A 54,800-nucleotide genomic window follows, 5' to 3' on the forward strand; every position below is an offset into this window, starting at 1 on the left:
CGAACACCTTCATGCGCTGTACGACATTACTAACCTTTTGACCGTCCAGCGTCGGCACAACTTCTGAACCATCGCGAAGGAGGCGAAGTCTCTTGCCCGCATGGGGTAGCAGGCTCGCCATGCCCACGGGTGTAACCGTAGGCATCTGCGCGTAAGCGGCCTCTAAGTCGGCCGCGCCGGCATCGGAGAGCTGGCGATGGAGTTCGGCGCCAAGTTCATAGCGGAGCGCGTCAATAAGGAAATAGGCAACTCGGCGACCACGTTCTTGGAGGAGCGGTGCAATCTTCGTGTCGAAGACATCGGAATTTGCCAGGCGCCCTTGGAGCGGCCAGCCTTCCGCCTCAAAATGCTTAGTGAATAGCGTTTGGACCTTTTCGACCAAGCGGCTGTAGCGCTTTCGGGCCTGCTCAGCCACGGCATCAACGATCCCTTCCTCAGAAATATACTCGCCGATTGACTGTTCGAACTCCCTCTGCAGGCGATCGATGTCACGCAAACGGCTCACATAGTGATCCACGAGAGAGGTGAGGTTGCGCGTGTGGCCTGCAAGATCACGCTCCCCGTCTTCGCAAGCTTCGACGAGGTGAAGGGCGGCGGCGACGAGGGACCACTGCGCTTGGTTTTCGCCTTTACCCAGCCACACCGAATTCTGATGACGCTCCACGAGCACTCTGACCTCATCAAGATGGTCGCTTTGAAGCGCCGATATCGCTTGATGGAGGAAGGTGCGCTCTTCGAACGGGAAGGTGTCGAGCTCGCCTAGATCGACTATGCCGGCGCACTCAGATGGCAGATTGAGGTCTCGCTCTATCTGCTCTGCACGCTCGATATAGGTTGAGCGAGTTCGATTATCGTTTCGTAGCGTCTCACACAAATCACCGACCAGGACATGCGCTTCTTTTGCAGCATGCGGGACCGTGCCAAGAGACGCCGGCAGCTCTTCGGGAAGGTCGAGGACGAACTCACTGAACAGGACATAGCGCCAAAGCTCATCGGCTATGGCGGACCAGCTCTTGCCTTTTGTCACGAGCTTGAGCCCGAGAGCGGACATAAGAAGCGCTTTCGCTTCAGTCGGCCAGCCTTCATTCGCCTTGAGGTGTTCCCTCTGCTTCTCTGATGGAGCCAACAAAGCCAGCAGTATATTCCGGGCGGAGTCTACGCCCAGCACAGTGCGCAGCGTAGGATAGCCGACGCCGCCGCCGATATTGTCGACCAGTTCAAACGACGGCCGCGGGTCTTCGTCAAAGAGCCGCCGGATCTCTGTCGCCTGGTCGGGTTTCGCGCGAAGGCAAATGTTCAAGTAGTCATCGCCATCGCCGTCAGGAAACATGGCGCCGGTCACGGAATAGATCGAATAGGGGTCCCGGACCCGCTCGTGGTCGTTTTGAGGCTGCGCTTTGGGCACGTAGACGATCAGCGACTTCGCGCCAGCTTCAGTCGGCTTCGCGAGGTCGCCGAAAGCCTCGGCGGCTTCCTCACGGCCCTCGATGCCTTTCTCGCCAGCGTCGACCACAACGGTCTGCTCGCATGCGAGGGAATGCACGACGTCCCGGTAGATCCTCTCGGGGTCGTAGACGACCATGCAACTCGCGCGCTGCAAACGCGGTCGCAGGATCGACTCGCGTATGAAATTGGCCAGTCTCATGCGCTGCTCCGTCCGCCGCGGCGCTTGCGCGCGCCACCGGCGGGCTCTTCGGGCTCTTCGTACAGGTGCTCAAGGTCGTGCGCGATCGCAAGCGACTTGTCGGTCTTGCACTTCTCGCGCACGCGCTCTGGCCAATAGGTCATGGCAAGATGCGCCCAGTCGTAGTCGCCGGCCTCAAGCTTCTCCCAGGTATCTTTCAGAACCTTCTGCCAGGGCGTGTGCCGGAACAGCCGCCAGAGGGGGGCCGCGGTGATCTGCACACCGTCGTCGTGGTTCGGCTTATAGGTCGGTGCCAGCTGCAGCAGGGTATCGCGAAGATCGGTAAGCTCTTCCTGAAGCGTCTGCAGCTTCTCGAATTCCCTTTCTTCGGCGCTCGTGCGCCCTTGTCCTTTTCGGCGGAGCGCGCTGAGTTCGCTCTCCAGGTGTTGAAGCTTCGGCTCCAAAAAGTCGTTCACTGCGGTAAAGAGGGTCTGGTCGGTCAGATCGGGGTAGTAGAGCCAGAGCGTGTAGTCGCCCGATGCGGTCGAGAGGGGCCAGTAGATCGGAGCCTTGCGGCGGCTCTTGCTGTATTGCTTCAGGTGGAGCTTGAAGAAATCGCGCTGAAGCCATCGACGCACATCGCCCGGAATCTCTGCATCGACCCGGCTCAGGACTTCTTCGATCAGCCGAGGCAGATCATGCGGGTGGCCTTGGTCATCCACCAGGATCCCGGCGTGGGCATGGAGTGGCGCGTCGCCGTCGGGCAGCATTCCGGGGCTCTTGGCTGGGAGGGGATCAAAAGGATCAGGTTCGGGGGGCGCTTCGCGTTCGCCAGTCGCCAAGCGCCAGTCAAAACGGCCGAATGCGACGCCTGACGACCAAGCGAGCAAGTCACCAGTATGGTCTATGCTCTTTTGGCCGCTTTCGCTATCTTCATCATCTTCCCCAGTGTCCCCGCCGACCTCAAAATGATCAATACAATCTTGATTAGTGAAGCCATAAAGATCAATTGCGAGCGCATCTACATCTGGTTGGATGCGCGACAACTCGACTTCATATAGAGCCTGGTCATAGCCCCCAACGCGCTCGCGTAATGCTGATGGCAAAATGAAAGCGTGAGACGTCTCATCAATCGAGTCTAGCGCATACATTAGACTCCAGGCTTTCCTGGCCAATAAAGCCAGTTTCCTGCGTAGTTCATCGTTGATCTTGGGGGCTGGAGTTTTCTGGATAATACCGACCTCAAAGGACCGTGCAGTGCTATCGGCTGCATTTAGCCTTGTTCCGACCAGCACTTTGAAAGGCTCGGAGTTCATTAGTGCTACTGCAGCGAGAAGATGCTCAGGACTGTCATCAGCGTCAAATGCGGCAGGACCCTTGCCAGTAAACACACAGCCCGCAGGCATAATTCTTGGCGCAAAAACTTGAGTTCGACTCGGCCAAGTGATTCCGGGTCGAAAGAAGTAGTCAACGGACGCAGGCTTTGCGAGAGGCCTATGCTTTGTTCCAAAGAATCCGAAATAGCTACCGTTATTATCGTCCCATGAGACGACTAAGTGCACATCAAAGTAGTAAGGACTGAAACGGCCGCCCTTGGCGATCGGCTTCCAAGAAAATCGCCGTGAGCCATCACTTCGAACTTCCCACCAAGCACGCATATATCGGGTGTCATTGCCAGCGGGATTTGTAATGCAGGCATATGTGCGACCAGAGCTGAAGTGTGGAAAATTCACAAAAGACTTTCTCACGTTCTCACTTACCCAGTACGCGAACGACGATCCTGGAATATCCTTAAACGAGACAGGGTCGACGTCGAAACAACCTTCGACATCAGCCCCTGATTTGAGCTTAGAAATTCTACTTTGTAGTTGTTCCTGCTTATCCTCTGCGGACAGGAGTCTTAGAAAAAGCGTCATGCTACCTTCTCCAAAACGTACGCGGCGGCTTCGACCATGGCGTCATCCATTACACCGTGCCCGAGGTCACACATGACGTTGGGGCGAGCGATCCCAAGAACAATTTCTTCCCTCCATCTTTGATAGCTTGAAAGGAAGAAACACGTTCGCGAGGTAATTGCGCCCAATTCGCCACCATTTCTAAGAATCCCTAGGCCGCGCTCGACAAAAATTGTTAGAAGGTCGTTCTTCGAGCGAGGATACTGAGACCCAAGGTAGTCCTTGACCGATGTGCTCAATTCACCAAATGGAGGGTTCATCACCACCACGTCGAAGGTCTCCCGACAGTGGTCGATCATTCGCAGTCCCTGCAACGCGTCCTCGGCAAACAGCCGCCCCTGATAAGTGGACTGCGCCGCGCCGGCATAGTCGGTCAGCGCATCCCGCAGCCGTGTCTCCGCCTTTTGCCATTGTGCTGAATCTTCCTTCGCAAACATTTCGCCATGTTCGCCAAAGACCTTGCGGATCAGGGCAGGCAGCTCCTTTTCCACCTGCAGCAGGACACCAAGCTCTGGCAGGCCTTTGAGCATGAACAGCGTCTGCTCGAACAGCTCGGCATCCCGAGGATCGAGACCCTCCATGAACTGCTTCCGCAACTCTAGTTCTGCCGGGGGCGCAACCGCCGCCACCACATGACCTTGGCCGACCTGCGGCCGATCCTTGGCCTTCACCTCAGCTTCGTGCCAGGCCCGCTGCGCCCGCAGCCAAAGCGCCAGTGACGCGATCTGCGCGGCCCGCGGATCGATATCGACGCCATAGATGTTGCGCTCGATGATTAGGCGCGGCACTTCACGCAGAAAGGCATCCCGGTCGGGGTAGGTTTCGGCGAGCGGTTTCAGATCGGGACTGCCGCCGGTTTCCCGGTCCAGCGCGTCTGGGCCATTGGTCTGCTCCCACTCCCAAGCCTCGCGATAAACCTCCTGAAACAGGTCGAAGGCGTAGAGCCCGAAATGCATCGAACCGCAGGCGGGATCGAGCAGCTTGATGGTACGGGGATCGCGCAGGCGCGCAGCCGGTTCCGGCTGCTCATCCGGCTTCACCAGAAGGTACTGGCAGCGATCACGCAGCGCGGTCTGGCCCCCAGTCCAGTTAAACCAGAGCCGCCCAAGGGTGTTGTCGACTAGGAACTCCACGACATAGCGCGGGGTGAAGAACTGGTTGCGGACCGCAAGCTCCCGGCTGTTTCGCGGGGCCTGAGAGGCCTGCCGCATGGCTCGCCGCTCTTCCAGCGAGTTGAAATACTGGTAGATCCAGCCAATGGTCTCATCTTCCGGCCAAAGTCGCGCAATCTCATAGTCGTTGATAAGTTCAAGAACCCGCGTCAGTGTCGCCTCGCGCGGGAACAACCGGCTTTCCGGAGCAAATCGATCGAAGAGAGCAGGCAGGTCTGCAGAATAGAGATCGAACAGTGAATTCAGGAAGTGCTTGTAGGCTTCGCCCGTTTCGCCCAGGGCCCCATTGGCGACACGCTGGTAGAGCTGGAAGGCTTGAGACTGCGTGCCTTTGCCGATGGCCTCGATCAGAATGCCACGGGCTTCCATCATGCGTAGGGCGGCCAGGCGGTTAAGGATGGTGAAAGCTTGCTCCCGAAGCATCCGATCCAGCACAGCCTTGGCGGCCGTTTTACCCTTGGCTGTTTCGGTGGCGAGATAGTGCTCGAAAATCTCGCGCAGCAGTTGCGCCGTTTCCAAGCGCTGATCATCAAGGTGCCTTAGGCTCTCAAGCTCTGAGACCTCACCGCTTACCGGGTCCATGCCGTAGGTCTGCTGAAGCTGGCGCGAAAAGTCCTCAGTAAGGAGCGTCCTCGCCTCAGCAACAAACCTCTGGAGACGCGCGCGCGTCGCGTTGTCAAACGCCATCCCTCACGCCTCCCCAATTTCGATTTCGATCTCACTGTTAGTAGCGTCGCCACGCAGAGCCTGTAAGCGGCTGATGAGGTCATCGAGCTCCTCGAGGCTGGTGATCTTTCGCGGGACTTTCAGCTCGTACCGCTGCTGGCGACCTCGGCCATCACCGGTGTCTTGCGGGGTAGGCTTGAGCCGTTCTCGCCCTTCCTCAGTGATGCGCCGCTTCAAGTCTTCGATCGTGCTACTGATCTCAAACGCAGAAGATATCAGTCGTTTGAGCCCGCCGATGGTCTTTTCGACCGTAATCGCACGGCTTTGAAGCTCAGCTAGAACATTGTTTTGCTCTTCGGTGGTGAAGGCGTTCCATTCGGGCAGCCGGCACAGGTCTTCTTCCGCGCTCCTGATCCGTCCGGCCTGAGCATCCGTCATGGTCGTCACGGCCTCGGCAACCTTGCGCTCAATGGCGGCGAGGGCGGTACTGAGATCAGCCGCATGCTCAAAGAAGTTTCGTTTCCCGAGGCTATCAGCGACCGCTGCGAGGTCGTCGGCTACATCGTGCTTGAGAGAGCCAGGGGCTCCGGTCGTCGGAAGGTCGCGGATGTCGCGCTGAAGGTCGCGAAGATCACGGATTGTGCGGTCGAGCCTATTGTCGAAGGCGCGTTTGACGTCGCGGGCCCAAAGTAGATCCTCGTAGAGGGAAGATTCCTCTGCGCCGAAGACTTGCGGTGCGTCGGACGCATCTGCGAGGAGCAGATCCTTGATCTGCCTGTTTACGCCTTCCATGATGTCCGTGCCCTTGAGTTCAAGGCCAAGCAGCTTCTCGCTCAACGCGGAGTAACGGTGCTGAAGATCAGGCAGTAGCTTCAGAGCGGCTTTACTGATGTTCTCTTCTAGCGGAACGACTTGATCGCCCGAGAGGTCTGTGAGCCGCTCAGCCGCCTTGGCAAGCACGTCCATGGACGGGCGATCCTGCCTGAGCGATACGCCAACTGTCTTAAACGTGACGTTGGACTTTAGGGCTTCAAACGCTTGCTGGCCGTTCACCGTGACTTCACGACCACCGACCTTGAGTTTGATCTCTCCACCGACGAGCAGGGCCGCCACAAGGTAGCGAACGGTATCCTGGGACCAGCCGAAGGGCGCATCGGAAAACACGTCGAGAAGACGCTTGCCCTCAACGATGCCATTCCGATCGATATAGTCTTTGACGCTGACTAGAGCCTTGTGGTCAGTGTCAATAGACGGCGTTCCGCCCTGGACTTTGACAAGTGCCATCGGGTCAAGCTGCGTGGTCACCGAGCGAAGATTGCTGTCGGCCGCGCGCAGAAACTTTTCCGGCAGGGCCGTCTCGACACGTTCGGGCGCTTCCGTGTAGCGGTCATAGACCTGTGCCGCAACGTCCGACAGGAAGTCCTTGCAGGCGGAAGAGAGATTTTGGTCTACGGTTTCGACGGCTGTGATGGCGCCGCGAAAAATGAAAGACCCGCGCACAAGTTCCCTGGTAATGGCGTGTGTAAGCTCGGTCATCAAGCGTGCTGCTTGATCGGTCTGGCTAGCGCAGTACTCCTTAACTTCTTGGTCAGGATCGGTCCGATATTTCTCGACGATCCTGTTGCAGCGATAGATTTCGCCAGCGGTTTCAAGTGCGCCTTCAGGCATGCGGCCGAGCAAGAAGATTGTCGCTTCGGCACTACGCTGCCGTGACTCATCGAGCAGTTTGGCGCGCTCATTGTCGTATTCGCTATGATCAATGAATGCGACGGCTGTTTGGATCGTCTCTCGTTCACCGGCGAGCCCTATACTTCTGCCAGCGCCATAGCTTTTCAGGCCTGAGGTGATCGAGCGTTTTCCATGCAAGCTCGCAGATGGCAGTGGCGTGAAGGCATCCTTTAGGGCGCCGCTAAAGAGGCGCTGGACTTCGCTGGTACGCAGTGCAATCTGAGCTCTCTCTTGCTCAACGTCATTGAGCTTTTCACTAAAGAAGCGCAGACTGCCTTCCTTCTCGCCAAGCGGCACAAACTGGTTCTTGCGCATTTTATTGACGGCATCCGCGACCTCATCCTTGAGAGATGGGGACGACACGGATGGGTGCATCAGCGCAGCGATATTCTCGGTCGTTACAGGCAGGTTGGCCAGGATTTGAAGCACAGCAATCGTCTTGGCGACGCTTTGCACCATGTCGTCTTCTGGGAATTGGACGAGGACTTTATCGACTGCACCAAAAACAGCGGGAAAGGCGCGCTTGATATCCTTGCTGAGAGAGTCGTACAGAGTGACGGTGGTCGCCAGCCAGCCCACCTGTTGGTTTGCGACGGGCGGTTGTTCCCCCGTACCTTCAACCAGGATATCCTGAAGTACTTTGATTGCAGACCGCAGTCCTATGCCCCCGGTCGACTTGGCGAGTGCGCCAAGCAGTCTGAGCAGGATCTCGAAGTGAGCGGGAAGGAACGGGTAGAGGTTAACAAAGCTCGTGCGATCAAAGCCTTCATCGTAATAGCGAGCATTCGTAAGCTTGGTATGGGAGCGCAGAGCTTGGCCATGCTTTTCAAACAACCCAGCAAGAGTTCTTTCACCGTCTGATGACTTCCCAAGCAGACGTCGGAAGCAAATTTCTTTGATGTCGCTAGACTCGAGTTCAACAGATATCGGAAACCTGTCCTTAAGTTTAAAGAGCTGCGGTGAATTCATCGCCGCGACCGGGTCATCTTCCGTTAGGGTCTGCTGAGCGGTGGCAAGAAGCCAGACCTTGCCACCACCAATATTCTTGATGTTCTCGGCAAGTCCCTGCAGATCGAGGATCTTCGATTGCTGACTTCCGACATACTGACCGACTTCGTCGATCACGAAGATCACATTCTCCTTACCGGTCTCTTCGCGAACAACATCAATCATCTCCTGAACGCGGTCATGCATCAGGTAAATTGTTTCACTGCTTGATGTCGTGAACGAGTGTTCGCTCTTGAAGAGATTGGGGTATATCTTGTGGGCGAGGCTGGGAAGAAGATGATCGACAACAAGTTCGTCGTTCTGAAGGTCTTCCCACTTTTCTCCGGTCTCGCCTTCAAAGAGGCTGCAGAACTCATCATAGCGGCCGTCCTTCTTGAGCTTGCGCTCCAAGGCCGCGACCTTCATGTTCCGAGAATACCCTAGCTGCTGCAATACGCGATAGAACAGGACTTCGGACACTTCAGCCAGGGTGGCACCCGCGATCTGCTGACTTGCCAGGTCGAGCATGACGACCGCGGCAGAAAGCCGTGATGCAACAGTATTGAGTAGCGCCTTTGTCTGGGCGCGGCGTAGACGGTCGTGTAAATGGCGAAGGAAGGGCTGTCCGTCGACAATAACCGAGTTGTCTAGAGCGAGACCTAGATACTTGGTGAAAGAACTCTTACCCGAGCCATAGAACCCCGACACCCAAACTCCCACCTCGTGACCGCCGCCGCTCTCGAGCGCGGCCTGGATGTTTTCAAGCAGCTTTTCTAATTGCTCGTCGATACTATCCGTAACGATATACTCGGAGATTTCGGCGCGCAGGCGATCCTCTTGCGCAGCCTGATAGGAGATCACCTTCTCAATAGAGCGTTGAAGCCCCTTCGATGGATCAAATAGCGTGCGAATTTCAGTCATGCTCTTCTGCTCTTTCTCGCATTCTTAGCCGCCTACGTGCACCGACCGATAGTTCCCATCTTCCGGGTAGAAACCAAGAAACTTTAGGCGAGTTTTGCCTGTTCGTACTCCCGGATAGAAGAATACGGTCGGCACATGAAACTTGCCCTGAAGTTGCGCTTCAATTGCGCCAATCCGCAGATACGGATGCAGCGACTCAAGGTCGGTGACCAGTAGGATGGCATCTTTGCGACCGTCCAACTCGCTCAGTTTCCCTTCGAGTCGTTCTTGAAGCTGATTCCGTCCGGTGAGTGCGTTTGCTAAACTCTTGTTTGCCTTCTCCCAATCCAGGGGTGCTTTAGAGTCCGCAGCTAGCCAAACCTTGCGCATGGGTGCGTTCTTGAGAATGGCGGCGATTTCGTCCGCTATAGAGAATTTCTCCACGTGCCACCCTTTGTTCTTGAGGCGAGCGCACCACGCGGGCATTTGCCGCTTAACTTCAAGTATCTCACGAGGATTGAATACGAGGTAATAGATAGGCTCGAAGCTTGCGTGCGAGAACTCTCGTCCCGCTCCGATCCGCCGAATGAGTTCATCAAAATCAGCAGTCAGCGATGGCATCTGCAAGTTCCTGCATATTTTTGAGTTTCCACGAAATCTGGACGACTCCGGCGGCAGATTGCATGATTAGTTCTCCGCGCAGCGCGATCTCCTTAAGTGTTTCAAGAACGTCCTGGGGCTCCAAGCCGAAGAGCATCCAGTCTTGATTGTTGACAACTGCCATATCGCTAAGACCTCGAAAGTGGAGATCATGAGCAAGGAAGGTCGCTGCGAAGCGCGTTTGTCGGAAAGGCTCGATGCATCGTGCGCCTGAGCGCATGTCGCCAAGTAGACCAAAGTCTGCACAAGCTCCAAGCAGGTAGCTTGCGATGCGAGACTTTGTGGAGTCAGACCATGGTACTGAAGTCTTACCCTCTGATACCGACGTCTGAACAAATGACAAAGCGTCCTGCTTTGACAGAGCAGGACTTCCAGCCTGATAGTGGGGCCAGTATATTTCGCGAACGAAGTCCGCGAGTATCGCGTTCGCACGGCATGTGAAAAGAAAGAAGAGCTGCTTTCGATCTTGAGCTGAAATTCTTTCTTCGAATGCCCGTATTAATGTCGCGGGATAGCCATCTTCGGAAAGGTAGCGCGGCGCAAAGCCTTCGGTGACAATGTTCCGCAGGCGACGGGCGGTGATATCCGCGAATTCACCAGAGGATAGCGCGCGATCAAGGAGGGTGGGTGGCTCCATCCCAGGCTCCCAGAGCGAAAGTAGTTTCTCAGTCTCTGGTATGAGGCCGAGACCAGCCTGGAGCCGCGTTGTGTGAGGCGCTGCTGTCATCAAGCCTCCGCGAAGTAGGGAAAAGTCATCGTTCCGGCCTGGAACGCGGCGTGATAGCGCCCAGCTACAACTGCGGTCCATTCACTTTTGAGCAAGTCCGCCGGAGTGCCAATCCGAATGGGACCTTCTGCGAGCTTATCGGTGTTCCGCGCGATCGAGGCGAGCCTATTGCGCGCGTCTTCCACTGAGTTTGGCGGTCCCAGCGATATAGTTCGACTGGAAGCATCATGCAGCCGACTCTCAAGCGCTTCCGGCAACCTAAAGAGGTGGAACACTCTGCCGATACCGATACGGTTGTCGTGAACCCGCCGTGCCGCTTCGGTCACACCATTGAGGCGGGCGGCATCGGCGCGACTGCCATAAATGGGCGACAGAAATGCCGAGGCATGAGGAGAGAGCCAGAGCGAAGTCCACCAACTGCTTTGCTCTTTCTCGCCCAAATACCCGACACAGAGCCTAAGCCCCATAATTTCCGAAACAATCACATCAGAGTCGACGCGCTTCCGTTGGTCGTCGGTCAAGCTCAGCCCCCTTCAGCTCTGTCCTGGCTGCTTCTCGCCAGTTTGCTCATTTATCCATTGCTCGATCTCGGCACGCCGGAAGCGCCACGAGCCGCCAACTTTGAAGGCGGGGAGCTTACCCTCGCTGGCGAGGCGGTATGCCGTCTTCTCCTTTATTCTCAGGTAGGCCGCGACCTCGCTGACGGTAAGGATGTCGTGCTCCATCGCAGGCTCCGAATTTTCGGCCTGTTTGGGAAAATATGAGAAAATTGGTCTCCTCACAACCCTTCGTGGTTCGCCTTCAACTCGCGTTGTGCGACAGCGTATCCATTAGCTCATTGGCCGACTGCTATTGCAGGCACTGCTGCAAGTTCTCCGCCACCGCGTCCGCCGCCATCCGCACCGGCTCGGCTGCGAGATGGGCGTAACGCGCCGTGGTCTGGACCTGCGTGTGCCCGAGCAGCTTGCCGATCATCGGCAGGCCGTGACCCGATGCGACGGCCGTGGACGCGAAGGTGTGGCGCAGATCGTGGATGCGGACGTCTTTGACGCCGGCGCGGGCGCGGACGCGCTGCCAAAAGGGCTGCAAATCGCTCAGGCGCTTCCCCGGCAGGGTGCCCGCGATGACCCAAGGGTTGCCGTCGATGCGCTGGGCGTCGCGAAGCAGTTCGACGGCGGGTAGTCCAAGATGGACGACCTTGGCGCCGGACTTGGAATCCGGCAGGCGCAGGACGCGCTCGGCCAGATCGACGTATGCCCACTTCAACGTCATGATCTCGTTCAGCCGACAGCCGGTCAGGATCAGCAGGCGGGCGGCGAGGATGGCCGATGGCAGTTCGATCCCCTCCGCCTCCATCTCGCGCAGAACCTCGCCGATCCGACGAAGTTCCGCCGCGCTGAGGAAGCGCTCGCGCTTCTCCTCCGGGTACTTCCGGATGTGCTTTCGCGGGTTGGTGCCATCCGGACGCAGCCCCCACATCTCGGCGAGGCTGAACATCTTCGAAACCACTTCGAGGCAGCGGTTCGCCTGATAGGGGATGTGGCGGAGGTCGTGATGGAACTTCGCCACGTCCGCCCGGGTGATGCCCGTGACCGTCAGCTGGCCGAGCGCGGGCAGGATGAAGCGTTCGAGGTTGCGGCGATACTCCTTGGCCGTGCTCGCCTTCACGCGGATCGCGATGTGCTCGTTGTCGAACCGCTCAGCCAGCTCCTTCACCGTGATCGCCTTGCGCCCCGCGTCCCGCTCGGCGGCGGGATCTTCGCCATTGCGCGCGGCGGCGACAATGGAGATGGCGCGATTGCGGGCCTGCTCGCAGGTCAGGACCGTGCTGGGCCCGAGGCTGATCCGCCGGGACCGGCGTCCGGCGCGATACTGGACCACGTAGCCCTTGCGTCCGCTCGGCAGCACGCGCAGCCCGAAGCCGGGGATCTCGCTGTCCCAGACGAAGTATTCGGCGGAGCGGGCTTCTGCGGCGTCGGCGAGGCGTTTGGTGATCTTGGGCATGGCGGTCTTCAGTGGCTCCTTCTCCATCCCACAGTGCTGAAGCGCGGGCGGCAGTCAACGAACACATTGAAATAGCGAAGAAAAGGGAAATGGCGCGCAGTCCTTCGAACGGGGCAGGATCGCAAACTCGACGACTTGCGACGGCCGCTTCGAATCGCATCGCAAGTCTTCCGCTTAATATGACATATTGACATGTCGCATTAAGCAACCTACATCGCCGCTATGTCTGATGATGAACTCACACTCGAAGAACTGAGCGGACGTACCGGGGTTGAGGCACGCACCTTGCGGTCCTGGGTCAGCGAAGGACTGCTGGCTCCACCTTTCAAGCCTGGTCGAGGCGCTCGATACCCCGCCAGCAATGCGGATCGTGCGCTGGCCGTTCGGGCGCTCAAAGATCTGCACGGGCTGTCTCTCGCAGAGATCGGGCGTCGCTTCATGATGGCGACGGAGGACCAGATCCGGGAGTGGGCCCTCGAGGCAGGTCCCACAACGGCTTCCACTGGGTCGGCGCGCGATTACCTCAGGCGGATCCAGACACGAAGCGCCACCGAGGAACCGCCACAGCGATCGATGGACTTTTTCGCGAAGAAGACCCCTTCGAGCAAGTCAGAACGGTCGTCTTTCGAACCTCGCTTCAGCAAGCCGTCTACGGAGTCCTATCCAAGAGCTCGCTCCGACGAACGCCAGGCGGAACTGGCGAGCATCGAGCGGCTGATCCTTCAGTTGGAGAAGGTACTCGAAGCGCCGGCGCCGAGGCGCTCGCGAGGGACGGTCTGGACGCGGATCTCCGTCACGCCGGATCTCGAACTTTCCGTGCGCGGCGATCTCGAACCTCGCGAACGGGTCCTTTTTGAACAGCTCGCGGACCAGTTCCGCGCCATTCTTACCGGGAGAGCAAAAAATGACTGATGTGAATTTCACCGCCGCTGCCGCCTTTGACCGCAAGCTCTTCTGGGAGGGCGGAGACTCGGTGCGCTATCTCGTCGCCCGTCTGAAGGCCAACCGAAAGGATGACCGTCGCCCGGCAGAACGCGCGCCCCTCAATATCGCCCTCGTGATTGATGCTAGCGGTTCGATGGGAGGTGGAAAGCTGGAGGCGGCCAAGGAAGCGGCCCTCGGCCTGGCAGAGCGCCTCACTGAGCGGGATCGCCTTACCGTGGTGTCCTTTGCTTCAGATGTCCTCGTTCATCTCGATGGTGTGGCGGTGACGACCGACAACGCGGCCCGCATTCGCTCAGAGATTTCGCGTCTCCAGACCCGTGGCATGACCCTTCTTTCGGGAGGATGGTTCGCCGGTGTCGAGTGTGCCGCCAGGATCGCCGAGGAAGACTCGCGGATGACTCCACGCGTGATCCTCCTGAGTGACGGTCATGCCAACGAGGGCATCGTCGACCCTGAAGAGCTTCGCGAGCACGCAGGCGAACTCCGGATGCGCGGCGTTCTGACCTCATGCCTCGGTATCGGCGATGGTTACGACGAGCAGCTGCTAAGGGGCATTGCCGAGAGCGGTGGTGGACGCCTTCACGATGCCGAACTGACGAGCGAGATCTCCTCGGTGCTTCTGGGCGAACTGGACGACATCTTCGGGACCATCGTGGAGGATGCACAGATCGAGCTCACTGTACCGACAGGCGTGCGGGTCGAGGTGCTGGGGAGAACAGGATCGGAGAGCCGCGACGGTCGCTTCCTCGTTCCTCTCGGGCCGGTTCAAAACGACATCGAGCGTGTTGCCGTTCTCAAAGTCACCTGTCCCAAGGCACGGCAGAACGACGAGCTTGCGTTCGAGCTGACCGCCAGTGGACGCGCTGTCGACGATCGCGCCAGGCTCGAAACGGACGCTGTACGCCTCAGGCTCACTGCTGCAGACGGGGCCGTCAACAAGGCCCAGTCCCGCGACATCGAGATCGCGGCGATCGTTGCTCGGACGTGGAGCGCTCATGTTGTGACCACTGCGGCCCGGATGAACCGGGACGGGGCCTATGAGGAGGCCGAAAGATACATCGAACGCGAACTGCGCCACTTCTGCCGCTACGTCGAGGGCCTGGATCAAGGGCGCGAAATGATCCGGGAACTCGAGCTGCTGGCACGGCGCGTTGGCAGACAGTTCTCGTCCCGGATGCGCAAGGAGATGGTGGTCCAGTCGTCCCTGGCGATGGAGAGCCGGGTCGATCGCAGGGGCATGGGCAAGGCCGCTTGGAGTGCGCGTATGGAGCGCGGCGATTGATGACCATCAAGTGAGGGCAGGATAGGCTTCTGAAGATGGCAACCTGCGACACCTGTGGAGAACCGATTGTATTCAGGTACATGGATGGGCGCCCGACGCCCATCCATATCCATGGCGGCTGGTGTCGAGGCTACCGGGAAAAGGGTCGAGCTTCGGACAGCTCGCCGTTTCGGTCCGTTCGGTCCTACATCGTTCCAAACGCAACTTGCCCGGTCTGCGGCGAGACCGTCTTCTTCTATCAATCTCCCAACGGCGGGCGCGTCTTCTTTGATGACCTTGGCTGGCCTTGGCCGAAACACCCGTGCACGGACAATCAACGTCCGGCCGGAAAGCCGGCGCATCCAAAGCGCACTGGCAACATCTTGGCATTTCGCGCGAGGGATGGTTCGCAGCTTGCGCTCTACGACCTAGATGACTTTGAGGATCTGGAAGGCCACTATAAGTTCGTCTTTCGCCGGCAGGACACGAACAAGCGTCGGACTGGTATTCTCAAGAAGTCCACGATGAAGAAAGGCGGGCTGAAGCTCGATGACTTTTTCGACGCGCCGTCTTTTGTCGTCGATCTCGACAAGAGCTCCGGCGCAGGACTGCGCGTTGACTTCATCTGTGCCAGACTTGGCAAAATCGTGAGGATCAAGATGTCCAAGGATACCGGCGAACGCTAGCGCCTCGGGCAGGCCATATTTGAACTCCCGTCCCTTTGCCCGATTGTCAGATCATCGGCTTCGTCTAAGAATGCGCATCCCGTCATGCGATACTGCAATGGCTACAAAAGTCATTGTCCAGGCGAGTGGAATGTAAAAATATTCATCTAAATATCGGTCATCCAAAAAGAGAAAGATCAAGCCAATGCCGCAAAGCGCGACCAGAGCCACAAACGCCCTTGGGTAAGCCTGATTATTCGTCAGCCATCTCCAGCCAAATGGCAACCAAGAGGCAGAGCCGACGATAAGCCAAGAGAAAACCCGGCTCAAAATATCGTCACCTCGAAAGAACTCCTCATAAATTGGAATGGACAGAGGTATCGACAGAAGTAGCCAGATGGCTGCGATCGCTTTTGGCAGTTTTTCCTTGTCGACCTTCATACCTTTCAGCCCGCCATTGTGCGATGCAGAGCTATCGCGGGTTCCTCGTTCCAGGTCAAAATCATGAAGAAGGCTCGAGTATTTGCGGGCCTCTTCCTTGATTGTGCGCTTTTGCTTGGCGGCGATCTCGCCATCAGTAGCCAGCAAGCGGTCAAAGACGTCCATGACCGCCGCCGGCGCCTTATCTTTTTCGGGGGAGTAGCCCTCCATCTTGTAAACGCGAGACTGATGATCGAACGAGGCTTGGAGTTTTTCGGATGGCGCCAGGCCAATGGCAAGATAAGCCTTCCACGCTCTCGCTATCCTATCCATATCACCATGGTTCAGCTCTCGATCACGACAACCCAACCATTCTTCGATCACGCGCCAGTCATTCTTCAGGCGGTGACCAGCCTCAAGGCTTGGGTCTTCAGAGAGCTTTTTAAGCGTCAGAATGAAGAACTGGCCGCTGTCAGCGAAGAAGTCCTCGCCTTCTCCTACTGAGATGGTGTTACTCTTTGGATCAAATGCCATATTGAGTTCCCATTTAGAAGAGCGCACGGCGCAGCGTATTCGTCGTCAGGAGTCAAGGTTTCCTTTGGGCGTTCGCTAGTTGCATGGTCTGAAGCATCGCGTCAGCCACCTGAGCACGGTTCATTGCCCAGATCGACATGTTGAGCGCGATTCCCCGTGTGGCATGCAGAGCATTGGGCAAGAAAGACACGTACGCTGGGTTGTTCTGCCGGCCGCCGGGGCACCAGGCCCCAAAGTGTGGTGGGAGATCATTGCCCTGCATTTCCATGCGGTTGAGTTCGGCGAGCACTGAAGAGAGGCCGCGCTCGTCCCTAAAGGTCTGCGGCATGTTCAGAAGGCAAAAGAGTCCGCCTCCCATCTCGGGGTGCGGCTGGTCCGCCATCATCTGCCAGAGCGCGGTATGGCTGTGCCCAGCGGCAGCGCTAACCTCACCCGAGCGAAGACCAAACTCAGCAGTCAGACCGAGGCCCCCGCGAGTACAGACACACAGTCTTGAGAGCTGTGAGTGTGCGAAGTCCAAGTCTTGCTCGGTCCAGGAGGAGGGTTCGGATTTGCGGGGCGGTTCATTGGAAAATGTGCGTCGCATCGCGCCCAGCATCGTGTCCGCAGCCGCAATGATCGTAAACAGAATGAGACCGAACTGAACGTTCCACGCGTTCTCGCCCTCATAGACAGTGAGCCTGGACCCAATATAGAGCTGCCCGTTCTCTTCGGTGACGGCGCCTAGAGTCGCCATTCGATTGATCATGTCCACGAAGCCCGGCTTGCCGGAAAGAGCAGCTAGCTGGGAGGGCAGCTGCGTCTTGATCGTAACGATCGCAGATATGACTGCATCGCCGGCATCGGGGTTTGCCGGCGCCTCCACGTCAACGCGCGTCGTTAGATTGTCGTTCACAACGATGAGGGAGTCCCCCTTCCTCGTCGCCTTCAATGTCGTCGGCGCCAGCGCAGCTTCCAAATCGTCGAGCGGAACGCCGCGAGGTCTAGGTTGTGGTTTCTGAAAGAACATGGGGCCTCAAGGATTATTACGTAATTTCATGGGCATATGCTCTGCCATTATTCACTGAGGTCTCTTGCGTTCTGGGCAAAGTGACGGGAATGTCTTCTCGCCAGCTATTTGAAGAATTCGCCATAGTTTGCCTCGGCAGCTCCAATTGCCTCGTCGAGAGTCGAATAGACACCATCATCATCGTACTCCATTGCTTGAACAAAGTAGGCGCCAGGAATGCCTCTAACAACGACCGAGTAGACGCCCTTATCTTGCTCCGCGTCCCACGCTCTCACCTCCGGCGCTTCGGTCACGAGCGCATCATATGCTGCGTCGTGAACCTCATCAGGATCGGCCATGCCAGACGCATCGAAAAGCCCGGCCTTGATTATCGCCTCGATTTGAGCCTCCGTTAGCGTCATCGATCCGCGTCCTTCTTCGCCACCAACCGTTCCACCTCAGCGATATCGCTCTCGCTGTGCAGACACTTCTTCCAACCCTCGGGGTCCTTCGTGTCGTAGAACCAGCCGGGGTTCATGCTGAAAGTGATTTCCGTAATCTCCGTTTGCCACCATCCGTTCTGTCCATCGATGAACCACCGTCCGTCGCTTGTCCTGACAACAGGGTCACGGTCCCAGAGCAGGATGTGGTCAACATAGGGGGGAGCGTCCTGCAACTCATTCTTGAGCGCGACAGAAATACGGTCAAGAGCCCGAGCAACCACCTCGGATGGACATTCTGCAAACAGAAGTGACATCGAGGAAGTCATTCCTGGACCACCAGGATCTATCAGTGACCCTGGCCCTTCATGCGCGCCTGCATTCTCCAGGACCTCAATCAGGAATCTCTGGAGGATATCTCCATCGAGGTCCACGTAGTCGTCATCGGGCGCATAGTTGCATTTTGCTGACTCCCAGAGCTCTGGAAAGGCATCGTACTTCAAGCCTGGCTCTGAACCATTCTGCAGATGCGACAGAAAAATGTCTTCGATTATGGAGGAAAACTCTCCCTGACGGTCATAGATCGCGCCACCCTGGCATTCACAGAAACTTCGATCAAAGCTCCCAACCAGGTGACCGCAATCCCAGTACTCCGCCGCACCACAAATCGGGCAGACGACGTCTTCTCCGGTATCTTCATCGATGGTCATGAAATGATCCTCCATCCAGTTCCGTCTCTACTGGCCCCGCTCGTGACCTCTCAGGCTCTGTAGCGAGAGGCTCTGCTGACCGGGCTCCATCAGATAGGAGACAAGCGGACCGTCCTTCCCGGCCGAGTAGTCGAGACAGAGCGCGTTCGGGGCTTGAAGAACCGGTTCACCGGTCAGCCAGTAGTGACCAAAGAATACGGGCTTGGCAGCAACCGGATAGGTTCGACCAAGGATATCCTCGGGCGGGACTTCGTCCGGAAGCTCCGAGGGGTCGGGAATCGAGGCCGATATCTCGGCCCAGCTCTGAGAGTTCTGCGCCCACCAACGAACGCGGATGTAATCACGCCAGACCCCGTCCTTGTCATGAAAGCCGTAGCCAACTGGCAGCGGATGCTCGGGACCCTTAGTCGTCGTCTCTACGAGGTCGAACATGCTGCTCGTCCGATCCGCCGCCTCAACAAACTGGTCTTCGCTGAGAACCCCGTCTCTTGTGACGGCCTTGAGTTCTGCAATCCGCGCCTCGTCCCAGCAGGCGTGAACAGCTCTGAAATGCTCAAGCTCCAGAAAGAGCGGTAGCGTGCGCATCCACGCGATGAGTTCGTCAGCCTTCGGGCTCCCCAAGGGAAACTCATCCAGAAACGTCTGATGCTGGCGCGTGTTCTTCTGTGATCTCGCCCGCAGTCCGTCGACCGCTTCACCAGTGCGCTCGAGTGATCTCGGGTCAGTCGTATGGTAAAGAATGGCGTTCAGTTCATGATTGCCCATCACGGCATATGCCGTACCGGCATCGAGCATCCTGCGAACGGTATCGATCACCTGCCCATTGTTTGGCCCCCTATCAATGAAATCACCGAGGAACACACAAACGCGCTCAGGATCAGGATGCCTCCAGGCCCCCTTCTTCTGTGAATAGCCGAGGGCGGTGAGGCGCTCCAAGAGCTTGTCTGCCTGGCCATGGATGTCGGGGATGATGTCAAACACTTCTCAAAGTCTCTTCTCGCTGGGCACTTCTACCCTGCCTGCATCTGGAGGCTTCCGAGCAAACCTTCGAATTGGGCAGAAGTGCGGTTGAACTCATGTGGGGAGAGGCAGTCCGGCAAGAGCTCGAACTACCCGGCTCCACCTGGCGTGATCTGACGGATCACCCAGAACGTCCCGGCGGATCTCGATCATAACGGCCGCGCGGGCACCCGCATCAATGACGCCGGCATAGGGCGTGTTGATCGCTGTCTCGAACCCGAGTTTCTCAAAGTGCCGAACCAGCGCGTCGCGCCACGAAGCAGGTGTCAGCTCCGGATCGGTGCCAAGGTCGATTTCCGGACGAACTGCCTCGGAGGAGACGGTTTCGATCGGCCAACGGGCGGCGGGATAGGAGTGAAGGTCGACAAGCACGCCCCCCGCTGCCGCAGCGCGGAGTTTCTCCCAATGCGGATCGTAGACTTCGCGCTGGATGGCGATACGCTCAACAGCGCTCAGTTGGCGGCGAAGGGGCTTTCCGTCATGTGTCGCGATGTAGATCATTCCGCGGCCTCGCGCCGCCATCGGCTCTTTCGCATCGTCGGAATAGCGCTCCACATCGCAGACGATCCGCGAGACTGAAGCGGGGACAATGGAGGCCTCAGGCCAGGCCTCATGTGCCAGCGCGTCGGTATGAAGGTCAGCCGACGGCGTAGCTTCCACGAGGAGTTCCTCTCCGGAAAGCAGGAACGGCTCGCGGTATGCTTCCGGGATTTCGATGGAAGCATGTGGAACGTGGACAACCATATTCATCATCAAGCGCCCCGAAAGTAGAACAGGCCCAGAGCGGCAAGAACTGCCACCCCCGCGACCGCGCCGGCAACCACGCTTTCCCTGAATAGAAGTCCGATGCCGACGACGGCCGCTACCTTCACCCCATGAAACAAGACGAAAGCAGCAAGATACTTGAGGATCGGCATGATGCCTTCGGTCAACGCAACGCAGATCAGAACGAAGCCAAAGACAGTGGAAATGTACCACAGGAACAAGAACTGACCGAAGCTCTCCGTGGGAGGCGAGACGAACCAGGCAAAGCCGGCACACCCGCCGACGAACGCGATCGGCTTCAGCAGATTCCCTGCTCCTTCCCTGCTCTTGGCGGCTCCGGCGCTCCTGGCGTTGTGGTCCATATTTTCGGTCATTCTCAAAATGCGGCTCCATCACGGAAGTAATCGTGTCACGTAACACAATTTAGCATCTAGAATACGTATTACAAGATGTGTAATACATGTTTCTGAGCAATAGCCTCGGGAGAAGGCCGACATGGAAGACAAACCGATCTCGGTGCGGCTGGGTTCACGTCGCATGGACGCTCTGGAGCGCTATCTTGCCGCAAACCCCGACGAAACGCGAAACGGCGTAATTGCTGGCGCTGTCGAGCAGTATCTCAGGGAGACGGGTTTCTGGGATGAAACGCTCCCGGAAGATAGCCGGCTGGATCATCCCGATGACCGCCATCGCCCGACGTTGTCGGAGCGGGTGAAGCGGCTTGAAGCTCTCGTAGAAGATCTCGTCAAGTCCGGAAGCTGATCATCTTGCCCTTGCGTCGCACCGAGTTTCCCCACTCCCGAAAACCCCTGATGAGGACCTTTCGATGAAATCCCTGGTCGCCTCCCTCCTGTCTGAGCTCGAGGAACGCGTATCAATGGCACTCTCCCTGAGCGCAGACCAATTCCCAGAGGACACGCTCCTTGAAGGCGACGAAGAAGTATCATGGGTCTCCAGCACCTTCGACGGGCTGAACATGATCAACATCTACGAGATCGGCGAACCTGGCGCATCACCGCGCTACATTGCATCAGGCCATTCTGATGGTGGCGTCGTGGTCTTTGCTGCCGGCCCCTGGGATAGCCTTGATGCTGCTGAAGCAAGCTTCGGAGATATCGAAGAAGAGTGGAAACGGCTTTGAGAGGACGGACGATCAGCCGTTTTGATTACGTGCTACCGTGGTAATCGTTGTCCGGAGATCTGGAAGCATTGTGGAAGCACGGGGGCACAAGATGTTGCGGTCTTCCGAGAGTTTCCGCGAAAACGCCCATCAACGAGTGTCACCGCAACACTTTGATATAGCGCAATAACTCGAAGATCTGCGTGATTGTTCATGGTTCGCTCCACACAACTCATAACCTGAAGGTCGTAGGTTCAAATCCTACCCCCGCAACCAAAATTCCAAAACAATATCAAAGCCTTGCGCCCCGCATCACGCGGGGCTTTTTGCGTATGCGCAATTCTTGTCAACGCCGAGTCAACGTTTGACGAGCCCTCCTGAAAGGCGGGGGCGTTCTGCGTCTGGCGTCGACAAAAGCCTCGTGGCAGCATTCCGCCATGATCGAATTCCGCAGCCTTACCGATGACCATCCCGACCTCGCGCATTCGCCGTTGTTGCGCGCGGCGTTGTTGACCTTGCGGTACGCGCAGGCACACGGGTCCATCGGTCTGACGAAAACAAAGACATTCAAGCGTGTCTTCGTTCATTGGGCGGTCGAGCACTTTGACTGGCCCGGAAAAAGCGCCGCAGAAATGTTCCGCTACAGCAAGGTCATCAATGAATACGACTTCCCGCCGCTCGAGGTGCTGCACTACCTGTTGATCACCCTGCGCCTGGGGCGGCACTTCAAGGGCGAATTCAGGCTGACCAGGCGTGGCTCGGACTTGGCGCAAGCGCCCGCACAACTCTTTGCCGAACTGATCCCCTTCTTCGTTCTCAAGATCGATCACGCCTCCTATGCCCGCTTTCAAGAGCGCCCCTTCGGCAAATGGGATGTCTGGATGAATGTCATCAACGTCGAAGCCGACCACGGCACAACCGAGCGGGCATTGTTCGCCGCGTTCTATGGCGAGGAGCATGACTGGGACAATGCCGGGTGGCGCGAAATGGCCGCGTTCTCCTCGTGCGTCTTGCGCCCGCTTGAATGGACCGGGTTGCTTGTCCAGACCCGTGAAGAGCGCTCGGGCAAGCATGTGCACCACGTCTTCAAGACGCCGCTCTGGCGGAGCGCCCTGAAGTTGGACACCGACGGCATGCTGCAGCCAGTTTCCGTTCAGTAAGGAATCTGGCGATCCGCCAAGAGCCGACCTTCGAGGTCGCTGCAGCGAAGGTTTTCCTAGAGCCCAAACCACATGATATTGCACCGCGTTTGAATGGCAGCTTTCGGATGGCCTCACGCTGCATCGGGTGACCGGTTCCACCCCAGCCAAAAGCGCATCTTCGGCCTCTCAATGAGCGATCATATGGCGCGGTTCAGAGGACATCGTCTACGATGCGGTGCACCTGTTCGATGCCAGAAGCCGTGCGGCGGTAGAACGTCCACTGCTTGATGCGCTTGCTCTCGATTAGACCCGCATCGACGAGTTGTTTCATGTGCCGGGAAACGGTTGGCAGTCGGAATCCCAGCTTTTCGGCGATACGTGAGCCGCATACACCGTCGGCTCTCAGGTCGCCATGCTTCTGGGCGGCAAAATGCGCCTCCGGCTCCTCTAGCCATTTTAGGATTCGCAGCCGAGGCTCACTCGCCAGCGCGCTGAACATTTCTTTTGCTTCCACCATGCGGTCTCTTGTCGTGCGCTTTTTCATCGTGTTAGCTTATTAGCTAAATTCATTCCATTGAGCAAACGAACCATGACGACCAGTGTGTTTGCGATGGTGCTCGGAGCGGCCTTCCTGCACGCCGCGTGGAATGCTCTGGTCAAGGTGAATGTCGACCGGCTTGTCCTGATCGCAATAATGGTCGTCAGTCAAATCGGGGCAGTATTGCTGTTTCTTCCCTTTGTGGCGTTTCCCCCGGCGGCCGCGTGGCCGCACATTTGGGCTTCGACCGCGATCCACACGGGCTATTTCATGTTTCTGGCCCTTTCCTATCGTTTTGGCGATCTGAGCCATGTCTATCCAATTGCGCGCGGCTCGGCGCCGCTTATCGTCGCGGCGGTATCCGTTGCCATCATCGGCGAGACCCTGAGCCGCGAGGCCATGCTGTCTGTCTTGGTGATCGCGCTTGGAATCATGAGCCTCACCCTGACGCGAGGCGCGAGCGGGTTCAGGGAACCGAAAGCCATTCTGTTCGCGCTGGGGACGGGTGTGTTCATCGCCGGCTATACCGTCGTTGACGGGCTTGGTGCGCGCGTTGCGGGCAGTGCACACAGCTATATCGTCTGGCTTAACCTCTTCAACGGGCTCCCGACGCTGATTCTGGCGCTTCTGCTGAGAAGGGGCCGGTTCCTTGCTCAGGCTCGGAAATCGTGGAAGCCGGGCGTGGTCGCGGGCATCGTGTCGCTCCTCGCCTACTGGATCGTAATCTGGGCCGCGATGCTGGCACCGCTGGCAATGGTCTCGGCAGTGCGCGAGACGGGCATGGTCTTCGCCGTGCTCTTCGGCGTCTTCTTCCTGAACGAGCGCCTAAACCTTGCGCGACTGGTTTCGATCATCACTACTCTTTTTGGCGTCATGTTTCTCAAGATCAGCAGGTAATAGAGGCAAACGCTGCTACGCTCATCCGCGAGAAGATCGGAACGAAAACAAGCTGAAGACGTGGTGGGCTCGAACGCCGATCGGTGGGTTATCTGTGGAAGCAGCCGTTCTTGGTGGCGGAATGAACGTCGGCTCCGTCCGCATCTTGGGCACCCGTGCCTTTCGCAGCGAATTTCCGCTTCCCCGGTGTCGCTTGCCCGACCCGCTGTTTACCTGCAGGCCCGCGCCTGATCGCGCAGGACGGCGTAGTCGCTAAGCATCCGGACGACCGTCGCCCCTCCCGGCAATGCCTCAACCTCGTCCGCCGCGCGTACCTGATCGGCGCTGCTGTAGTCCACGACGGGCGGGCAGGACGGCCGGGTGTCAGAACCGGCCATCGCGCAGCCGCTCAGCGAGAGCATTGCGATCATGAGGGCGGCGGGCGGCGGCATTGAGCATCTGGCGGTGGATGGCATCGTTTTTCTCTCGGGCATCAAGCCGTTCGGCGGCGCGCCCGGCACGTTCCCCGGCGCGGCGCAGGTTCATGAGAAACAGCAGAATCGTCGCGGTGGCGAGGATCATGCCCAGCGCCTTGCGCGCCGGGCCGTTGGTCCGGGGCCAGCCGATCACCGCTGGCCCCGCTTCCAGTCGTCGAGCCTCGCGTAGATGGTGAGCGCGATGCCGATCAGGGCGATGGCGATCAGCGCCCAGCGCAGCGTGTCGAGATAAGGCACGAGCGGCTGGATGGTCGACTGCGTTTCGGTCAGCACGGCCTGAAGCGCCTCGACCCCGGCCGCACCAACCGTCGCGGCCCCCGCGACTCCACCCCCGCGCAGGGTGCGGCTTTCAGCCAGGACTTCCCGCGCGGGCGGCAGTTCCACGGCGAAGGGGATAGGGGGGGTCGGGAAGGGCTCGCCCCAGGACCGCGCGGGGCCGAGGTCGATGTGCATGAAGCCCGACCGCGGGTAATAGCCGAAGCCGAGGAAGCCGGCGGCCCGGGCGGCGGCCTCGAAGGCTGCTGGATCGTGGTTGGCCATCGAGATGTCGAAGGCGGTGCCGGCCATGTGCTTCGAGGCCGGCGCTCCGCCGACGGCGCGGTTGTGCTCGGGGCTGCGATAGGCGGAACGGACGATCAGCGGCTTGCCAAGCCGGTTGCGCAGGGACTGCAGCCTGTCCAGCGCTTCGGTGTTGATCCTGATGGCGCCGGTGCCACGGCAGGCGATCTCGGCGGGCGAAAAGCTGGGCCAGCGCCAGGTGGCCTCCGGCACATCGCGGTAGTGGGCGTAGGTCAGCGTCGGCATGGGGGTCCTCCAAATGAAGAACCCGCCTTTGAGGCGGGTCGGGTGGTGGCTTCAATGTCAGGGTGATGGTCGTCGTTCAGTCGGCGCGGCTGCGCTGGAACGCCTCGAACATCAGATCGCGCATGGCGCGGATATCGGTTTCGATGCGTTGCAGCCGGTCGGCGTCGGTCTTGCGATCCTCGGCGCGCTGTCGATCGACGCGCTCACGTTCGGCGGCCAGTTCCCGGTCAAGGCGTTCGAGCATGGCCTCGTTCGTGAAGGCCTTGCGGGTCACGGTGGCGGCGATGGCGAGGCTGCCGCCCATCAGGGCGGTGATGGCCGCGGTCAGTCCGTGATCGCGAAACGATTGCGCCACACTGTCGAGTAGCGTCGGCTTGTCGGTCATGCTGGGATTTCCGTCATCGGTCGGGGTGAAGGGCTGCTGCCGGGAGGCGATCATTGAGCCGATCGCGCCCCGTCTTCGGCTTCCGGCTGGCCGAGTGCCGCTGCGGCGCGATGATCTCGGCAAAAAGAATGAGCGCCCTGACAAGCGTCTCATGGCTGCGGGCTTTCTCGGCCAGACACTCCAGGCGCGGCCCGCGGACGGGGTCATCGGTCAGATCCTCGCACCAGCGTATGCGGCGCATGACCGTGGAGGGCGCCACCGCCTGCAATCGGGCGATCTGGCGCATCGAGAAGCCGGCGCTGACATGCAAGAGCCATGTGTTGACCACGACGGACATCCTCTGGGGACTGCGCATTATCATGTCACCACAGCCCGAGAATGCCGGTCGCCGTGGTCCCGGTGGCAAACACCCGCGTCACGCGAAACGGATAGACCGTGCTGGCCAGCGCCGTGAAGGTGACGGTCTGGCCGCCCAGCATCAGCGCGCGGATCGTGCCCGCACCGTCGGCCATGAGGCCCCGCGTCGCATAGGCCAGATCCTCGCCGTCGCTTGGCGTGATCGCCCCGGCATTCGATGCCGGATCGCTTCTGAGGGGCGGGGTGTATTGGTTTTCGTCGATGGCCGGCATTCCGCCGTCTCCTTCCTGGGGTTGCGCCAATGGCGACGCCTGGGGCCGCGGTGCGGCGGCACCCGCATCACGCCCCGGGGCTTTCGAATGTGAGGGTGTGGACCGCGATGCGCACGGCGCCGCCGGTGAAATCGGCACCATTCGCGGTGAGCCGGATCGGGGTGTCGGCATAGAAGGCCTGCGGACCGATCACCCCGATATTGCTGCTGCCCGGCGCGGTGCCGAGGCTTCCGCCGAACTTCCCGAGCTCGCCCGGAATGCCGCAATCGAATGACGTCGCGCCGGTGATCGCTTCGACCGTCCGGGTCGAGACGCCAAGCACGATCGCCCGATCCGGAATGACGATGGTCGACCCGTGCGACGGCCCGGACAGCGGGGACAGCAGCTCCTCCTGCACGGCCAGGCCGGTGGCGCCGCCGCCGGCCCCGCGTGCGATTGTCACATTTGGGCCCGGTGCAATCCATCCGAAGGCGTCGGCGAACGTCGTCCAGGCGCTGCCGTTCCAGACGGCGAAGGCCTGTTCCGCCGCGATCCAGGCGAGCCAGCCGGTACGCGGCACCAGCCGCATCCAGGCGCCGTCGACCCGGAAGGCCACGTTCAGATCCCACCCCGTCCAGAGACCGGTGGCGCCCGGGGCCACGAGATGCCGGTCGCCATCGGCGGGGCTCGCGGGCGGCGCGGGGCGCGTGCGGTCAAGAACCGAGAGCTGCACCATCGCATCGAGGAGGCGCAGTGCCTCGTTGTGGGTGACATGCTTCTGGGCCTGCGCCGCCAGAAGATAGGGCAGGCAGAGATGGGTCGTGGTGTCGGACATGGGGATTCCTGGTAGAAAGGATCAGAACTGGAGCGTGACCGCGGCGGGGGTGCCGCGGCCGAGGCGGTTCGAAAGCTGGGAGACGCGGATCACCAGCGTCTGGCCGGGCCCGAGCGGGGCGCCCCAGTCGGCACTCTGCTCAGCGGCGGTGTAGAGGGCCGAGGTCGTGTTGCTGGTCAGCGTGCGCTTGACGGTTGCGCCGTGGCGGATCTCGACCTCGTAGGCCTCGTTCTTTTCATCAAGCGGCACCTCGACCTGCTCCCAGGCATCGGCGACCAGCGCGCGGGACCGCCGCGTCCAGCGGATCGTCAGATCGCCGGGGCTGCGCGCCGTTCGCCACGGCTGTTCGACATGGGCCGGGGCGAAGGGGATGAGGCCGCGACCGGTCGGCGTGAAGCCGAAGCCCGCGTAGCTGTCGTCGCTGACCGCCCGCACGGCCGGGCCCACCCGCCAGTTCCATGGGCGCCCGAGGTCGGCCTCGGCGATGGGCAGCGGAGCAAGGGCAGTATCCAGTACCACCACCCGTGCCCCTGCCGGGGTGGGATTGCCCATGGCATGTTCCGTGCCCCGCTGGCCGCGCAGCAGGCGGGTCAGGCGATAGCGGCCGGGGGCGATCAGTTCGGCATCGCCTGCCTGGACGATCTCCCAGACCCCCGCCGAGCTTTCGACTGCCAGCGCATTGGCGCCGCCGAAGAGGGCAACGTCGGTCACGCTTTCCAGCGTTCCCGACAGGAGATCGACCACCAGCGCATTGCCGAGATCGAAGCGCGAAGTCGGCCCTGAAAAGAAGTCGAAAAACAATGTGCCGATCCGCGCGCGGCTGCCGAAGGTGGTCAGCAGGCCGAAGCCGTCCGTTGCCGGGCTGCGAAAGACCGCGATCTCTCCCGGCCAGGGGCTGGCATGGGCGGCGATCAGCGGGCGATGCGCGGGCTGGTCCTCGCTGATCTGCGGCAGATCCAGCATCACCACCTCCGGCGTCCCGAAGACGACGGGGCTCGCGAGGCTCGCGGGCCGGGGATCGCCGGGTGGCAGGTCATAGGCGGCGCGGTCCTGGCGCACCGCCTCGATGCCGCGTACCTCGGCGTCGGCAACGCACATCAGCCGGAACTCGACCTCACGCCCGTTATGGGTGAGCCGGATCACGTCGGCGGGGTCCAGCGCCAGCCGCGAAGGTGGCAGGCGGAAGGTGGCGCTTTCCCGGCCGATCCAGGCTTCCATCAGCGCGCGGCGGCAGCGACGTTCGGCTTCCTCGGGCGGGATCGCCATCGGGAAGGATTCGGAGGCGATGCGGGTGGTGTCGACCGTGATGCGGCGGGCTTCGACGAGGGCGGCGTCATAGTCCTCATCCGCCCGCGCGACCTGCCACTTCAGCGCCTGCGGCAGTTCCGTCTCCTGGCCGCGGGTCAGCTCAAAAGCCTCGCCCTCGCGGGCAGACACGAGATCGTCGATGGCCAGTGTCGCGACCGAGGCCCGCCCGCGCATGACGAAGCGGATCACGCCTTCGGTCTCGATGGCATCGAAGCCGAAGTGCCGCGCCAGCGTGGAAATCGACGCGCGCGGGCTTTCCAGAGCGGCGATGACATAGCCTTCGACCGCGCCCCAGAGACCGGAGACGTCGATCAGGCTTTCCGCCAGCCCGGCGCGCAGGCAGAGATGGCGCACGAGGGCGGCCAGCGACACCGCACCCAGCCGTCCGGTCAGCCAGTGGCCGAGCCGCCAGTTCGGCCCGTCTGTCCAGACGCCGGTCAGTGCGGGGAAGAACGGATAGGGCCGCGCATCCCATGTCCAGGCGGCACATTCCGGGACATGGACCATCCGGCCGCCGTAGACGGAGGAGATCGGATTGTTCGCGGCCTCGCCCCACCAGAGGTGGCTCGCCTCGAGACAGGCGCGCTGGATCGCGTCGTCGCGCCAGCCGCGGGAGAAGTAGGGGGTGAAGCTTTCCGATGACTTCGGATCGAAGAAGACGTTCGGCTGGTTCGTGCCCCGGTCGATGGCCGGGCACCCCAGTTCGGTGAACCACACCGGCTTCGACTGCGGCACCCATGACGTGGGCGTGGCGCTCTCGACCCCGCCCGGCCGGTTGAAATGCGGGTTCGACCACCAGGCGCGCAGGTCCTTGGTGCGGAAGACCCAGGGCTTGCCCGCGCTGCCGTCGGTGATGGGCGTCCGGATCTGCGCGGAGCGGTCCGCCACGCTGGCATAGAACCAGTCGAAGCCCTCGCCACCCGCGATGTTGGCCTGCAGGTAGCCTCGGTCATGGATCGCGGGCCAACCCTCAAGGGCATCGGCATGGTCGAACCCGTCGCGCCAGTCCGAGAGCGGCATGTAGTTGTCGATGCCGATGAAGTCGATGTTGGCATCCGACCAGAGCGGGTCGAGGTGGAATAACACATCCCCACTGCCGTCGCCGGGCTGGTGCCCGAAGTATTCCGACCAGTCCGAGGCGTACCCCACCTTGGTGCCCTCCCCGAGGATCGTCTTCACGTCTGCGGCCAGCGCCTTGAAGGCGGTGACGGCGGGATAGCTGCTGGCCCCGGACCGGATGGTGGTGAGACCCCGCGTTTCCGATCCGATCAGGAAGGCATCGACCCCGCCCGCCGCCGCGCAGAGATGAGCGTAGTGCAGCATCATTCGGCGAAGGCCCCAATCGTCGGATAGGCCGGTCCAGCTGACGCTCTCGCCTGACACGGCGAACTGCGCCGGGTTCGCCGCGCCGAAGAAGGCTGAGACCTGCGCGGCCGCTGCGGCGGTTTTGTCCACTGTCCCGGCATACCCCGCCGCCGGAGAGCAGGTGATCCGGCCGCGCCAGGGGAAGCTGGGCTGACCGAGGGTGGCGGCGGTGTCCGAATAGGGATTGGGCAGGCTGTTGCCGGGCGGCACGTCCATCAGCAGGAACGGATAGAAGGTGACGCGCAGCCCGCGGGCTTTCATCTCGCGGATCGCCTGCACCACCGCGAAATCCGCAGGCGTGCCGCCATAGATCGGGCGATCCTCGGCGTCACGGCTGACCAGATGCGCGTTCTCCCGCGCGACCCCGTTCACCGTCCAGACCTTCGGGCTGGTGACCTTGGTCACTACCTCCACCCCCGGCTTGATGGTGCAGTTGCCTGCGCGCAGGTCGTTGCCGAACCAGGCGACGACGAGGCTCACGCTCTCGACCGCCGGCGCCATCGCCTGCAGCCGGTCCAGCGCCACGACGATGTCGGCCTCGTCGGGCAGCGCATTCAGATTCTCGGCCGTCTGCGCCCCGATCGCGCCCTTGCGGATCGCCTCGGTCGCATAGGCGAACTCGCCCGAGGCGGGGATCATGGTGACGGCCTTGACCAGTCCCTCGGCGGTGTCGGGGTCGGCCAGCGGCCGGAACACCTCGAACGAAAGCTGCGGCAGGCGGTTGCCGTAGGTGGCAAGCGGCAGGTCCTCGAAGACCACATAGGCGGTGCCGCGATAAGCGGGCGTGTTGGCCGCCCCCATCTTCGCCGCGATGAACGGGTCGGCGGTCTGGTTCTCGTTCCCCGGATACCAGCGCCAGGTAATGCCGGTCATGTCCAAGGGCTTGCCATCGGCCCAGATGCGCCCGATGCCGGTGATCGGGCCTTCGCACAGCGCGACTGCGAAACTGGCATAGTACAGATACTCGGTCGTCCGAACCTGGCCGCCGCCTCCGCCCTTGCCGCCGCCCTGCGTCGTGGTCTTCGTCTCCTCGCGGAAATCGGTGGCCCAGATGATGTTGCCGCCGATGCGCATCCGCCCGTAAAGGCGCGGGATCACCGCGCCCTCGGTGGCCGAGGTGATGCGAAGCGAATCCAGCCGCTGCCCTTCGATCTTCTGCGCGGGCACCAGCGAGGACACGATCCAGCTGTCCACCGCCGAGCCGATGGTGGAGCCGATGAAGCCGCCGATGGCCGCGCCGGAAAAGCCGAGGATCGCGCCGCCAAAGGCCCCGCCTATGGCGGAACCGACGGCGCCTAGGACGAGCGTGGCCATCTGGAAATCTCAGGGTTCGAGGGGGCAGCGTGCGGGGAACAGAAAGGCGAAGGCGATGCGCCGCCGCCAGGGGAGCGTCAGCGGCTCTTCGATCACGCCGAGGCGTTCATCGGCGTGAAGGAAGGTCTCGGGGCCGGTAAGGATCCCGACATGCTTGGCGATGGCGCGCGGCAACATCCGGAACAGGATCAGGGTGCCCGGGCCCGCCAACTGCACTGGAACCTCGATCATCATTGCCCGCGCGCCTTCGGCCAGAACCTCGCGCGGCCCCGTCTCGCCCCAGTCGCGACTGTAGGGCGGGATCGGGAACGGTTCCGGCCCGACGATCTCGCGCCAGACACCGCGCGCGAGACCAAGGCAGTCGCAGCCAACCCCCTTGAGGCTGGCCTGATCGTGGTAGGGCGTGCCGAACCAGGACCGCGCGGCGGTGATGACGCGGGCGGGATCGGCGGTTGGGACTGGCGTGGTCACAGCACTGCCCCCTCGTGCCCGCCGTCTTTCGTCGCGTAGCGCAGGACCGCGTCCTGCCCGGGAATATTCGGAAAGCCCCGGAAGTTGGCGACATTGGCGAACGTTGTCCCGCAGGTCGCGAGGCGCTTGTCGCAGCCCGCCCGGATGATGAAGGCGTCTGTCGCCGTGATCGGCCGCACCGGGGCTTCGAGCAGGGTCAGGATCGCGATGCCATCGACGAGGTCATGCGCCAGCACCTCGACCCGCCGCCCGGCATTCGCGCCTGTCGACCATTCCACCAGCCCGAAGGTGAACCAGCCTGCCGCGAAGGCGCCGAGGCCGGAGGCGGTGACGGCCCGGTCGCGCAGCACATCGATGACCGCGCCGCTGCCCCTGAAGGCCGGGGCCTCGAGGTTCACGCCGCAGCGCGCGTCGCCCAAGGCGGCATCGCAGCTGGCCTGGAAGGTGCGCCCGACCGTCTGGCCGAGCACATGGGCGAGGCTGCGCACCTCGGCGACGAAAGCCAGCCGCCCACGCCGGATCTGACCGATGGCTCCGCGGCGCAGAAGCACGCGCTGCGCGGGGCTCGCCCAGTTCACCCGCCAGACCTCGACCGCCGCGTTGTCCCAGCGGCCGTCGAGAATGTCGGTTTCCGTAATCCGGTCGGAGGACAGCACGCCTTGCGCGTCCTGCGCGTCCACGGACAGGTCGGACCCCGACCGCACCTCGGAGGCGGTCAGCCCGCTTTCCGGCCCGAACTCGGTCCCGTCGAAGCTGAGCGTCCGGTCGTGGTCGGTGAAGCCAAAGGTCACGCCATCGGCCCGGCTGATCCGCCAGCACCAGGACAAGGTGGTGGTGCCTTCGTCGAGGTGTGCCTGCAGGGCAGGAGGGAGGGACTTCATGCGCGGATTTCCACGAGCGGGATCGAGGTGATGGAGCCGAGGCGTTCGAGGTCGAGGGTGATGTCGAGGGCGTCGGTGTCGAAGCGGACGGGGACGTCGAATTCGAAGCCTGCGGTGAGGACGACGCCTGCGGCGGGAGCCGTGGCGAAGGTGACGAGGCCGGTCGTGGTTGAGGCTGACCAGCCGGAGGATTGGGGCGCTCCGTTCAGGGCGACGGTCACGGTTCCGGCGACGGGCCTGGTGATGGCCCGCGTCCAGCTCTGCGCGCCGGAGCTGTAGCGCTTGGCCAGCTGGAACTGTGTGGCCGATCCGTTGCCGGTGCCGATCGGTTGATCGGCTGGCCCCGGTGCCTGCGACGGCAGGCAGGACTTGAAGTCGGCCCAGTCCTTGAAGCGGAAGCCGCAGAGGCGGCCGTTCCGCGCCTCGAAGAAGGCGACCACCGCCGCCAGATCGTCGGCTCGGCGGATGCCATAGGCGACGTCGTAGCGGCGGCGCGAATTGGCCCAGCTGGCGTTGCGCTCCTCGGCGCCGGAGGCCAGTTCGACGATCTGGGTGCGGCGCTCGGGGCCGCCGCGCGCGCCGCGGCTGATGGCATCGGGGAAACGGACGTCATGGAAAGCCATGGTTGATCCTCACATGCCGCGCCGTCCGAGCGACACGGCGCGGGCGATGTCGCTGGCGACCTGTGTGCGGGACTGGCAAAAGCTCTCGGCATCCCGCGCGTTGATCGTGACGTTGACGGTGGGCGTGGCGGTCATCCCGTAGCCCGCAGCCTCCCGTCGCGACAGAACCCGCTCTCCGCGCTGGAGGATCGCGGGCACCTCGTCGGGGCGCAGCCCGGCCCAGCCGCCGGCGTGCATGCGGGGCGCCCCGGCAAAGGTGAGTGCCGGAACCATCCGACCGGGGCCGGGGGCACCGACCACGCCACCCGCGTGCAGGATGTTGGCGAAGGTGAGCGGGGACCGTGGCCCCAGTGGGGCCGCGTAAGCCCCGCGAACGCCCGCGCCGCCCAGCGCGCCGGAGAGCGCATTGGCGATAGGCCCGAGGATGAAGCGCCGGGCCGCCAGCTTCGCGAGATCTGCGATCATCGAGGTGACCAGATCGCGGAAGTCGAGCTTGCCGGTCTTGACGAAGTCGCCGATCGCGTTCTCGGCCGAGGTGAAGGCCCCGACCAGCGCGCTGCCGACATCCCCGCCGATGTCGCGCGCCTTGGCGGCATAGTTGGCGAGCGCCGCCGTGACGGCGCGCCAGCCCGTCAACGCCGTGTCCGCGCCCTCGGCCGCCGCAGCTCCGGCCTTGCGCGCGGCACTGCCAGCACCGTCGGCAGCGGTACCGGTGTCGTTCAGCCCGGTTGTCAAGGCATCGGCCGAGGATGTGGCATCTGCCAGCGCAGTCTCGGCCTCCGTCCCCGTGCCGGTCACGGCATCTTTCAGCGCCTGCCAGCTGGCCAGCGGCCGACCGGCGGCATCGGCCAGCATGCCTGCGGCCTCGCGATAGCCATCGGCGCGAGCGCGGGCATCTTCGGCCATCGCGCTGAGACCGAGATCGGGTGGCTCGAGGTAGGTCCTGGCCAGCGCGGCCGAGAAGGCATCTGCGGCAGCGGCACCGGCAGCGGTCGCCGCGCCCTCGAACGGGTTGCCGATGCGGCCGAGCTGGACTGGGTCGAGGATGCCGATCCGGACACCGCCTTCGCCCGTGGCCCATTCCGGCAGCAGCGCAAGTGCTGCGTTCAGGGCCTCGATGAAGTTGTTGATGCGGGCCACGACGCCGTTCAGCATCGCCTCGACACCCGAGATCAGCCCATTCGCTGCCTGGAAGGCGAAGTCGCCGATGGCGCCCGGCAGGCTGCCCCAGATCGCCAGCGCCGCATCATAGGCGCCCTGAAAGATCGCCGCCGTCCGGTCGCCGAAGCTGACCACACCCGCGATCGTGCCCTCCAGCGCCGAGAGCCCGGCCGCCTTCAGCCCTTCCCATCCGGACGCCATCCGCGCCAGCGCGGTGTCGAGCGACAGACCGATGTGCGACCAGACATCGCGCGCCAGATCGCCGAGGAGCCGGAAGGCCTCGCCCAGCCCGCCGACACGCGCGACGAGCTCGGATAGCTGGTAGGCCAGTTCTCCGGCAATAACGACCAGCGCACCAATGCCGGTGCGAATGAGGGCACCGCGCAGGAAGACGAGGGCGGTGGCGAGGCCGCGCACCGAAATTGCCGCCGCCGCCAGAGCCGCCACCCAGCGCCCGGCCATGAAGGCGGCAAAACTCGCGGCGTAGGTCGCGAGGCGGTCGAGATTGCCGATCAGCGTGTCGATGGCAGTCCGCAGGATGCCGCCATCCGAGGCAAGTGACACGAAGGCCGAGGCCAGTGCCTCGACAGCCGGAGCCACAGCGACGGCGATGCGGTTACGCAGGCCGTCGAAGACAAGCGAGACAGTGCCTAGCGTCAGTTGCGTGCGCCGGAGCGCCTCGAGGGCATCACCGTCCAGAACGGCGCCGAGGTCGGAGGCCTGATCCCCAAGTCGGGCCATCTCGGCCCCGCCGTTGCGCAGAAGCGGCAGGAGGCGCGTGGCATCCGAGGCCATGGCCTCGAGATAGAAGGTCATCTCCTGCTGGCTGAGACCGGCGCGTTCCAGCGTGTCGACGTAAAGCTGCAGCGCCTCTGGCCCCGAAAGGCGGGCGAAATGGTCGGCGGTGACGCCCACACGCGGGGCGACGTTCTCGAAGAAGTCCGCCATCGGCCCGCCGCCGGTCTGCAGGAAATCCCCGATCCGGTCGTTCACGTCCTTCAGGATATCGGCGAGCTTCTCCTGCTCGATGCCAACGGTGCGCGCTCCGGCCGACCAGCGCTGCAGCGCCTCCGGCGTGGCATTGGCGACCTCAGCGAACTGCCGGATTTGCTCCGCGCTCTCGGCCGTGGAACGGACGATCAGGCCGAGCGAGGCCGTGGCGGCGGCCGCCGCGGCCCCGAGGGCCACGCCTGCGCGACGGGCGAAGCTGGCAAGCCGGGTGTTGGCCAGTTCCATCTCGCGCGACAGGCGGCCGAAACCACGGGCACCGGCCTCACCGACACCTTCCAGTTCGGCGCGCACGCGTCGCCCGCCCTCCGCCACGAGGCGGACGGAGACCTTCTTCTCAGTCATTCCGGCGTCCTTCCATCTGCTCGTTGAGTTTGCGCACCATCACCGCCTCGATCTCGGGCAGCAGTTCGGCGGCGATCAGGGGCGCGATGCCCAAGCCGCCCGCCAGGGCGAGGGCGGCGCCCATGTCCCATCCGATGACCGCCCCCGGCGCGATGCGCAGCTGGCCGCCAAGACGCTTGGTCAGATCCCAGATCTGCCAGCCCTCGACAGTCTGCGGCCGGTTCAGCCTTGCGGGGCAGTCGGGGCAGATGCCCCCGGGGCCCTCGCAGGGTGCGCAGGCTGCGCAGTAGCCGTCGCCCCCGCCGAAGGACCAGTCGGCGAGGGCGCGGAGGCGTTTTTTTCCTGATCCAGCATCAGACCGCGGGCGACATATTGTGCCTGGAAGGCTTCGAAGACCGGCCAGATGTCGAGCAGGGCGTCGATCCCGGCCGGGCTGACCGGCAAGAGGTTGCCTGCCTCATCGCCGACCCCCTCCCAATCCAGCACGGCGCGGCGGGCGACCGCCTTGGCCATGGCCAGCGCCATGTCCTCCTGGCTTGATTCCTCCGATAGGCCGTCGATGGCCGGATCGGCGCGGGCCGAGACCATCAGCGCGGTGGTCAGCGGGGCCACCAGGACGCGCAGGCCGGGCAGCAGGTCCAGCCATTCGGGGCGGTTCGAGAGGTTCAGGCGGATCATGGTCAGTATCCCGTGACGGTGTTGACGAGGACGGCGGTGCACATGCGGGCGGGGCTGGAGGCTTTCGCGGCCTGCCAGTCGAAGGTCGCCTGGATGCCCTGAGGTCCGGGGATCTCGATCCGCGGGACGGGCAGGTAGACGGCATGGGCCGTAAAGGTGAAGCTGGCATTCGCGCCGAGGCTCCAGGCGAACTCGAGCTCGCAGGGCGTGCCGTCGATGGCTTGCGTGACCAGCGCAGAGTCGGCGAAACGGACCTCGATCCGGCCGGTCAGCGCCGCCATGCCCGGATCGGCCCCCTCGATCCTGCCGTCGTTGCGGATGGTCTCGATCCGGTCGAGACCGTTGGCATAGGTGATCTCGGCCGAGACGACGTTGCCCAAGCTGACGCCGTTGCGCTTCACCACCCCGTTGAAATGACCGAACCGTTGCAGGCCCAGCGCGGTCGGCGTGCCCGCAGCTGTGGTGGCGGCGACCGCTTCTCCTTGGGCGATCAGCCGGGCGGTGGCGGTCAGCAGCCCCGAGCGGTTCATCTGCCAGCTGAGCTGGTCCAGCACGCAGCCTGCATACATCGCGAACCGCGGCACCTCGGGCATGGCGAACTCGATGGCCATCGAGGGCAGCGTCCAGCTCCCGGACTGGAATTCGTGCGTGTAGGGGTCGGTGCCCGTGGTGTTCGGATCCCCAAACGCTGCCTTCAGCCAGAAGCCGAAGGCCTCCACATCGATCGGCACCACCACCTCGCCATCGGCGGTGACCGCGTCCTTGATCGGGGCCAGGGGATCGCGGCCGTAGCCCAGAAGTTCGCTGTTCAGGAGCGGCTGTTCAGAGCCGAGCGTGGTGCGGGCGAAAGGCATCAGCCGGTAGCCGCTGGCGGGCGGGGTGCCGTAGGCGGTTTCGAACGCAAGCGCCATCTGCGCCCGCGCGCCGTGTGCGCGTGCCATGGGGGTCTCCTATGTGGGGGTGTCAGGCCAGAGGGCCGGTCGTGGTGTAATACAGGACGACGGTGATCACCGCCGCTTTCAGCGCCGACGCGCCCTCGACGGGCAGATCGACCGAGGCCGGGGCCTCCGGTTCAACCCAGTCACAGAGACCGCCCAGAGTCCTGTCATCCTCCAGCGCGGTGCCGACGGCGGCGATCAGGTCGTCAAAGGCGCTGGCCCGGCCGGTGCCTGCCTGGACGACGACCTCCAATTCGGCCCGATGCTGGAAGTGGTAGCGCAGCGGCGACAGCGTCACCTCCGGCTCGCCCGGCTGGCCATCGCGCAGGATAATCAGGCCAGCCGCCGGGATCCGCTCGGGCAGCACCTCGTCCCGCAGGGTGAGGGCGACAAGCGGCTGCAGCCGCGTGTGCAGCGCGGCGAGGACGAGTTCGCGGGTGGTGGGCATGCACACTCTCAACTGACCTTGCTTGATAAAGATGGGCACTTCCATACGGGTTTCTCGGACGACATGCGCTGGAAGATCCCGGGTTTGCTCGACCGGCAGGCGGGCATCTACAACCCGCGAGTGGACGTGACGAAGGAGACGACGACGCTCCACCCTCGGACCGCGACGTGTTCCTGTTCCTCGTCGACGATTTCAACCCGATCGACGCGGGACTACTGCCCGACGGCTCGCCCGACCTCTATTTCCGGGGGTTCTACTGCTGGAATTCCGAAGCGGGGGCCAAGACGCTCGGCATCGCCGGTTTCTACCTGCGCGCGGTCTGCCAGAACCGCAACCTCTGGTGCGTCGAGGACTTCCAGGAGATCACCATCCGGCACTCTAAATACGCCGCCTCCCGCTTCGCCCACGAGGCTGCCCCGGCGCTCGCCCGCTTCGCCGTGTCCTCGCTGGCGCCCTTCATCAACGGTATCCGCGCGGCGCGGGAGAAGATCGTCGCTCGGTCTGACGACGACCGGCAGGACTTCCTCAGGAAGCGTGGGTTCTCGAAGGCGGAGACGGGGCGGATCGTCGAGGCGGTCTTGGCCGAAGAAGGCCGCCTGCCAGAGAGCGTGTTCGACTTCGTGCAGGGGATCACTGCGGTGGCTCGATCGAAGCCACAGCAGGATGCTCGGTTGGTGATGGAGGGGAAGGCGAACGCGTTGCTGGAGCGGGCTTCCTAAGCGATCAAATCAAGCGATGCGGATTGGTTTTCGGCATCGCTTCTATGCCCACAAGCTACCCATGAGCTCTGCTAAGTAGTCCGGTAGGCATGTAAGCACGCTCGCTACGGCAAAGTTTATCCGCCGACGCTAGGATTTATCTCAAGCTCTCTCAAAATAGTTCCGTCTCTCAACAGAAAAAAGTCATCGCTATTCACCCGGGCTTTTCGATATACGTCAGTCTTGCTAACTGCACCAAGACGAGCGCGCCAATATATATCCGGGTCTATTGTGATTTCTTCATTGGGAAAGACTTGATTAAATCTTTCTAATGCCTCGACATCGCTTGGTATATCAAGTTGCTCAGACATACCTGATATCTCTAAAACTCTCTGATTGCCATCGTTAATGCAAACGTACACAAAGTCAGAAAACTCACGGTTAAGGACCGCATCTATTGGAACGATTTGAAATCTGGTTCCATCATCTTCGTTCAATACCTCGACTGGCCGAAGCACTAGTGCTCCACCTCCAGAGATTTCCTGCATGTTTTCAAAGCCCAAGGCTGCAAGTTCCTTAAGGGCAACATCTTTTGGCGCTTGCCTTTCGCCAGTTGGGGGCAACAGTTCGGATCGGGTCAATTTGAGATTCGAGAGCTTTCTTCGACCCCGGGGTGTCGCCACAAGCACTATTTTCCCTAACCAACGTTGCCCAAATTGATTGGGTTGAACCCACCTGCTCGAAAATTCGTCAACCTCAATCCACACACTTGGAGTCGACCCCTTCCAAGGGTTCTGGATGTAGAAACCAGCATACTGCCTTCTGCCATCCAAATCGTCACGATATCTAACGCCGTCGACAACCACCCAGTGTGCACCGCCCAAAGCTAAAAGCGCCACGGGAGTCTGGAATGCGAACAGTACTCGATAAATATCGTCGAGCACTTCACTATCATTCTGTGAAGTTATGTCGATCACGTCTATCATTTCAGTGGAGTCATTCATGGCGTTAAGGTAATCGACGATACCCTGTGGGTCTGAATAGAGTCGCTCTACCTTAAATCGCTCACGATCATGTATCTGCTCATAGGCCGTCGCTTGATCAATCTCCAAGGCAAAGTGCTCTAGTATCATCTCGCTGCACGCAGCTCCGCAGAACCACTTTTTTCTTTGATCGACGCGCGCAACGTCTAGCCGCGCCTCCATCCAGTACGTCATGGCCTCACCCAACGGTTGATTTTCTGCGGGCACTATGTACCATAAACCGAGTTCAACCAAGGGAGGCTAGCATGCCGGCGATCGACGTCCAAGCAATTATCAAGCGTGCATACATTGATGACACCTTTCGCATCGGTCTGATGCGGGACTTCTCCGGGACTGTGAAGAGTTACCACCTCGAGCTTACCAAGGAAGAGGAAAAAGAGCTTTCCGGGATTGACTGGGAGAACTTCGGAACTCTAGTTGGCGGTGGTGGTACCTGGGTCCATATCTATAAATCCCTAGCTTAAAATTTCGGCGCGCCGTGACGATGGGATACTAATGTGAATTTGGGAATACTGATGTGGAACACCTGCAACGCAGCGTGTGACCACTGTGCTGTTTCATCAAATCCAAAAGACCGCACGACCAACTCAGATGAAGACATAAGGCGGCTGATCGATCAGTGCTGCGCTGATGATCCGGAGCCTAGTATCGGGTTGTCCGGAGGCGAAGCATTTCTGTACTTTCCGCGCCTTATTGAAATTATCAAGTACGCGCGCGAGCGCGGCGCAAAAGTCTCGGTAAATACAAACTGTTATTGGGCGAACTCTCGCGAAAAGGCTCTGGATCTTGTTAGACAGGTCAAAGATGCAGGATTAACGAAGCTTGTGGTTTCGACCGACGAGTTTCATCTTAGGTACATTCCGGCAGAGCGTGTTATCAACGCAATATTGGCATGCAAAGACGTTCATCTCGAGGTGGATCTGCAATTTGTCTCAACCAAGCGCTCGTACCGTTTGGCCGATTTTCTTGAAGAGCATGGCGATGATCTGCTCAATATTTCGTGTCGAGAGATTCCATGTCACCCGGTTGGAGAGGCGAGGAGAAACATTGCCGAGGGCGATCTCTTCATAAGAGAGGGCGTGCCCCTTGGTCTTTGTCCCAGTGCAGTGATGTCGATTTCGGCGAAGGGTGATGTTATACCATGCTGCAATACAGCGGGTCACCTTCCAGCTCTTAGGATTGGTGACGTAAGGGAACCGCTTCGTGACCTTCACGACAAGTTTAGAACCAGTGCAGTCATGCAGATATTGTGTGCAGAGGGGCCTGCCGCTTTTTTGGATGCTGCGGAGAAGGCTGGCTACCATCGGGAACGAGGTTATGTAGACCAATGCCATCTCTGCTACGATCTTTTCAAAGATGAGCAGATCGCCTTATCATTAAAGGAGTTTGCCGCGACCAAGATGTCTGAGGTTGTGTATTCATTTCTGAAAGGGCTTCCTTGCGGGAGGTACGGAACTCACAACGCTGCAAACCCGACGCTGCAGAAAGAGATGTCAGATTAGTTTTACTAGACCGACTCTGCTATAAGGAATTCGGTGTCGGTTCAAAGGTGAATTGAAAGAGCGCTCCTGTATTTGCCGATTTGATGTCGGTCGTTTAGTTCGGCTGTTGATTGCTGTGTTTTTTACAGGCAGAGGATTGCCGGGTTTTCCGTGACGGGTTTGGAGGTCGAGAGAGAGGCTCCCGGCTGGCCCGTCGCGGAGATATCCCGATGACCAAACAACAGAAGATAACCCTCAGCGCCTCGCGCGACATCCCCATAACAAGCTGATGCTCAGCCAGTCGAACGTGCGGCACGTCAAGGCGGGCGTGTCGATCGAGGAACTGGCCGAGGACATCGCGCGGAGGACGCTGCTCAGCTCATTCACCGTGCGGCCCGTGCTGGACGACCGCGGTGTCGAGACCGGCATGTACACGATCCCGGCCGGCGGGCGGCGGTTCCGGGCGCTCGAGCTGCTCGTCAAACAGAAGCGCATGAACAAGACCGCGCTGGTGCCCTGCATCGTGCGCACAGAGGGGCTCGCCGAAGAGGACAGCCTGGCCGAGAACGTCCAGCGCGCCGCTGCATCCGCTCGACCAGTTCCGCGGCTTCCAGGCGATGCGCGAGAAGGGCCGGAAGACGTTCAATCTCAAATAGCTTCCGAAGATCAAATGACTGTTCGGTCCAATGGTGCGACATTCACCGCATCCTTGCTTCAGGCCACCCCGCCACGATCCGCCCCGGCAGGCTGTCCGCCGCACGCTCTGCATCCCTCGCCAGATCCAGCCGCTTGCGCAGCTTGACCTGTGGCACCAGCAGAAAGATTGGCACGGTGGTCAGCCCGCGCCCGGTTTTCGCGCGGGATACTACGGCTCTGCCTTTCGAATTCAGCCGCCCTTCGGCCACCAGCAGGCTTGGTCCGCGGCGGCGATAGATGAAGCGCAGGCGCAGGCCGGTGCGGCGTTCCCATTCGCCGGGGGTGATGCGCCCGCCGCGCAGCGACTTGCCCGCGGCCGGGGTGGGGATGGCCAGCCAGAACCCCTCCTTCGACCGGATCAGCGGCCCGGTGTCATGCGCACCGACAATCACCGGGGCGTTCGACCAGACCAGCGTCGCCGCGTTCAGGCTCTCACCGTCCTTGGGATATGTGGCGAGCCGGATCGAGTTGCCGAGCCGGGTGCCGAGCCCCGCGCCGGTGATCTGGCCTCGCCAGGCGGATTTGAGGCCCGCGCCTGCCTCGTGCATCGCAGTGGTGACGGCCTTTTCGCCCGCGCGGATTTCGGCCTGCATCAGGGCGGCGAGGTCGGGGCTGATCTCGAGTTTCAGTTTCATGCGGGCCTCAGGTCGAGGGTCCAGATCAGCCGTTCCCTGTCGCGCAGCGGTTCCGCCTGGATGACATGGCTGTCGGCGCCAATGACGATCACATCCCCCGCACGCGGGGCGGGGAGGTCGGCCACGCGCACATCCACTGCCGTCGTGTCGCTGACGAACCGCCCTGCGCCGAAGTCGGCGACGCGGTCGGGGGCGCGGCGGATGATGCGGATCGGGCGTTCCTCCGACGTCGTGGCCGAGATCCAGAGAGCCGGGGCCGCCATGGAGGCATGGGTGAAGATGCGGTCCGTGGCGGCGGCAAAGACGGACATGGGAAGGTCCGTCAGTTCGAGCTGTGGAGCCGGACAGCAAGCCGCGGCCGCTTGTTCACCGGCAGGATCGAGGCCTCGGTCATCACGTCGATCCAGCGGCCCTTCTCGTCGAGATGCTGGCGGGCGTAGAGCGGCAGGCCGATCGTATTGGCGGTTTCCAGAAGGTTCGCCGGACCGCCATAGGTGGTGAAGGTGTCCATGGTGCCTAAGGGGAAGGCGATGCCCTCGTTCGCCGGGACCAGCCGCTCAGTCGCCTTGGTCGAAAGCGTCACTGAGCCGGAATACTCCTCGAATAGGATCCCGCCGAAGGGGAAGTTGCGCCGCACATCCTCGCGGAGGGGCTGGGCGCCGGTGGCGGCGTAGAACTTGTAGGCTTCCTCGGTCTTGGGGTGCGCGATCAACTTGTCGAAGAACTCGCGGCTGACCAGCGCGTGCACGCTGGTCATGGCCTCGCCGAGGAGGTTGTCCTCAATGGCACGCAGCACCTCGCGGACCTTGCCCTGCACGTTGGTGCCCGCGATGCCGAGAAGGAAGTCGACCGAGATCTGCGCAAGGCCGAATTCGGTGAAGTAATTGTAGAGGGTGGTCCCGGCGCCGTCCTTCACGATGCCGCGGAGCGCGTTCATCTCCATGTATTCGCGGGTCTGGGCGTGCTTGCGGCGCATGAGCGTGAGCTTGCGGTTCATCACCTCGACGAGCGGATCGGCCGCATCGAAGGCGCCGAGGCCAGGCTGTCCCTGTATGTCGGCGGGCAGGATCACGTCATCATGCGGGATCCATGGCAGGGCGAAGCTGCGCATCGAGCGGCCTTCGCGGGTGCCGACCGTGGCGGGACCGCCGAGGGGGACGGAGGGCAGAAGGCTCAGGACGCCCTCGTACTGCTCGATGATGACCGAGCGCTGGCTGACGCCTTCGAAACGGAAGAGGCCGATCTGGGCGAGGCGGGTGTAGAGGTTGGGCAGGATGTTGATGGCCTGCGTCATCTCGGCCAGCGAATAGCCGCCAGCGTCGAAAGGATTGCGGATCAGGGTCATGGGAGGCTCCGGAGGGGTGGGGAAAGAACGGGCGGCTGTTGCGGTGCCAGGCGTCAGGCGCCGTCGCGGGCGACGATGCCGAGGCTCGCCAGTTCACTCAGCTTGGCGGAGACCTTCGCCGCGTCATCGACCGTGCCGTCGTAGTAAAGAGCGGCGCGGGAGACGATCGCGGGGCCACGCGCCAGGACGATGCCGGTCGCGTCGGCGAGCGTCGCGTCGACGGCGTAGAGCAGCACCGCGACCGCGGTCTCGGCGCCATCGGTGCCGGCGGCACTTGCGTAGGTGTACTTGCCGCTGGCGGTGATGCGGCCCAGCACCGAGCCGACCGGGTAGGGCATGCTCGCGAGCAGCGTCACCACCTCGCGGGTGTAGTTCGGGTTGACCTCATATTTGAGGACATCGCCCATGCTGGGCGGTTCCGTCAGGACGGGCATGGTTCAGTCTCCGGGATGTTCGGGGGATGGGGTGCGCTGGGTGCGGCAGCGGTCGGCGCCGTGATCAGCGCGGGGCGGCGGCCGACTTTTTCGCGGCCGCGACGATGGGGCTTTCCTTCGCGCCCGCCGCCGGGGCGGTGGCGATGATGCCCGCGGCATCGCTGCGGGCGGCGAGATCGGCCAGCACCTTGGCACGCAGGGCTTCGGGCTTCACGCCGCGGGTGACGGCATCGGCCGCATCGATCTGGATGCCGAGGCGGGCGGCCTGCGCGCAGACCTGAGCGACCTCGGCCGCCTCGATGCGGATCGCTTCGGGCGACGGGGCCGTGGCTTCCGCCTGTAGCGGTGCGACTGCCGCCGCCGGGGCCGGTTCCGACGCGGCGTTTGGGGCAGGCGCGGCCGGAGGCGACGCATGGTCTTCGGGGGCGGTGGTCATCAGGGGGCCCTTTCCTCTGGGGGTGGATGTGCCGCGGGGTGCGGCGGCGAAGGTGCGGAAGGCGGTGACCGGATCGGCCACCTCGTCGGCCAGACCGGCAAAGACCGCCGCCTCGCCGCGGAAGACGGCCGCCTCTGTGCCCAGCGCGCGGAGCGTGTCGAGACGGGGACCGCGGCCTTCGGCGACGGTTTCGGCGAAGAGCTGACGCAGATCCTCGAGTTCGCCCGCGATCCGGGCGCGGACGGTTTCGGGCAGGGGCTGATAGGGGTTCGCATCGACCTTGCGGGCCCCGGCATGGATCAGCGTGACGGCGATGCCCTTCTGATCGAGCGCTCCGCTCATGTCGCTGTGCATGGCGACGACGCCGATGCTGCCGACAGCGCCGGTGCGGGGCAGGATGATGCGGTCGGCCTGGGAGGCCAGCGCATAGGCGGCCGACAAGGCATGGTCGGCAACGAAGGCCTGCACGGGTTTGACCTGGCGCGCGGCCCGGATGCGGTCAGCGAGGTCGAAGGCCCCGGCGACCTCGCCGCCGAAGCTGTCGATGTCGAGGGCAATGCCGCGGATCGCCGGATCCGTCGCCGCCGCCTGCAGTTGGGCGGTGATGCCTTCGTAGGAGGTCAGACCCGAGGACTGCCCGATCCAGGCGCCGCGACGCACCAGCGTGCCCGCGATTTCAATGACCGCGATCCCGTCGACGACGGTGAAGGGCTGTCCGCCGTTGCGCGCCTGGCGGTTGGTCAGGACGTCACCGAAGAGCGAAGTCCGGGCGGGCAGGGTGGCGCTGGCCTCATCGGCAGGCGCCACAGCCATCCCCTCGACAGTGATCTCCCTGCCGGTGATCCTAGGTCCGAGCCCGGTCAAGAAGGCCAGCGCCTTGGCGGGATCGACCATCAGCGGCGTGTTGAAGAGGCGCTGGGCGATCTGGGTGTGATGCATCATCCTTCCTCCGCAGGCCGGGGCTCCTGGTCCTCGACGTCGTCATTCTGATCGCCGCTGTCCTGCTGATTTTCCTGCTGGCCCACAGCGGTGCTTTGTCCCGCGCCGCCACCCGCCGCCTGCGCCGGAGATCCCGGCCGCCGGAAGTCGAGGCCCAGCTCCGCCTCGCGCTTGCGTTCCGCGGCGATCTCGCGGTCGACCTGCTCGGCGTCGTAACCCCGCTCCGCGATGGCCTGCGTGCGGGATTTGAGGCCCGCCTCGATCTGCAGGATTTCCGCGGATGCATCCTTGGCCGGGTCGATCCAGTCCCATTTCGTGGGAAGCCAGTCGCAGGCGAGGTATGCGCGCCGGTCGGTGGCATAGCCCGGCAGGTCGATGGCCCCCGCCAGCACGGCCATGTCCAGCCAGCGCGTCCAGACCGTCCGGCAGAGCTGATAGACCATGACCGAATGCTGGAAGGCCGAGATGCGGCGTCGGAAGTCGACGAGCGCGATCCGCGTGTTCGAGAAGTTCCCCTTGGCGGTATCGCCGGTCAGATAGCCATAGGGCACGCCCAAGGCTGCGCCGATCTGCAGAAGCGTCCGGTACTGGAACGGCTCATAGGTGCTGCCCGAGTCCGGGGTGGACGGTGTGGTGACATCTTCGCCCGGGTCGAGCCGCACCACCTGGCCCGGTTCGACCTCGAGATCGTCCTCGGCCGGATCGAGCGCCGTCTCTGGCGCTGGCGACGTGATGAACATCGCGAACATCGCCGCGGTCTTCTTCCGCTCGAGTTCCGCGTCGTCATAAAGGTCCAGCGTGAAGAGCTTCACCACGGCCGCGGCAAAGCGCGACACGCCGCGGAGCTGGCCCGCCTCGACCGGATCGAGGATGTGGATCACCTCGGCGGCCGGCACGCGCACCGTCTCTCCGGACAGCCCCGGATCGGTCAGATCGCCCGGATGGCGGCGCAGGAAGTGGTAGGCCACGCGCCGCCCGATCCCGTCGAACTCGATGCCCTGACGGATCGACCCCGCGCCGGGTAGGACGCGGGTCATGTCCTGGGGCAGCATCTCCGAGGGCAGCATCTGCAGCTGCATGGGCACGGTCAGCCCGTCTTCGGGCCGCCGCGTGCGGATGCGCAGGAAGACCTCGCCTGCAAGAAACACTTCGCGCGCCGCCCGGCGCTGCAGGCCGAAGAAGTCTGTCAGACCCTCGGCATCGGCCTCGTCGGTCCAGGCCAGCCAGAGCTTCTGCAACGCTTCCTTTTTTGCGGCATCGGCGATCTTCGACGAGGGCTTGATTCCGTCGCCGACCACATGGTTGGCGAAGGCGTCGACCGCGTTCGCGGCATAGCCGTTGTTCCGCACAAGCCAGCGCGCCCGGGCGGTGATGGTCTCGCCGGAGGCTGCGATCAGCGTGTTCACATGGGCGCAGGTCGCGCGGAACCCGCGCATGCGCCGGTGGGATTGCGCCGCATCGAACCCGCCGATGATGCTGCTGAGGCGCTGACGGAAGGCATCCAGCACCATGGTCACAGACCCTTCGTCGCGATGGTGCCCCAACGACGGCGACGCGGGGTGGCAGAGGCGGTGGCGATCCGGCCCTCCAAGTCCCGAATGGCCGCGGCCAGTTCGGCGTCCGATCCATAGGTCACGTTCTTGCCGTCGTAGCTGACGCTGCGCAGCCCGGCGAAGCGGGCTTCCTGCAGCGCGGTCAGCAGGGCCTGCATGCGTTCCAGGTCCATCAGTCCCTCATGAAGTTCGGGGTGTAGGCCCGCCGTTTCCGGCGTGGCGTTGTCAGGGTTCCGGCCTTGGGCTGGGCCGGATGGTGTGTGGTTTCGGTCGCCACGGCCACTGGCAGGCGGGTTTCCACGCCTGCCTGCGCCTCAAGCCGCAGCCAGGTCGCCTCGTCCCAGCGGTCGGCGCCGAGGATCCACGCCGCGGCGCGGGCGTAGACCCGGCAGTCCAGCGCCTCGTTCCGTTCGCGCATCTTCTGCCATTCCTGATGGGCATAGCCGCGCTTGTTCCGGATGGTCACCAGCTGCTCGGCCACCAACTGCTTTAGCCATTCGGTGTCGGCCCAGCCGGGGAGGTGGATGGTGCCGGGGGCGTCGAGCACCCCTGTGGCGCGGTCCTCGTCCGAGGGCCGTTCGATCCGCAGGAACCGGTAGGTCTCCGCCTTGAACGTCGCCGTTGCCGCCGACCAAAGCCGCGCGCCGCGCCGCAGGCGTTTGCCGCCGATGGTCGCATCGACATAGGTCGGCCCCGAGACCGGCGCGGCGCGATTGAAGCCTTCGAGACCCTTCAGCGGCGCCACCTGCTCAAACCCGACCTTGCGTGACCAGGCATAGATCGCCGCGGCTTCGTAGCCTGTGTCGATGCCGAGTCGTGCCACCGTCATGAAGGCACCGTTGGCATGTTGCCACGACCGGCCGAGCAGGGCCGTCAGCTTGTCCCAGGCGGCGGGATCATCAGGCCCGCCCGGAATGACGATGTGATCGACAAGCCAGGACTCGAGGCCCCGGCCCCAGGCCCAGATGTCGACTTCGATCCGGTCCCTCTGGACGTCGGCACCCGCGGTCAGGAACAGCCCCGCCATGGGGACCGTGCCGGGTTTCCAAGCTTCGCGCCGATCCGCCAGCCGCTGCCATTCCGGCGCATCACCGCTTTCGACCCATGTCTCGCCCAGAAGCGTGTTGCGCGCCGCGCGCAGCGTCTCGTCCGACCCTTGGGCCGCGAGCCACTCCCGCGCGACGTCGGACCAGCTTTTCCACCCGAGCGGTGAATAGAGTGCCGAGAGGTGGAAGCCGATGGCCTTCGGATCCCTGGAAACCGCTGTCGCCCGCCATTCGCCCTTGGCCAGCATCTCGGTCTTGTGGTGCTCGGCGATGGCGCGTTCGCAACCCTCGCAGTGATAGGCGGCGGTCTCAGGCTTCCCTTTCGCCCAGCGCAGCCGGTCGAATTGCAGCCATTGCATTGTGCCGCAGTGAGGGCAGGGCACGAAGTAGCGCCGCTGGTCGGACGCCTCGAACTCGCGCTCGATCCGGCTCAGCCCCCGGATCGTGGGCGTCGAGACCATGAACACCTTGCGCCGGTGCGAGAAGGTGGTGGTCCGCGCTTCCGCCAGCGTGACCGGGTCGCCCTCCTCGTCGGCCGAGGCCGGATAGGCGTCGACCTCGTCCAGAAACACGTAGCGCGCGGGCATCGACCGCAGGCCGGTGGCCGAATTCGCGCCGGTCAGCACGAGAATGCCGCCGGGGAATTCCTTCGACAGCATCGAATTCCCGGCATCACGCGAGCGGGCCGGGCTGACCCGTTCGCGCAGGACCGGGCTTTCGGCGATCAAAGGATCGATCCGACCCCGCGACGACCGCTTTGCAAGTTCCACCGTCGGCAGCACCGCGAGCATCGGCCCCGGCGCGTGGTGGATGACAAAGCCGATCCAGTTGTTGCCCGCTTCCGTGGCACCGACCTGCGCGGCCTTCATGAAGGTGATGCGCTGGGCGGGATGGCCTGGGGACAGCGCATCCATGATCTCGCGCAGGTAAGGGGCCCGGGCGGTGCGATAGCGCCCCGGCTCGGCCGCGCCCCGCGACGACAGCCAGCGATGCGCATCCGCCCATTCCGACACCGTCAGGCTCGGATCGGGGCGCAGGCCCTGCCGCCAGACACGGAGCAGGTCCTCGGCCCCGTCGAAGCCGAGGTCGAGGTCGGCCGTCAGGTCGTTGGTTGTCAGTTCTTGTTCGTCATCCTCATCATGCAAGCGAGACCCGGAGGTCGGCGAGGGCGTCGAGCTGTTCGCGGACATGGGCTTCCAGCACCCTCTGCATGATCGCGGTCTCGATCGTCACCGATGCCCCGGATTGCCGTTCCACCTCCGCCATGATCTGCGCCGCCATAAGTGCTGCCACCCGTCCAGGCCAGGTGACCCAGACGTCCCGTTCCTGCCGTGCCAGGCGGAAGACGAGGGTCTCTGCCCGCGCACGGTCGACCAGCGTGCCCTTCTTCTTCTGGACCGCCAGCTGGCGCTCCTGCGCCGCGTAAACCGTCAGCGCTGTGCGCGCCTTGATGTAGGATGTCGTGTCGCCGGGGCCGCTGGCCAGCCCATCCCCGCCTAAGCTGCGGCGCTGCTGGTCGGGATCCGTCATCTCTGCCCGTCGCACATCCGAGGCGGCCGCATTGATCGACCCGTCGTCATGGACCACCAGCCGCCCGTTCTTGCGCGCCTTCTGCACCCCGCCGCGGGACAGGCCGGAATGCGCCGCATACTCGCGTTCGCTCATGCCTTTCATGGCGCGGGTAATCCGATCAAGCTAATGATATCGCTTGGTATTCAGTTGATTAGAGGGCGCGACAGAGCGAGTCTGATCGCAAGGAAACGATGCAACTCACCCGAGGAACCCCGCCATGACCACCCGCCGCGCCGCCGCGAATGACAAAGCCCTCGACGCCTTCATCTCCGCCAAGGCCGAGATCGACGTGATGCTGCAGCGCCTGAAGGCCCTGAGCGATAACCATTTCGAGACCCACCCCGACGAGATCCATTGGGGGCATGTGGGCACGCTGAAGCACTACGCGGGCCTGCTGCGCCAGATCACCGACAGCGCCTTCAAGGAAGGCGAAAACGCCGCCTGACGCGCCCACTCAGCGCCGCGGCCGCCCTGTCCGAGGACGGGGCTTGCCTCTGTAGAAGGCGCGCGCACCGCGCGCCCAATGCCACGGAGGCCCCGATGACCACCCCGTCCGACACTCAGTCCCTGATCCTCTCCCGCGCCGCGACCCGGCCCGGCAACCTCGCCCTGCCGCTGCCCGAGGGGCTGGTCGGCGCCGCTGCCAAGATGGTCGTCGGCAAGATGATCGCCCGCGGCTGGCTCGAGGAGGTCGAGGCCAACCTGCGCCGCAATGAGCCGATGTGGCGCGAGACCGGCGACGGTCACGGCACCACGCTGATCGCCACTGAGGCCGGGCTGGAGGCAATCGGGATCGAGCCGCTCGTGGCCAGCGCTGTCGCCAGCGCGCGGAGCGCGAAGCCGAAGCCGGAACCGGTGGTGCAGATGCCCGATGACACCGACACCGCGAAACCCGTCGCTATCCGCGCTGGCACCAAGCAGGCACAGATCATCGCTATGCTCCAGCGCCCCGAGGGCGCGACGGTCGCCGAGATGGTCGAGGCCACCGGATGGCTGGCCCACACAGTCAGGGGCTCGATCTCGGGCGCACTGAAGAAGAAGTTGGGCCTGCCCATCGCCGCGGAGAAGGTTGAGGGCAGGGGGATGGTGTACCGCATTAAGTGACCTGCTGAGAGCCAGAAGCCATGAATCCCAGAAGAATTGAAGGTCGCCAGTCCTTTGTTTTGCGGCGCGGAAGCTATAGGGTCGGGTCGTTTACATGCTAGGAGGACGGTCGAAATGGACTGGGAGCCCATTAACTCGTGGACTTCAACTCTTTACACGATCATTTACGCCCTCGAAGTCGCAAGGGCCGATGGATTTTCAAAGAAGGAAGAATTGCATTCAGCAATTCTGTCTGGTGCCAACTGGGTTGAGCCAGTCTGCACGTTCGCTTCGCCGCTGATGGCTGAGAAGTTTGGGAACTCAAAGGTCAAGTTTCGCAGGGATCCATCATTTCACTTTAAGGCAAACGCTCAAAACGCAGTCAAAATGCTCTTGCAAGATCTTGTAGTAATCTTCGACGAAATGATGACTCAAGCTTTGGTCGAGCTTTCGTTTACCGCAGGCGATCATCCTCAGAGCAAGGTCGAGAAGCTCTATACCGTTGTTGATCAAGAGTTCGAGTGGGCAAGAGATGCTTGCCTTGAAATGATTGCAGTACGAAATGTTCTTTGCCACGCGGGCGGCAAGTGGAACGAAAGGTCTATTGCAATCATAAAGGGCTTTGTCGTTCCCCCGCCAAGGCCAGGTGAGCGGCTGCAGATTGGTACACCGATGCTATTTAGATACCGCAAGGCAGTCAGGACATTCCTGAATGAGGTCAAAAAATCTGTACCGACCAGTTAGATCAAAGCATGGGGCACTCAAAGCAGCGGGAATTTCATTTGAGTTGATCAAATCTCAGAGGGCGAAACGCGGGATGCGCCTTGGTTGGCTGGCTCAAACATGGAGGAGTGTCACCTTCCGCCCCGTCGCCATCTCCCACCGCCGCACGGCGACGTCACAATAGACCGGGTCCAGCTCCACCGCGCAGCAGCGCCGCCCGGTGCGCTCCGCGGCGATCAGCTGGGTGCCAGAGCCGCAGAAGGGCTCGAACACCAGGTCGCCGGGGTCGGTGAAGGCCTCCAGCACAGCCTCGACGAGCGCCACGGGGAATACGGCCGGGTGCGACCCGGCCGCGCCCAAGCCGCCTTTGTGGCGCATGATGCGGAACACAGAATCCGGGATGCGATGGCTCTGGATCGCATCGCCGTAGCCGGTCTTGCGATGGACCGTGCCGTCGGCCCCTCGCAGGCCGCCGCCGCCGAGGGTTTCGCCCGCGTGCTTGCTCTCCACCGTCTTGTTCGGCTTCCGCGGCTGGCGGTTGAAGTGGAAGATGAACTCGTGCGAGGGCGCGAGGCGGCCGTTCCAGTCGCCGGGCAGGCCGGGCCCCTGGTCCCAGACATACCAGCCGAAGCGCCGCCAGCCCTGCGCGCGCATCCAGTTAAGCCATTGCTCCCAATACGGGATCCACTCGCCGTCGCGGTGGACGAGGCCGAGGTTGACCAGCAGCTGGGCATCGGCGGTGACGGGCGCCACGGAAAAGACGCCCTGCATCAGCGCATCCCAATCGCCGACCTTTTCCTTCGCCGCGCCATAGTCGCGCTGCTGGGCATAGGGCGGCGAGGTGAACAGCAGCGAGGCTTGTGCCCCGTCAATCAGCCGCGAAACTACTGCCGGGTCAGTGGCATCGCCGCAGATCAGGCGATGATCGCCCAGCGCCCAGATATCGCCTGCTTGCGTGATCGGCTCGGCCGGTGCCTCGGGGATGGTGTCGGCCGTGTCGTCGTCGATAGCTGGACGGTCGTCGGCATCATGCAGCAGCGCGTCCAGCTCGTCCTCGGGGATCCCGATCAGCCCCAGGTCGAAATCCTCGTCCATCAGCCCGCGCAGTTCCTCGAGCAGCAGGGCCTCGTCCCACGCGCCCAGTTCGGTCAGCTTGTTGTCGGCGATCCGGTACGCCCGCCGTTGCGCCTCGGTCAGGTGGCCCAGCACGATGACCGGGGCTTCGGCTAGCCCGAGCTGGGCTGCGGCCAGGACGCGGCCATGGCCCGCGATCAGCTCGCCATCGGCGGCGACGAGGCAGGGGACCGTCCAGCCGAATTCGGCCATGCTGGCGGCGATCTTCGCCACCTGATCGGCATCGTGGGTCTTGGCATTGCGGGCATAGGGCCGGAGGCGGGACAGCGGCCAATGCTCGATCCGGCCGGGCAGGAGGGGCGCGTTCATGCCGCGAGCCGCTTGGCCTTGAGGGCTGGGAAGCTCTCACCAGTTTCCGCCAGCACCGCCTCCTGACCCGTGAAGGACTGCCAGCGCTCGATGGCGACGTCGACATAGGCCGGGTTCAGTTCGACCCCGAAGCAGACCCGGCCGGTGGTTTCGGCCGCGATCAGCGTGGTGCCGGATCCCATGAAGGGTTCATAGACCGCCTGGCCGGGGTTGGAGTTGTTCAGGATCGGGCGGCGCATGCATTCGACCGGCTTCTGCGTGCCATGCACGGTGTCGGTATCCTGGTCCCGGTTGGCGATCTGCCACAGCGTGGTCTGCTTGCGGTCGCCCGCCCAGTGGCCCTTGCCTTTGGCGCGCACCGCATACCAGCAGGGTTCGTGCTGCCAGTGGTAGTCGCCACGGCTCAGCACCAGTCTGTCCTTCGCCCAGATGATCTGCGACCGGATGGCGAAACCTGCCACGGTCAGGCTGTCCGCCACGGTCGCGGCATGCAGCGCCCCATGCCAGACATAGGCCACGTCGCCGGGGAACAGCACCCATGCCTCGCGCCAGTCGGCCTTGTCGTCGTTCAGCACCTTGCCGGTGCGCTTGGTTTTCGCGGCCCCAGCATGGTTGCGCCAGGAGGGGTCATACTCCACGCCGTAGGGCGGGTCGGTCACCATCAGCAGGGGGCGCACATCACCCAGTAGCCTCCCGACCACATCGGCCGCGGTGCTGTCGCCACAGATCAGCCGGTGCGCGCCCAGCTGCCAGAGGTCGCCGGGCACCGACACCGGCGTGACCGGCAGCTCCGGAACATCGTCCTCGCCCTCGACCGGGCCGTCGGTGCCCAGCGCCTCGGGATCCCGCAGCAGTGCATCCAGATCTTCGTCGCTGATGCCGAGCAGGGTCAGGTCGAAATCCTCGGCCAGCAGCCCCGCGATTTCGTCGCGCAGCAGGGCCTCGTCCCATTCGCCCAGTTCGGTCAGCTTGTTGTCGGCGATCCGGTAGGCGCGGCGCTCGGCCTCATCGAGGTGGCTGAGCCGGATCACCGGCACCTCGGTCAGCCCGAGCATGGTCGCGGCCAGCACCCGACCATGTCCCGCGATCAGCTCGCCGTCGTCGGCCACCATGCAAGGGACGGTCCAGCCGAACTTGGCCATGCTGGCGGCGATCTTCGCCACCTGGTCGTCGCCATGCATCTTGGCATTGCGGGCATAGGGGCGCAGCCGGGCAATCGGCCAAGATTCAATCTGGCTCGGCGCGAAGACGAGGTCCATGGGGCGGGGCTCGAGATGTGCGTGATGGGAAATGAAAAGCGCCCGCGAGGGGTTTCCTCCGGGCGCAATTCTTCGATGATCAAGGGGTAGGTCAATGGGGGCAGGTCTGTCAACCCGAAAAGTGAAGCGGATTCAACAGCTTCTCAGGAATTAGCTTTCCGGGTGGCTTCCCGCGACCTGGCTTCCCGCGACCTGGCTTCCTCGGAGGTGGCTTCCCTGGCTTCCCGCCGGGAATCCACCCCCGCCAGATCGTGATTCCGTAAGGCGCTGATCTGACTCAGGAATTCCGGCATCAACGCGCAAGGTGGCTTCCGCCTGGCTTCCCCGGTGAAAACGCCTCACGCTAGCGAACCGCCGCGCTGCGCCCCCCCGCATACGTTCAGCGCCGGGGAGGAACCAGACAAGGGGGGATCAAACGGCCCGAGCGTTGGCTACAAGTGCCTTGAACTCGCGCTCTCCAAGGATTTGAACAGGATACCCAGCGCTCTGCATTTCCTCGGCTTTGCGGTGTTTGCTGCTCTTGGCGTGCCCGGCGAGGACGGTCAGATCCTGATCGCCGACGACCAGATGCGTTGTCTCTTTGGTCACACTGGCTTTCACGGTCATGCCGACACGAGCTGCAAGTTCTGCCGCCTCGCTCCGTGACATTCCCAGCGCCCCGGTGAACACCACAACAGAACCTACCAGGGCCCCGCTCGGGTTGCCTTCGATGGTGATCGCCGCAGCATACCGTTTCTGTGCAGGGGGCTTGATCAATTCCTCAAAGGGCGATCGGAGATGCGCTTCGGCGTGCAGCACGACCATCGCCGCCGCTCGCGCATCTTCGCCCGCGTCGTGATGATGGAACTGCAGGTTCAGCTTGCGTTTGAGGTTGGCAAGGCCATGGCCGCCGTTCCCC

At 62.5% G+C, this 54,800-nt stretch carries 57 protein-coding genes and 2 pseudogenes (2 of these 59 running past the window's edge); 14 read left to right on the top strand and 45 right to left on the bottom strand.

The window, feature by feature from the left end; translation table 11 throughout:
- From OEZ60_RS15005 to OEZ60_RS15045, 9 genes are all read right to left on the bottom strand, one after another.
- Positions 1-1,645 carry the 5' portion of a PglZ domain-containing protein gene (locus OEZ60_RS15005; protein WP_263337863.1) on the bottom strand. 887 nt of this gene lie to the left of the window's left edge, so only the first 1,645 of its 2,532 coding nucleotides appear in the window; its start codon is at positions 1,643-1,645; its stop codon lies beyond the left edge, outside the window.
- A complete protein-coding gene (locus OEZ60_RS15010; protein WP_263337865.1) occupies positions 1,642-3,540 on the bottom strand; it encodes a BREX-1 system adenine-specific DNA-methyltransferase PglX in 1,899 nt (632 codons plus the stop codon). Before OEZ60_RS15010 ends, OEZ60_RS15005 begins: the two co-directional genes overlap by 4 nt.
- Positions 3,537-5,438, bottom strand: coding sequence for a BREX-1 system adenine-specific DNA-methyltransferase PglX (locus tag OEZ60_RS15015; protein WP_263337867.1), 1,902 nt, complete (start codon positions 5,436-5,438; stop codon positions 3,537-3,539). The genes OEZ60_RS15010 and OEZ60_RS15015 overlap by 4 nt, the downstream gene beginning before the upstream one ends.
- A 3-nt stretch (positions 5,439-5,441) precedes the next feature.
- Positions 5,442-9,053 (bottom strand): BREX system P-loop protein BrxC, encoded by a 3,612-nt coding sequence (gene brxC / locus OEZ60_RS15020; protein ID WP_263337868.1) that lies wholly within the window; start codon positions 9,051-9,053, stop codon positions 5,442-5,444.
- A 24-nt stretch (positions 9,054-9,077) separates the two neighbouring features.
- On the bottom strand, positions 9,078-9,653 hold the full coding sequence (locus OEZ60_RS15025) for a DUF1788 domain-containing protein (RefSeq protein WP_263337869.1): 576 nt from the start codon (positions 9,651-9,653) through the stop codon (positions 9,078-9,080).
- Positions 9,634-10,500: a BrxA family protein gene (locus OEZ60_RS15030; protein WP_317852841.1), complete on the bottom strand. Its 867-nt coding sequence runs from the start codon at positions 10,498-10,500 to the stop codon at positions 9,634-9,636. The genes OEZ60_RS15025 and OEZ60_RS15030 overlap by 20 nt, the downstream gene beginning before the upstream one ends.
- Positions 10,419-10,940, bottom strand: a complete 522-nt coding sequence (locus OEZ60_RS15035) for a BrxE family protein (RefSeq protein ID WP_263337873.1) — start codon at positions 10,938-10,940, stop codon at positions 10,419-10,421. The genes OEZ60_RS15030 and OEZ60_RS15035 overlap by 82 nt, the downstream gene beginning before the upstream one ends.
- Before the next feature lie 12 nt (positions 10,941-10,952).
- Entirely contained in the window at positions 10,953-11,144 is a 192-nt protein-coding gene (locus OEZ60_RS15040) for a helix-turn-helix domain-containing protein (RefSeq protein ID WP_263337878.1), read from the bottom strand.
- Between the two features lie 124 nt (positions 11,145-11,268).
- A complete protein-coding gene (locus OEZ60_RS15045; RefSeq protein WP_263337880.1) occupies positions 11,269-12,423 on the bottom strand; it encodes a tyrosine-type recombinase/integrase in 1,155 nt (384 codons plus the stop codon).
- A 222-nt stretch (positions 12,424-12,645) separates the two neighbouring features.
- On the opposite strand from OEZ60_RS15045, the gene OEZ60_RS15050 reads away from it, so the two are divergent.
- The 3 genes from OEZ60_RS15050 (at position 12,646) to OEZ60_RS15060 (ending at position 15,315) form a co-directional block, all read left to right on the top strand.
- A complete protein-coding gene (locus OEZ60_RS15050) occupies positions 12,646-13,335 on the top strand; it encodes a helix-turn-helix domain-containing protein (RefSeq protein WP_263337882.1) in 690 nt (229 codons plus the stop codon).
- Positions 13,328-14,650 carry a vWA domain-containing protein gene (locus OEZ60_RS15055; protein WP_263337884.1) on the top strand — a complete coding sequence of 441 codons (1,323 nt, stop codon included), beginning with the start codon at positions 13,328-13,330 and terminating at the stop codon, positions 14,648-14,650. Before OEZ60_RS15050 ends, OEZ60_RS15055 begins: the two co-directional genes overlap by 8 nt.
- An 80-nt stretch (positions 14,651-14,730) precedes the next feature.
- Positions 14,731-15,315, top strand: a complete 585-nt coding sequence (locus OEZ60_RS15060; protein ID WP_263337887.1) for a hypothetical protein — start codon at positions 14,731-14,733, stop codon at positions 15,313-15,315.
- 51 nt (positions 15,316-15,366) lie between these two features.
- Here OEZ60_RS15060 and OEZ60_RS15065 read toward each other — a convergent pair whose 3' ends face one another.
- From OEZ60_RS15065 to OEZ60_RS15095, 7 genes are all read right to left on the bottom strand, one after another.
- Positions 15,367-16,248 carry a hypothetical protein gene (locus tag OEZ60_RS15065; protein WP_263337889.1) on the bottom strand — a complete coding sequence of 294 codons (882 nt, stop codon included), beginning with the start codon at positions 16,246-16,248 and terminating at the stop codon, positions 15,367-15,369.
- Positions 16,249-16,300: 52 nt separating this feature from the next.
- Positions 16,301-17,257, bottom strand: a complete 957-nt coding sequence (locus OEZ60_RS15070; RefSeq protein ID WP_263337891.1) for a hypothetical protein — start codon at positions 17,255-17,257, stop codon at positions 16,301-16,303.
- 104 nt (positions 17,258-17,361) lie between these two features.
- Positions 17,362-17,658 carry a hypothetical protein gene (locus OEZ60_RS15075; RefSeq protein ID WP_263337895.1) on the bottom strand — a complete coding sequence of 99 codons (297 nt, stop codon included), beginning with the start codon at positions 17,656-17,658 and terminating at the stop codon, positions 17,362-17,364.
- On the bottom strand, positions 17,655-18,386 hold the full coding sequence (locus tag OEZ60_RS15080) for a hypothetical protein (RefSeq protein WP_263337898.1): 732 nt from the start codon (positions 18,384-18,386) through the stop codon (positions 17,655-17,657). Before OEZ60_RS15080 ends, OEZ60_RS15075 begins: the two co-directional genes overlap by 4 nt.
- A 27-nt stretch (positions 18,387-18,413) precedes the next feature.
- The gene (locus OEZ60_RS15085; protein WP_263337900.1) at positions 18,414-19,367 is read right to left on the bottom strand and encodes a metallophosphoesterase; all 954 of its coding nucleotides are present in this window, start codon (positions 19,365-19,367) and stop codon (positions 18,414-18,416) included.
- Positions 19,368-19,460: 93 nt separating this feature from the next.
- Positions 19,461-20,159: an N-formylglutamate amidohydrolase gene (locus OEZ60_RS15090; RefSeq protein WP_263337902.1), complete on the bottom strand. Its 699-nt coding sequence runs from the start codon at positions 20,157-20,159 to the stop codon at positions 19,461-19,463.
- On the bottom strand, positions 20,159-20,545 hold the full coding sequence (locus tag OEZ60_RS15095) for a hypothetical protein (RefSeq protein ID WP_263337904.1): 387 nt from the start codon (positions 20,543-20,545) through the stop codon (positions 20,159-20,161). The genes OEZ60_RS15090 and OEZ60_RS15095 overlap by 1 nt, the downstream gene beginning before the upstream one ends.
- A 121-nt stretch (positions 20,546-20,666) precedes the next feature.
- Between OEZ60_RS15095 and OEZ60_RS15100 the strand changes: the two genes are divergently transcribed.
- The 3 genes from OEZ60_RS15100 to OEZ60_RS15110 all read left to right on the top strand — a co-directional run bounded on the left by OEZ60_RS15100 (position 20,667) and on the right by OEZ60_RS15110 (position 22,451).
- Positions 20,667-20,933, top strand: coding sequence for a hypothetical protein (locus tag OEZ60_RS15100; protein ID WP_263337905.1), 267 nt, complete (start codon positions 20,667-20,669; stop codon positions 20,931-20,933).
- Positions 20,934-20,997: 64 nt separating this feature from the next.
- Entirely contained in the window at positions 20,998-21,312 is a 315-nt protein-coding gene (locus OEZ60_RS15105) for a hypothetical protein (RefSeq protein WP_263337907.1), read from the top strand.
- A gap of 416 nt (positions 21,313-21,728) precedes the next feature.
- Positions 21,729-22,451, top strand: a complete 723-nt coding sequence (locus OEZ60_RS15110) for a hypothetical protein (protein ID WP_263337909.1) — start codon at positions 21,729-21,731, stop codon at positions 22,449-22,451.
- A gap of 193 nt (positions 22,452-22,644) precedes the next feature.
- Here the strand turns inward: OEZ60_RS15110 and OEZ60_RS15115 are convergent, their stop codons facing one another.
- Positions 22,645-22,977 (bottom strand): ArsR/SmtB family transcription factor, encoded by a 333-nt coding sequence (locus tag OEZ60_RS15115; RefSeq protein WP_263337911.1) that lies wholly within the window; start codon positions 22,975-22,977, stop codon positions 22,645-22,647.
- 45 nt (positions 22,978-23,022) lie between these two features.
- Between OEZ60_RS15115 and OEZ60_RS15120 the strand changes: the two genes are divergently transcribed.
- Positions 23,023-23,868, top strand: coding sequence for a DMT family transporter (locus OEZ60_RS15120; protein ID WP_263337913.1), 846 nt, complete (start codon positions 23,023-23,025; stop codon positions 23,866-23,868).
- A 363-nt stretch (positions 23,869-24,231) separates the two neighbouring features.
- On the opposite strand, the gene OEZ60_RS15125 is transcribed toward OEZ60_RS15120, so the two are convergent.
- The 15 genes from OEZ60_RS15125 to OEZ60_RS15195 form a co-directional block, all read right to left on the bottom strand.
- Positions 24,232-24,477, bottom strand: coding sequence for a hypothetical protein (locus OEZ60_RS15125; protein ID WP_411709808.1), 246 nt, complete (start codon positions 24,475-24,477; stop codon positions 24,232-24,234).
- On the bottom strand, positions 24,474-25,148 hold the full coding sequence (locus tag OEZ60_RS15130; RefSeq protein WP_263337914.1) for a YcbK family protein: 675 nt from the start codon (positions 25,146-25,148) through the stop codon (positions 24,474-24,476). Before OEZ60_RS15130 ends, OEZ60_RS15125 begins: the two co-directional genes overlap by 4 nt.
- Before the next feature lie 76 nt (positions 25,149-25,224).
- A complete protein-coding gene (locus OEZ60_RS15135) occupies positions 25,225-25,533 on the bottom strand; it encodes a hypothetical protein (protein WP_263337916.1) in 309 nt (102 codons plus the stop codon).
- 13 nt (positions 25,534-25,546) lie between these two features.
- The gene (locus OEZ60_RS15140) at positions 25,547-25,870 is read right to left on the bottom strand and encodes a hypothetical protein (protein WP_263337918.1); all 324 of its coding nucleotides are present in this window, start codon (positions 25,868-25,870) and stop codon (positions 25,547-25,549) included.
- A gap of 25 nt (positions 25,871-25,895) precedes the next feature.
- Positions 25,896-26,162: a spike base protein, RCAP_Rcc01079 family gene (locus tag OEZ60_RS15145; RefSeq protein WP_263337919.1), complete on the bottom strand. Its 267-nt coding sequence runs from the start codon at positions 26,160-26,162 to the stop codon at positions 25,896-25,898.
- Between the two features lie 67 nt (positions 26,163-26,229).
- A complete protein-coding gene (locus OEZ60_RS15150; RefSeq protein ID WP_263337921.1) occupies positions 26,230-26,976 on the bottom strand; it encodes a DUF2793 domain-containing protein in 747 nt (248 codons plus the stop codon).
- Positions 26,977-26,997: 21 nt separating this feature from the next.
- Positions 26,998-30,963, bottom strand: coding sequence for a baseplate multidomain protein megatron (locus tag OEZ60_RS15155; RefSeq protein ID WP_263337922.1), 3,966 nt, complete (start codon positions 30,961-30,963; stop codon positions 26,998-27,000).
- Between the two features lie 9 nt (positions 30,964-30,972).
- Positions 30,973-31,434, bottom strand: a complete 462-nt coding sequence (locus tag OEZ60_RS15160; protein ID WP_263337926.1) for an NlpC/P60 family protein — start codon at positions 31,432-31,434, stop codon at positions 30,973-30,975.
- Positions 31,431-32,315, bottom strand: coding sequence for a DUF2163 domain-containing protein (locus tag OEZ60_RS15165; protein ID WP_263337928.1), 885 nt, complete (start codon positions 32,313-32,315; stop codon positions 31,431-31,433). Before OEZ60_RS15165 ends, OEZ60_RS15160 begins: the two co-directional genes overlap by 4 nt.
- Entirely contained in the window at positions 32,312-32,938 is a 627-nt protein-coding gene (locus OEZ60_RS15170) for a DUF2460 domain-containing protein (RefSeq protein ID WP_263337931.1), read from the bottom strand. Before OEZ60_RS15170 ends, OEZ60_RS15165 begins: the two co-directional genes overlap by 4 nt.
- Before the next feature lie 9 nt (positions 32,939-32,947).
- Positions 32,948-35,452: a phage tail tape measure C-terminal domain-containing protein gene (locus OEZ60_RS15175; RefSeq protein WP_263337933.1), complete on the bottom strand. Its 2,505-nt coding sequence runs from the start codon at positions 35,450-35,452 to the stop codon at positions 32,948-32,950.
- A complete protein-coding gene (locus OEZ60_RS22340) occupies positions 35,445-35,702 on the bottom strand; it encodes a DUF7697 family protein (protein WP_459178386.1) in 258 nt (85 codons plus the stop codon). Before OEZ60_RS22340 ends, OEZ60_RS15175 begins: the two co-directional genes overlap by 8 nt.
- Positions 35,675-36,130, bottom strand: a complete 456-nt coding sequence (locus OEZ60_RS15185) for a hypothetical protein (RefSeq protein ID WP_263337936.1) — start codon at positions 36,128-36,130, stop codon at positions 35,675-35,677. The genes OEZ60_RS22340 and OEZ60_RS15185 overlap by 28 nt, the downstream gene beginning before the upstream one ends.
- Before the next feature lie 2 nt (positions 36,131-36,132).
- Positions 36,133-37,071 carry a phage tail tube protein gene (locus tag OEZ60_RS15190; protein ID WP_263337938.1) on the bottom strand — a complete coding sequence of 313 codons (939 nt, stop codon included), beginning with the start codon at positions 37,069-37,071 and terminating at the stop codon, positions 36,133-36,135.
- 22 nt (positions 37,072-37,093) lie between these two features.
- The gene (locus tag OEZ60_RS15195) at positions 37,094-37,516 is read right to left on the bottom strand and encodes an acyl-CoA transferase (protein ID WP_263337941.1); all 423 of its coding nucleotides are present in this window, start codon (positions 37,514-37,516) and stop codon (positions 37,094-37,096) included.
- A 60-nt stretch (positions 37,517-37,576) separates the two neighbouring features.
- Here OEZ60_RS15195 and OEZ60_RS15200 point away from each other — a divergent pair.
- A pseudogene (locus OEZ60_RS15200) lies at positions 37,577-38,235 on the top strand (DUF932 domain-containing protein); the annotation flags it as partial.
- A 116-nt stretch (positions 38,236-38,351) separates the two neighbouring features.
- Here the strand turns inward: OEZ60_RS15200 and OEZ60_RS15205 are convergent.
- Entirely contained in the window at positions 38,352-39,431 is a 1,080-nt protein-coding gene (locus OEZ60_RS15205) for a cysteine peptidase family C39 domain-containing protein (RefSeq protein ID WP_263337943.1), read from the bottom strand.
- Positions 39,432-39,502: 71 nt separating this feature from the next.
- Between OEZ60_RS15205 and OEZ60_RS15210 the strand changes: the two genes are divergently transcribed.
- The 3 genes and pseudogenes from OEZ60_RS15210 to OEZ60_RS15220 all read left to right on the top strand — a co-directional run.
- Complete coding sequence (locus OEZ60_RS15210; protein ID WP_263337944.1) at positions 39,503-39,721, top strand: hypothetical protein; 219 nt, start codon at positions 39,503-39,505, stop codon at positions 39,719-39,721.
- A 51-nt stretch (positions 39,722-39,772) separates the two neighbouring features.
- On the top strand, positions 39,773-40,759 hold the full coding sequence (locus tag OEZ60_RS15215) for a radical SAM protein (RefSeq protein ID WP_263337946.1): 987 nt from the start codon (positions 39,773-39,775) through the stop codon (positions 40,757-40,759).
- Positions 40,760-40,968: 209 nt separating this feature from the next.
- Positions 40,969-41,373: pseudogene (locus OEZ60_RS15220) on the top strand (ParB/Srx family N-terminal domain-containing protein); the annotation flags it as partial.
- A 63-nt stretch (positions 41,374-41,436) separates the two neighbouring features.
- On the opposite strand, the gene OEZ60_RS15225 reads toward OEZ60_RS15220, so the two are convergent.
- The 9 genes from OEZ60_RS15225 to OEZ60_RS15265 form a co-directional block, all read right to left on the bottom strand.
- The gene (locus OEZ60_RS15225; RefSeq protein ID WP_263337948.1) at positions 41,437-42,069 is read right to left on the bottom strand and encodes a DUF6441 family protein; all 633 of its coding nucleotides are present in this window, start codon (positions 42,067-42,069) and stop codon (positions 41,437-41,439) included.
- Positions 42,066-42,380 (bottom strand): head-tail joining protein, encoded by a 315-nt coding sequence (locus tag OEZ60_RS15230; RefSeq protein WP_263337951.1) that lies wholly within the window; start codon positions 42,378-42,380, stop codon positions 42,066-42,068. Before OEZ60_RS15230 ends, OEZ60_RS15225 begins: the two co-directional genes overlap by 4 nt.
- Positions 42,381-42,391: 11 nt before the next feature.
- Complete coding sequence (locus OEZ60_RS15235) at positions 42,392-43,414, bottom strand: major capsid protein (protein WP_263337953.1); 1,023 nt, start codon at positions 43,412-43,414, stop codon at positions 42,392-42,394.
- 53 nt (positions 43,415-43,467) lie between these two features.
- Positions 43,468-43,848: a head decoration protein gene (locus tag OEZ60_RS15240; RefSeq protein WP_263337955.1), complete on the bottom strand. Its 381-nt coding sequence runs from the start codon at positions 43,846-43,848 to the stop codon at positions 43,468-43,470.
- Between the two features lie 64 nt (positions 43,849-43,912).
- Positions 43,913-45,223, bottom strand: coding sequence for a S49 family peptidase (locus OEZ60_RS15245; RefSeq protein ID WP_263338057.1), 1,311 nt, complete (start codon positions 45,221-45,223; stop codon positions 43,913-43,915).
- Positions 45,223-46,734, bottom strand: a complete 1,512-nt coding sequence (locus OEZ60_RS15250; protein ID WP_263337957.1) for a phage portal protein — start codon at positions 46,732-46,734, stop codon at positions 45,223-45,225. Before OEZ60_RS15250 ends, OEZ60_RS15245 begins: the two co-directional genes overlap by 1 nt.
- A 2-nt stretch (positions 46,735-46,736) precedes the next feature.
- Positions 46,737-46,949 carry a phage head-tail joining protein gene (locus tag OEZ60_RS15255; RefSeq protein WP_263337959.1) on the bottom strand — a complete coding sequence of 71 codons (213 nt, stop codon included), beginning with the start codon at positions 46,947-46,949 and terminating at the stop codon, positions 46,737-46,739.
- Complete coding sequence (locus OEZ60_RS15260; protein WP_263337961.1) at positions 46,949-49,012, bottom strand: phage terminase large subunit family protein; 2,064 nt, start codon at positions 49,010-49,012, stop codon at positions 46,949-46,951. Before OEZ60_RS15260 ends, OEZ60_RS15255 begins: the two co-directional genes overlap by 1 nt.
- Entirely contained in the window at positions 48,960-49,496 is a 537-nt protein-coding gene (locus OEZ60_RS15265) for a hypothetical protein (RefSeq protein ID WP_151718788.1), read from the bottom strand. Before OEZ60_RS15265 ends, OEZ60_RS15260 begins: the two co-directional genes overlap by 53 nt.
- Before the next feature lie 115 nt (positions 49,497-49,611).
- On the opposite strand from OEZ60_RS15265, the gene OEZ60_RS15270 reads away from it, so the two are divergent.
- The 3 genes from OEZ60_RS15270 (at position 49,612) to OEZ60_RS15280 (ending at position 51,221) form a co-directional block, all read left to right on the top strand.
- A complete protein-coding gene (locus OEZ60_RS15270) occupies positions 49,612-49,839 on the top strand; it encodes a hypothetical protein (RefSeq protein ID WP_263337964.1) in 228 nt (75 codons plus the stop codon).
- A gap of 95 nt (positions 49,840-49,934) precedes the next feature.
- Positions 49,935-50,498, top strand: coding sequence for a DUF3489 domain-containing protein (locus OEZ60_RS15275; protein WP_263337967.1), 564 nt, complete (start codon positions 49,935-49,937; stop codon positions 50,496-50,498).
- Between the two features lie 114 nt (positions 50,499-50,612).
- A complete protein-coding gene (locus OEZ60_RS15280) occupies positions 50,613-51,221 on the top strand; it encodes a hypothetical protein (protein WP_263337969.1) in 609 nt (202 codons plus the stop codon).
- A 93-nt stretch (positions 51,222-51,314) separates the two neighbouring features.
- Here the strand turns inward: OEZ60_RS15280 and OEZ60_RS15285 are convergent, their stop codons facing one another.
- The 3 genes from OEZ60_RS15285 to OEZ60_RS15295 form a co-directional block, all read right to left on the bottom strand.
- Positions 51,315-52,643 (bottom strand): site-specific DNA-methyltransferase, encoded by a 1,329-nt coding sequence (locus OEZ60_RS15285; RefSeq protein WP_263337971.1) that lies wholly within the window; start codon positions 52,641-52,643, stop codon positions 51,315-51,317.
- Positions 52,640-53,902, bottom strand: a complete 1,263-nt coding sequence (locus tag OEZ60_RS15290) for a site-specific DNA-methyltransferase (protein ID WP_263337974.1) — start codon at positions 53,900-53,902, stop codon at positions 52,640-52,642. Before OEZ60_RS15290 ends, OEZ60_RS15285 begins: the two co-directional genes overlap by 4 nt.
- Positions 53,903-54,313: 411 nt before the next feature.
- A protein-coding gene (locus tag OEZ60_RS15295) for an exonuclease domain-containing protein (RefSeq protein ID WP_263337977.1) crosses the window boundary here: on the bottom strand, positions 54,314-54,800 show its 3' portion. The gene runs 524 nt beyond the window's last position; only the last 487 of its 1,011 coding nucleotides appear in the window; its start codon lies beyond the right edge, outside the window — the gene reads right to left on this strand; its stop codon occupies positions 54,314-54,316.

The organism is Albidovulum salinarum (assembly GCF_025673475.1).
GTDB lineage: Bacteria > Pseudomonadota > Alphaproteobacteria > Rhodobacterales > Rhodobacteraceae > Albidovulum > Albidovulum salinarum.

Bases quoted from the DNA above. Each gene is read 5' to 3' on its own strand.
- OEZ60_RS15145 (WP_263337919.1), bottom strand. From the start codon at position 26,162: ATGCCGGCCATCGACGAAAACCAATACACCCCGCCCCTCAGAAGCGAT.
- OEZ60_RS15065 (WP_263337889.1), bottom strand. From the start codon at position 16,248: ATGGCATTTGATCCAAAGAGTAACACCATCTCAGTAGGAGAAGGCGAG.
- brxC (WP_263337868.1), bottom strand. From the start codon at position 9,053: ATGACTGAAATTCGCACGCTATTTGATCCATCGAAGGGGCTTCAACGC.
- OEZ60_RS15100 (WP_263337905.1), top strand. From the start codon at position 20,667: ATGGAAGACAAACCGATCTCGGTGCGGCTGGGTTCACGTCGCATGGAC.
- OEZ60_RS15230 (WP_263337951.1), bottom strand. From the start codon at position 42,380: ATGTCCGTCTTTGCCGCCGCCACGGACCGCATCTTCACCCATGCCTCC.
- OEZ60_RS15140 (WP_263337918.1), bottom strand. From the start codon at position 25,870: ATGTCCGTCGTGGTCAACACATGGCTCTTGCATGTCAGCGCCGGCTTC.
- OEZ60_RS15190 (WP_263337938.1), bottom strand. From the start codon at position 37,071: ATGGCACGCGCACACGGCGCGCGGGCGCAGATGGCGCTTGCGTTCGAA.
- OEZ60_RS15055 (WP_263337884.1), top strand. From the start codon at position 13,328: ATGACTGATGTGAATTTCACCGCCGCTGCCGCCTTTGACCGCAAGCTC.
- OEZ60_RS15135 (WP_263337916.1), bottom strand. From the start codon at position 25,533: ATGACCGACAAGCCGACGCTACTCGACAGTGTGGCGCAATCGTTTCGC.
- OEZ60_RS15170 (WP_263337931.1), bottom strand. From the start codon at position 32,938: ATGGCTTTCCATGACGTCCGTTTCCCCGATGCCATCAGCCGCGGCGCG.
- OEZ60_RS15285 (WP_263337971.1), bottom strand. From the start codon at position 52,643: ATGAACGCGCCCCTCCTGCCCGGCCGGATCGAGCATTGGCCGCTGTCC.
- OEZ60_RS15210 (WP_263337944.1), top strand. From the start codon at position 39,503: ATGCCGGCGATCGACGTCCAAGCAATTATCAAGCGTGCATACATTGAT.
- OEZ60_RS15110 (WP_263337909.1), top strand. From the start codon at position 21,729: ATGATCGAATTCCGCAGCCTTACCGATGACCATCCCGACCTCGCGCAT.
- OEZ60_RS15250 (WP_263337957.1), bottom strand. From the start codon at position 46,734: ATGGTGCTGGATGCCTTCCGTCAGCGCCTCAGCAGCATCATCGGCGGG.
- OEZ60_RS15070 (WP_263337891.1), bottom strand. From the start codon at position 17,257: ATGTTCTTTCAGAAACCACAACCTAGACCTCGCGGCGTTCCGCTCGAC.
- OEZ60_RS15030 (WP_317852841.1), bottom strand. From the start codon at position 10,500: ATGGACCGCAGTTGTAGCTGGGCGCTATCACGCCGCGTTCCAGGCCGG.
- OEZ60_RS15215 (WP_263337946.1), top strand. From the start codon at position 39,773: ATGTGGAACACCTGCAACGCAGCGTGTGACCACTGTGCTGTTTCATCA.
- OEZ60_RS15255 (WP_263337959.1), bottom strand. From the start codon at position 46,949: ATGGACCTGGAACGCATGCAGGCCCTGCTGACCGCGCTGCAGGAAGCC.
- OEZ60_RS15235 (WP_263337953.1), bottom strand. From the start codon at position 43,414: ATGACCCTGATCCGCAATCCTTTCGACGCTGGCGGCTATTCGCTGGCC.
- OEZ60_RS15095 (WP_263337904.1), bottom strand. From the start codon at position 20,545: ATGACCGAAAATATGGACCACAACGCCAGGAGCGCCGGAGCCGCCAAG.
- OEZ60_RS15015 (WP_263337867.1), bottom strand. From the start codon at position 5,438: ATGGCGTTTGACAACGCGACGCGCGCGCGTCTCCAGAGGTTTGTTGCT.
- OEZ60_RS15045 (WP_263337880.1), bottom strand. From the start codon at position 12,423: ATGCCCAAGATCACCAAACGCCTCGCCGACGCCGCAGAAGCCCGCTCC.
- OEZ60_RS15290 (WP_263337974.1), bottom strand. From the start codon at position 53,902: ATGGACCTCGTCTTCGCGCCGAGCCAGATTGAATCTTGGCCGATTGCC.
- OEZ60_RS15025 (WP_263337869.1), bottom strand. From the start codon at position 9,653: ATGCCATCGCTGACTGCTGATTTTGATGAACTCATTCGGCGGATCGGA.
- OEZ60_RS15275 (WP_263337967.1), top strand. From the start codon at position 49,935: ATGACCACCCCGTCCGACACTCAGTCCCTGATCCTCTCCCGCGCCGCG.
- OEZ60_RS15165 (WP_263337928.1), bottom strand. From the start codon at position 32,315: ATGAAGTCCCTCCCTCCTGCCCTGCAGGCACACCTCGACGAAGGCACC.
- OEZ60_RS15280 (WP_263337969.1), top strand. From the start codon at position 50,613: ATGGACTGGGAGCCCATTAACTCGTGGACTTCAACTCTTTACACGATC.
- OEZ60_RS15040 (WP_263337878.1), bottom strand. From the start codon at position 11,144: ATGGAGCACGACATCCTTACCGTCAGCGAGGTCGCGGCCTACCTGAGA.
- OEZ60_RS15245 (WP_263338057.1), bottom strand. From the start codon at position 45,223: ATGCATCACACCCAGATCGCCCAGCGCCTCTTCAACACGCCGCTGATG.
- OEZ60_RS15115 (WP_263337911.1), bottom strand. From the start codon at position 22,977: ATGAAAAAGCGCACGACAAGAGACCGCATGGTGGAAGCAAAAGAAATG.
- OEZ60_RS15240 (WP_263337955.1), bottom strand. From the start codon at position 43,848: ATGCCCGTCCTGACGGAACCGCCCAGCATGGGCGATGTCCTCAAATAT.
- OEZ60_RS15105 (WP_263337907.1), top strand. From the start codon at position 20,998: ATGAAATCCCTGGTCGCCTCCCTCCTGTCTGAGCTCGAGGAACGCGTA.
- OEZ60_RS15205 (WP_263337943.1), bottom strand. From the start codon at position 39,431: ATGACGTACTGGATGGAGGCGCGGCTAGACGTTGCGCGCGTCGATCAA.
- OEZ60_RS15010 (WP_263337865.1), bottom strand. From the start codon at position 3,540: ATGACGCTTTTTCTAAGACTCCTGTCCGCAGAGGATAAGCAGGAACAA.
- OEZ60_RS15050 (WP_263337882.1), top strand. From the start codon at position 12,646: ATGTCTGATGATGAACTCACACTCGAAGAACTGAGCGGACGTACCGGG.
- OEZ60_RS15090 (WP_263337902.1), bottom strand. From the start codon at position 20,159: ATGATGAATATGGTTGTCCACGTTCCACATGCTTCCATCGAAATCCCG.
- OEZ60_RS15195 (WP_263337941.1), bottom strand. From the start codon at position 37,516: ATGCCCACCACCCGCGAACTCGTCCTCGCCGCGCTGCACACGCGGCTG.
- OEZ60_RS15260 (WP_263337961.1), bottom strand. From the start codon at position 49,012: ATGTCCGCGAACAGCTCGACGCCCTCGCCGACCTCCGGGTCTCGCTTG.
- OEZ60_RS15130 (WP_263337914.1), bottom strand. From the start codon at position 25,148: ATGCCGACGCTGACCTACGCCCACTACCGCGATGTGCCGGAGGCCACC.
- OEZ60_RS15075 (WP_263337895.1), bottom strand. From the start codon at position 17,658: ATGACGCTAACGGAGGCTCAAATCGAGGCGATAATCAAGGCCGGGCTT.
- OEZ60_RS15265 (WP_151718788.1), bottom strand. From the start codon at position 49,496: ATGAAAGGCATGAGCGAACGCGAGTATGCGGCGCATTCCGGCCTGTCC.
- OEZ60_RS15060 (WP_263337887.1), top strand. From the start codon at position 14,731: ATGGATGGGCGCCCGACGCCCATCCATATCCATGGCGGCTGGTGTCGA.
- OEZ60_RS15225 (WP_263337948.1), bottom strand. From the start codon at position 42,069: ATGAAACTGAAACTCGAGATCAGCCCCGACCTCGCCGCCCTGATGCAG.
- OEZ60_RS15155 (WP_263337922.1), bottom strand. From the start codon at position 30,963: ATGGCCACGCTCGTCCTAGGCGCCGTCGGTTCCGCCATAGGCGGGGCC.
- OEZ60_RS15150 (WP_263337921.1), bottom strand. From the start codon at position 26,976: ATGTCCGACACCACGACCCATCTCTGCCTGCCCTATCTTCTGGCGGCG.
- OEZ60_RS15185 (WP_263337936.1), bottom strand. From the start codon at position 36,130: ATGATCCGCCTGAACCTCTCGAACCGCCCCGAATGGCTGGACCTGCTG.
- OEZ60_RS15270 (WP_263337964.1), top strand. From the start codon at position 49,612: ATGACCACCCGCCGCGCCGCCGCGAATGACAAAGCCCTCGACGCCTTC.
- OEZ60_RS15175 (WP_263337933.1), bottom strand. From the start codon at position 35,452: ATGACTGAGAAGAAGGTCTCCGTCCGCCTCGTGGCGGAGGGCGGGCGA.
- OEZ60_RS15080 (WP_263337898.1), bottom strand. From the start codon at position 18,386: ATGACCATCGATGAAGATACCGGAGAAGACGTCGTCTGCCCGATTTGT.
- OEZ60_RS15120 (WP_263337913.1), top strand. From the start codon at position 23,023: ATGACGACCAGTGTGTTTGCGATGGTGCTCGGAGCGGCCTTCCTGCAC.